This window comes from Vibrio penaeicida, assembly GCF_002933855.1.
Classification (GTDB): Bacteria; Pseudomonadota; Gammaproteobacteria; order Enterobacterales; family Vibrionaceae; genus Vibrio; species Vibrio penaeicida_A.
This window is the reverse complement of sequence record NZ_BFAQ01000023.1, coordinates 77,380-135,050: the sequence shown is the minus strand read 5'-3', so window position 1 is coordinate 135,050 and position 57,671 is coordinate 77,380. Positions and strand designations below refer to the sequence as shown.

Annotated in this window: 53 protein-coding genes and 1 pseudogene (1 of these 54 running past the window's edge); 27 read left to right on the top strand and 27 right to left on the bottom strand. The window is 44.0% G+C overall.

Annotated elements, in window-relative coordinates; translation table 11 throughout:
- From VPNCDNU1_RS13990 to VPNCDNU1_RS13950, 9 genes are all read right to left on the bottom strand, one after another.
- Positions 1-234: the beginning of an ABC transporter permease gene (locus VPNCDNU1_RS13990; RefSeq protein ID WP_104400885.1), read on the bottom strand. 804 nt of this gene lie to the left of the window's left edge; only the first 234 of its 1,038 coding nucleotides appear in the window; the start codon lies at positions 232-234; the stop codon falls past the left edge of the window.
- Positions 235-255: 21 nt separating this feature from the next.
- Positions 256-1,851, bottom strand: coding sequence for an ABC transporter substrate-binding protein (locus VPNCDNU1_RS13985; RefSeq protein WP_201797126.1), 1,596 nt, complete (start codon positions 1,849-1,851; stop codon positions 256-258).
- A gap of 13 nt (positions 1,852-1,864) precedes the next feature.
- The gene (locus VPNCDNU1_RS13980; RefSeq protein ID WP_104400883.1) at positions 1,865-2,308 is read right to left on the bottom strand and encodes a GAF domain-containing protein; all 444 of its coding nucleotides are present in this window, start codon (positions 2,306-2,308) and stop codon (positions 1,865-1,867) included.
- A gap of 1 nt (position 2,309) precedes the next feature.
- A complete protein-coding gene (locus tag VPNCDNU1_RS13975) occupies positions 2,310-2,873 on the bottom strand; it encodes a cupin domain-containing protein (RefSeq protein ID WP_104400882.1) in 564 nt (187 codons plus the stop codon).
- 385 nt (positions 2,874-3,258) lie between these two features.
- Positions 3,259-4,110, bottom strand: a complete 852-nt coding sequence (locus tag VPNCDNU1_RS13970; protein ID WP_104400881.1) for a sugar phosphate isomerase/epimerase family protein — start codon at positions 4,108-4,110, stop codon at positions 3,259-3,261.
- A gap of 13 nt (positions 4,111-4,123) precedes the next feature.
- Positions 4,124-5,236, bottom strand: coding sequence for an ABC transporter permease (locus VPNCDNU1_RS13965; protein ID WP_237324135.1), 1,113 nt, complete (start codon positions 5,234-5,236; stop codon positions 4,124-4,126).
- On the bottom strand, positions 5,229-6,287 hold the full coding sequence (locus tag VPNCDNU1_RS13960; protein ID WP_104400880.1) for an ABC transporter permease: 1,059 nt from the start codon (positions 6,285-6,287) through the stop codon (positions 5,229-5,231). The genes VPNCDNU1_RS13965 and VPNCDNU1_RS13960 overlap by 8 nt, the downstream gene beginning before the upstream one ends.
- Positions 6,280-7,794 (bottom strand): sugar ABC transporter ATP-binding protein, encoded by a 1,515-nt coding sequence (locus VPNCDNU1_RS13955; RefSeq protein ID WP_104400879.1) that lies wholly within the window; start codon positions 7,792-7,794, stop codon positions 6,280-6,282. Before VPNCDNU1_RS13955 ends, VPNCDNU1_RS13960 begins: the two co-directional genes overlap by 8 nt.
- Positions 7,795-7,867: 73 nt before the next feature.
- A complete protein-coding gene (locus VPNCDNU1_RS13950) occupies positions 7,868-8,857 on the bottom strand; it encodes a substrate-binding domain-containing protein (protein ID WP_104400878.1) in 990 nt (329 codons plus the stop codon).
- Positions 8,858-9,226: 369 nt separating this feature from the next.
- On the opposite strand from VPNCDNU1_RS13950, the gene VPNCDNU1_RS13945 reads away from it, so the two are divergent.
- Positions 9,227-10,231 (top strand): LacI family DNA-binding transcriptional regulator, encoded by a 1,005-nt coding sequence (locus VPNCDNU1_RS13945; protein ID WP_104400877.1) that lies wholly within the window; start codon positions 9,227-9,229, stop codon positions 10,229-10,231.
- 35 nt (positions 10,232-10,266) lie between these two features.
- Here the strand turns inward: VPNCDNU1_RS13945 and VPNCDNU1_RS28830 are convergent, their stop codons facing one another.
- Positions 10,267-10,407: a hypothetical protein gene (locus VPNCDNU1_RS28830; protein WP_167404795.1), complete on the bottom strand. Its 141-nt coding sequence runs from the start codon at positions 10,405-10,407 to the stop codon at positions 10,267-10,269.
- 64 nt (positions 10,408-10,471) lie between these two features.
- Here VPNCDNU1_RS28830 and VPNCDNU1_RS13940 point away from each other — a divergent pair, with 64 nt between their 5' ends.
- Positions 10,472-11,845 carry a nicotinate phosphoribosyltransferase gene (locus tag VPNCDNU1_RS13940; protein WP_104400876.1) on the top strand — a complete coding sequence of 458 codons (1,374 nt, stop codon included), beginning with the start codon at positions 10,472-10,474 and terminating at the stop codon, positions 11,843-11,845.
- A gap of 91 nt (positions 11,846-11,936) precedes the next feature.
- Here VPNCDNU1_RS13940 and VPNCDNU1_RS13935 read toward each other — a convergent pair.
- The 4 genes and pseudogenes from VPNCDNU1_RS13935 to VPNCDNU1_RS13915 form a co-directional block, all read right to left on the bottom strand.
- Positions 11,937-12,740 (bottom strand): annotated as a pseudogene (locus VPNCDNU1_RS13935) (SDR family NAD(P)-dependent oxidoreductase).
- Between the two features lie 241 nt (positions 12,741-12,981).
- Positions 12,982-13,401, bottom strand: a complete 420-nt coding sequence (locus VPNCDNU1_RS13925; RefSeq protein WP_104400874.1) for a hypothetical protein — start codon at positions 13,399-13,401, stop codon at positions 12,982-12,984.
- Positions 13,401-14,129: a hypothetical protein gene (locus tag VPNCDNU1_RS13920; RefSeq protein WP_104400873.1), complete on the bottom strand. Its 729-nt coding sequence runs from the start codon at positions 14,127-14,129 to the stop codon at positions 13,401-13,403. Before VPNCDNU1_RS13920 ends, VPNCDNU1_RS13925 begins: the two co-directional genes overlap by 1 nt.
- Before the next feature lie 242 nt (positions 14,130-14,371).
- The gene (locus VPNCDNU1_RS13915; RefSeq protein ID WP_104400872.1) at positions 14,372-15,073 is read right to left on the bottom strand and encodes a class I SAM-dependent methyltransferase; all 702 of its coding nucleotides are present in this window, start codon (positions 15,071-15,073) and stop codon (positions 14,372-14,374) included.
- Between the two features lie 416 nt (positions 15,074-15,489).
- Between VPNCDNU1_RS13915 and VPNCDNU1_RS13910 the strand changes: the two genes are divergently transcribed.
- From VPNCDNU1_RS13910 to VPNCDNU1_RS13900, 3 genes are read left to right on the top strand one after another with little or no spacing between them, the layout of a single operon-like run.
- Positions 15,490-16,404, top strand: coding sequence for a DoxX family protein (locus VPNCDNU1_RS13910; RefSeq protein WP_104400871.1), 915 nt, complete (start codon positions 15,490-15,492; stop codon positions 16,402-16,404).
- 36 nt (positions 16,405-16,440) lie between these two features.
- Positions 16,441-16,989: an RNA polymerase sigma factor gene (locus tag VPNCDNU1_RS13905; protein WP_237324134.1), complete on the top strand. Its 549-nt coding sequence runs from the start codon at positions 16,441-16,443 to the stop codon at positions 16,987-16,989.
- Between the two features lie 2 nt (positions 16,990-16,991).
- Complete coding sequence (locus VPNCDNU1_RS13900) at positions 16,992-17,555, top strand: hypothetical protein (RefSeq protein WP_104400870.1); 564 nt, start codon at positions 16,992-16,994, stop codon at positions 17,553-17,555.
- 41 nt (positions 17,556-17,596) lie between these two features.
- Here the strand turns inward: VPNCDNU1_RS13900 and VPNCDNU1_RS13895 are convergent, their stop codons facing one another.
- The 6 genes from VPNCDNU1_RS13895 to VPNCDNU1_RS13865 form a co-directional block, all read right to left on the bottom strand.
- Positions 17,597-18,064 carry an ASCH domain-containing protein gene (locus VPNCDNU1_RS13895; RefSeq protein ID WP_104400869.1) on the bottom strand — a complete coding sequence of 156 codons (468 nt, stop codon included), beginning with the start codon at positions 18,062-18,064 and terminating at the stop codon, positions 17,597-17,599.
- A gap of 72 nt (positions 18,065-18,136) precedes the next feature.
- The gene (locus VPNCDNU1_RS13890; RefSeq protein ID WP_104400868.1) at positions 18,137-18,715 is read right to left on the bottom strand and encodes an NAD(P)H-dependent oxidoreductase; all 579 of its coding nucleotides are present in this window, start codon (positions 18,713-18,715) and stop codon (positions 18,137-18,139) included.
- A gap of 59 nt (positions 18,716-18,774) precedes the next feature.
- Complete coding sequence (locus tag VPNCDNU1_RS13885) at positions 18,775-19,128, bottom strand: MerR family transcriptional regulator (RefSeq protein WP_104400867.1); 354 nt, start codon at positions 19,126-19,128, stop codon at positions 18,775-18,777.
- 4 nt (positions 19,129-19,132) lie between these two features.
- Positions 19,133-19,606, bottom strand: coding sequence for a GNAT family N-acetyltransferase (locus VPNCDNU1_RS13880; protein ID WP_104400866.1), 474 nt, complete (start codon positions 19,604-19,606; stop codon positions 19,133-19,135).
- The gene (locus VPNCDNU1_RS13875; protein ID WP_104400865.1) at positions 19,599-20,378 is read right to left on the bottom strand and encodes a GNAT family N-acetyltransferase; all 780 of its coding nucleotides are present in this window, start codon (positions 20,376-20,378) and stop codon (positions 19,599-19,601) included. The genes VPNCDNU1_RS13880 and VPNCDNU1_RS13875 overlap by 8 nt, the downstream gene beginning before the upstream one ends.
- A 562-nt stretch (positions 20,379-20,940) precedes the next feature.
- Positions 20,941-21,138, bottom strand: coding sequence for a PA3496 family putative envelope integrity protein (locus VPNCDNU1_RS13865; protein WP_101111897.1), 198 nt, complete (start codon positions 21,136-21,138; stop codon positions 20,941-20,943).
- 433 nt (positions 21,139-21,571) lie between these two features.
- On the opposite strand from VPNCDNU1_RS13865, the gene VPNCDNU1_RS13860 reads away from it, so the two are divergent.
- The 3 genes from VPNCDNU1_RS13860 to VPNCDNU1_RS13850 are packed head-to-tail and all read left to right on the top strand — an operon-like array spanning position 21,572 to position 23,807.
- Positions 21,572-22,423: an ABC transporter ATP-binding protein gene (locus VPNCDNU1_RS13860; RefSeq protein ID WP_104400923.1), complete on the top strand. Its 852-nt coding sequence runs from the start codon at positions 21,572-21,574 to the stop codon at positions 22,421-22,423.
- Positions 22,420-23,355 (top strand): ABC transporter ATP-binding protein, encoded by a 936-nt coding sequence (locus VPNCDNU1_RS13855; RefSeq protein ID WP_104400863.1) that lies wholly within the window; start codon positions 22,420-22,422, stop codon positions 23,353-23,355. The genes VPNCDNU1_RS13860 and VPNCDNU1_RS13855 overlap by 4 nt, the downstream gene beginning before the upstream one ends.
- Positions 23,352-23,807, top strand: coding sequence for a transcriptional regulator (locus tag VPNCDNU1_RS13850; protein WP_104400862.1), 456 nt, complete (start codon positions 23,352-23,354; stop codon positions 23,805-23,807). Before VPNCDNU1_RS13855 ends, VPNCDNU1_RS13850 begins: the two co-directional genes overlap by 4 nt.
- A gap of 414 nt (positions 23,808-24,221) precedes the next feature.
- Here the strand turns inward: VPNCDNU1_RS13850 and VPNCDNU1_RS13845 are convergent, their stop codons facing one another.
- Complete coding sequence (locus VPNCDNU1_RS13845; RefSeq protein ID WP_104400861.1) at positions 24,222-26,198, bottom strand: replication initiator protein RctB domain-containing protein; 1,977 nt, start codon at positions 26,196-26,198, stop codon at positions 24,222-24,224.
- Positions 26,199-27,759: 1,561 nt separating this feature from the next.
- Here VPNCDNU1_RS13845 and VPNCDNU1_RS13840 point away from each other — a divergent pair.
- The 16 genes from VPNCDNU1_RS13840 (at position 27,760) to VPNCDNU1_RS13765 (ending at position 46,928) form a co-directional block, all read left to right on the top strand.
- On the top strand, positions 27,760-28,980 hold the full coding sequence (locus VPNCDNU1_RS13840; RefSeq protein ID WP_104400860.1) for a ParA family protein: 1,221 nt from the start codon (positions 27,760-27,762) through the stop codon (positions 28,978-28,980).
- A gap of 3 nt (positions 28,981-28,983) precedes the next feature.
- Positions 28,984-29,958, top strand: a complete 975-nt coding sequence (locus VPNCDNU1_RS13835) for a ParB/RepB/Spo0J family partition protein (RefSeq protein ID WP_104400859.1) — start codon at positions 28,984-28,986, stop codon at positions 29,956-29,958.
- A 169-nt stretch (positions 29,959-30,127) separates the two neighbouring features.
- Positions 30,128-32,176: a tRNA(Met) cytidine acetyltransferase TmcA gene (locus VPNCDNU1_RS13830; protein WP_104400858.1), complete on the top strand. Its 2,049-nt coding sequence runs from the start codon at positions 30,128-30,130 to the stop codon at positions 32,174-32,176.
- 448 nt (positions 32,177-32,624) lie between these two features.
- Entirely contained in the window at positions 32,625-32,888 is a 264-nt protein-coding gene (locus tag VPNCDNU1_RS13825) for an STAS domain-containing protein (RefSeq protein WP_104400857.1), read from the top strand.
- Between the two features lie 19 nt (positions 32,889-32,907).
- Positions 32,908-33,267, top strand: a complete 360-nt coding sequence (locus VPNCDNU1_RS13820; protein ID WP_104400856.1) for a response regulator — start codon at positions 32,908-32,910, stop codon at positions 33,265-33,267.
- Between the two features lie 49 nt (positions 33,268-33,316).
- Complete coding sequence (locus VPNCDNU1_RS13815) at positions 33,317-35,446, top strand: chemotaxis protein CheA (RefSeq protein ID WP_104400855.1); 2,130 nt, start codon at positions 33,317-33,319, stop codon at positions 35,444-35,446.
- 9 nt (positions 35,447-35,455) lie between these two features.
- Complete coding sequence (locus VPNCDNU1_RS13810) at positions 35,456-35,959, top strand: chemotaxis protein CheW (protein WP_104400854.1); 504 nt, start codon at positions 35,456-35,458, stop codon at positions 35,957-35,959.
- Between the two features lie 3 nt (positions 35,960-35,962).
- Positions 35,963-36,427, top strand: a complete 465-nt coding sequence (locus VPNCDNU1_RS13805) for a chemotaxis protein CheW (protein ID WP_101112003.1) — start codon at positions 35,963-35,965, stop codon at positions 36,425-36,427.
- Between the two features lie 11 nt (positions 36,428-36,438).
- Entirely contained in the window at positions 36,439-39,246 is a 2,808-nt protein-coding gene (aer2, locus tag VPNCDNU1_RS13800; protein WP_167404794.1) for an aerotaxis transducer Aer2, read from the top strand.
- Positions 39,231-40,091 (top strand): CheR family methyltransferase, encoded by an 861-nt coding sequence (locus VPNCDNU1_RS13795; protein WP_104400853.1) that lies wholly within the window; start codon positions 39,231-39,233, stop codon positions 40,089-40,091. The genes aer2 and VPNCDNU1_RS13795 overlap by 16 nt, the downstream gene beginning before the upstream one ends.
- A gap of 7 nt (positions 40,092-40,098) precedes the next feature.
- Positions 40,099-40,740, top strand: coding sequence for a chemotaxis protein CheD (locus VPNCDNU1_RS13790; protein WP_104400852.1), 642 nt, complete (start codon positions 40,099-40,101; stop codon positions 40,738-40,740).
- Entirely contained in the window at positions 40,740-41,783 is a 1,044-nt protein-coding gene (locus VPNCDNU1_RS13785; RefSeq protein WP_104400851.1) for a protein-glutamate methylesterase/protein-glutamine glutaminase, read from the top strand. The genes VPNCDNU1_RS13790 and VPNCDNU1_RS13785 overlap by 1 nt, the downstream gene beginning before the upstream one ends.
- A 29-nt stretch (positions 41,784-41,812) precedes the next feature.
- Positions 41,813-42,982, top strand: coding sequence for a methyl-accepting chemotaxis protein (locus VPNCDNU1_RS13780; RefSeq protein ID WP_104400850.1), 1,170 nt, complete (start codon positions 41,813-41,815; stop codon positions 42,980-42,982).
- Positions 42,983-42,993: 11 nt separating this feature from the next.
- A complete protein-coding gene (locus tag VPNCDNU1_RS13775) occupies positions 42,994-43,293 on the top strand; it encodes an STAS domain-containing protein (RefSeq protein WP_104400849.1) in 300 nt (99 codons plus the stop codon).
- A gap of 21 nt (positions 43,294-43,314) precedes the next feature.
- Complete coding sequence (locus tag VPNCDNU1_RS13770; RefSeq protein WP_104400848.1) at positions 43,315-44,997, top strand: ATP-binding SpoIIE family protein phosphatase; 1,683 nt, start codon at positions 43,315-43,317, stop codon at positions 44,995-44,997.
- Between the two features lie 266 nt (positions 44,998-45,263).
- On the top strand, positions 45,264-46,928 hold the full coding sequence (locus VPNCDNU1_RS13765) for a DUF342 domain-containing protein (protein WP_104400847.1): 1,665 nt from the start codon (positions 45,264-45,266) through the stop codon (positions 46,926-46,928).
- Positions 46,929-46,948: 20 nt separating this feature from the next.
- Here VPNCDNU1_RS13765 and VPNCDNU1_RS13760 read toward each other — a convergent pair whose 3' ends face one another.
- The gene (locus tag VPNCDNU1_RS13760; protein WP_104400846.1) at positions 46,949-47,308 is read right to left on the bottom strand and encodes a GFA family protein; all 360 of its coding nucleotides are present in this window, start codon (positions 47,306-47,308) and stop codon (positions 46,949-46,951) included.
- 31 nt (positions 47,309-47,339) lie between these two features.
- Between VPNCDNU1_RS13760 and VPNCDNU1_RS13755 the strand changes: the two genes are divergently transcribed.
- Entirely contained in the window at positions 47,340-47,672 is a 333-nt protein-coding gene (locus tag VPNCDNU1_RS13755) for a DUF1294 domain-containing protein (protein WP_201797123.1), read from the top strand.
- Between the two features lie 273 nt (positions 47,673-47,945).
- Positions 47,946-48,929 (top strand): porin, encoded by a 984-nt coding sequence (locus VPNCDNU1_RS13750; protein ID WP_167404793.1) that lies wholly within the window; start codon positions 47,946-47,948, stop codon positions 48,927-48,929.
- Between the two features lie 304 nt (positions 48,930-49,233).
- On the opposite strand, the gene VPNCDNU1_RS13745 is transcribed toward VPNCDNU1_RS13750, so the two are convergent.
- The 4 genes from VPNCDNU1_RS13745 to VPNCDNU1_RS13730 form a co-directional block, all read right to left on the bottom strand.
- Positions 49,234-51,345, bottom strand: a complete 2,112-nt coding sequence (locus tag VPNCDNU1_RS13745) for a type I secretion system permease/ATPase (RefSeq protein ID WP_104400844.1) — start codon at positions 51,343-51,345, stop codon at positions 49,234-49,236.
- 19 nt (positions 51,346-51,364) lie between these two features.
- Positions 51,365-53,275, bottom strand: coding sequence for a bifunctional diguanylate cyclase/phosphodiesterase (locus tag VPNCDNU1_RS13740; RefSeq protein ID WP_104400843.1), 1,911 nt, complete (start codon positions 53,273-53,275; stop codon positions 51,365-51,367).
- 5 nt (positions 53,276-53,280) lie between these two features.
- A complete protein-coding gene (locus VPNCDNU1_RS13735; protein WP_371410794.1) occupies positions 53,281-53,925 on the bottom strand; it encodes a transglutaminase-like cysteine peptidase in 645 nt (214 codons plus the stop codon).
- A 140-nt stretch (positions 53,926-54,065) separates the two neighbouring features.
- Positions 54,066-55,457: an HlyD family type I secretion periplasmic adaptor subunit gene (locus VPNCDNU1_RS13730; RefSeq protein ID WP_104400841.1), complete on the bottom strand. Its 1,392-nt coding sequence runs from the start codon at positions 55,455-55,457 to the stop codon at positions 54,066-54,068.
- A 292-nt stretch (positions 55,458-55,749) separates the two neighbouring features.
- Here VPNCDNU1_RS13730 and pdxH point away from each other — a divergent pair, with 292 nt between their 5' ends.
- Entirely contained in the window at positions 55,750-56,385 is a 636-nt protein-coding gene (gene pdxH, locus VPNCDNU1_RS13725; protein ID WP_104400840.1) for a pyridoxamine 5'-phosphate oxidase, read from the top strand.
- A 100-nt stretch (positions 56,386-56,485) separates the two neighbouring features.
- Here the strand turns inward: pdxH and VPNCDNU1_RS13720 are convergent, their stop codons facing one another.
- Positions 56,486-57,250 (bottom strand): heparin lyase I family protein, encoded by a 765-nt coding sequence (locus VPNCDNU1_RS13720; protein ID WP_104400839.1) that lies wholly within the window; start codon positions 57,248-57,250, stop codon positions 56,486-56,488.
- Positions 57,251-57,671: the final 421 nt, after the last annotated feature.

Below are 57,671 nucleotides of genomic sequence, written 5' to 3'. Positions count from 1 at the left end.
GTAGCGCCAAAACTGGATAGGTAAGGGCTTATCGAGACCAAGCTCAACCTCAACTTGAGCGTACACTTCTGGGCTTGCGCGATCGCCCACCACAGCAACGACGGGATCAATGGGCATAACACGGCCGATAAAAAACGTCACTACCAACAGTGCCACTAAAGTCACCACAACCATGGACGTTTGCTTTGCCAGTATCAGACCGAATGAAAAGAATTTATTGCTTGATCCCACCATGACTGTGCCCCTATTACTGATCTATTTAGTCACTTTTGAGTAGTACACTTGATGGGCGGATGAGCCTTGCTCATAGCCATTAATATTGCTTCGCAGTGCTGTTTGCGCTTGGTTTTGGAACATGACGACAATTGGCGACGTTTTCATCACATCATGTTGTAAATCACGGTATTGCTGTAAGCGCTTATCACGATCGGTTTCTTGAAGTGCCGCTTCTACCTTCTTGTTTAGCTCCAGATCTTGCCAGCCGTTACGCCAAGTTGTAGTAGAGACATAGTGGTCGTCATCGTTATTGGCATTGTAGGCAAAAGCCCCCGCATTGGAATGAGGGTCGGCATAGTCTGGTCCCCAGTACAACAGCATCCCTTCATGTTCCCGTGCACGGTATTTCGTGATGACTTGATTTCCTGTTCCCGGAACCAGATCGATCTTAATACCTGCTTCTGCAAATGTAGCTTGAATTGACTGCGCCATGCTCGAAAACGGCTCGCTATTGATGTAGTCCATTTTCAGGCTCAGATTCTCAATTTTGGCGTCTGTTAAAATCTGCTTGGCTTTTGCCACATCTAACGAATACGGAGTATCACTCACTGCACCCGGCATGCCTTGTGGCCAAAACGCTTGGTGCACTTTGAATTGCCCCTTCAAGAATGAATTCGCCATTCCTTTGTAGTCAATCAGGTATTTCGCAGCACGCCAAAACTCAGGGTTATTCAGTTTGTTGTTTTTCACGTTAAACGAGAAAAAGTAAACCGCCGATTGAGGGTAATCTTCTATTTTTAACTCCGAGTGGGTGGCAATGGCTTGAATTTGATCCGGTCCTAGACCTCGCGCAATATCAATGTCGCCTTTTTCTAACATGATACGTTGTGTTGTTGGCTCAACAATGTGGCGGTAAATCACTTGTTTGATCGCTAAGTCACCCTCCCACCATTTTTTATTAGCGCTAAGTACAACCGTGTCGTTCGCTTTCCAAATACGCAATGAAAATGGACCAGAGCCTGCACTGTTTTTGTTGAGCCAAGCGTTGCCCATATCGCCGTCTTTTTCGTGTTTCTTCACTGTTTTACTATCGACAATAGACGCCACTGTCGCTGTTAAAGTGTTTAACGCAAAGTCAGGGGAAATGCCTTCTTTGTAGTGGACTTTCACTGTGTCATCATCGACTTTAACGACTTGCGATTCGATATTGTCGGCGTTCCAACCCAGTTGTTTCACGACAGCAGAGGGGGTTTTGTTCAACTTCATGACTCGCACAAACGAGTACACAATATCATCCGCTGTTACGTCATTGCCGGATGCAAATCTGGCGCTTTTATCCAGCTCAAAGGTAATGGTGCGAGCAGCACTATCGGCATGCCACGAGCTTGCTAATCCGCCGACGAGTGTATCCGTTGCACCGGCATGGTACTCCACGAGTTGGTCGTACAGATTATTGCTAATTTCTCCTCCTGTGAACTCGTAAATTTGAGCAGGGTCGAGGGTGGCGAGGTCATCAATATTTTTTGCTACAACCAGAGTGGAAGGCGGCGTTGCCGCAATCGTTGATGCGCAAAACAGCGCACTGATGGTAACGGCTAGCTTGCACCAGATTTGGTGTTGTTTTAAGTACTTCACGAAATGTCTCCTGTTACTTTTCAAGTGCACGTCGAAATGCCAACAGATCGGGTGCCACTTTCTGCGCAACTTCCATTGCATTGGGTAAATCAATACTTACGTATGCCCCCTCTTCATCGAGGAGGTTGATGGTGCCAATCACTTCATCCTGAAACATCACAGGAAGATTAATGGCTGATCCTAACTGGAGCTTTTCAAACAAAGCGCTGTCTTTTAGATATTTGTCTAACAAAGCTCGCTCGTTACACACAAAAGGCGTCGCCTTAACAACAACCTGTTGGTGCCAATCATCAAACTCTAAAGGCTTCACACCACTCACTGGATAGTTATTGATGTCGCTGGTGTAGCATCGACACGCATGGTTGCTGGTTAGGCACATAATGGTCAGTAACTTAAATCCCACCGCACGCTTCAGTTCTTGCTGTGTGCTTTCAAAACTCTCAAACCCCTCGCTCATGTCATTCTTCCTTGTGGTGGGCAAAAATATCGAGGTCGCCAAACCACATCACTCGACATGGTGTGGTATGCGTATTACGCCATTGATGAGGGATGGCAGAGCTGTAATGAGCACTATCTCCACTTGTTAGTACTTGGGTTTGATTATTGAGGGTTAACGTCAAATACCCATCCAGTACCACACACAGTTCTTCGCCCTCATGAACCATTGCTTCGGTTTGAAAGCCCGGCTCCAACACAACTTCTGCACCATTTATTCGCTTTCCTGGAAAATCACTCGAAAGTTGTTGATAGTGCGCCTTGCCATCGGGTAAGGAAAAACCTGCGCGGTCTGCAGCCAAGATCACTGAGCCCGCATTGCTTGGCACTGAAACGAAGCTTTCCATATCCGACTGCAACACGTTAGCGATGATCGCGAGTGACGAGAGAGATGGTGAAACATCGTTGCGCTCAACACGAGACAGAAAACCTATAGAGAACTTCGATTCATCGGCGACTTGCTGCAGCGTTTTTCCTAACTCTTTACGCTTTCTTCGAATCCTTGCTCCAAGAGAATATGCATCCATACTCGTTCCCCTCTCAGCATGTTTCAATCATGTTAAATGTGTAAAAATTTTACTATACGTAAAAATATGTTTAGTTCAAGGTAGACCCAATCGATTAAATAACAACCAGATCACACTATTAAAAAAATCATCAAAACAACATAATTATGAATAAAGAAGCAGTGAAATGGCGTAAATCACCGTTATGACAAGAGTTTTATGTTTTTTTATGGAAGACGGTGATGTACTAACTGAAATGTCTCGCAGCCCTATTCACGTAGGAAAAATCGCTAGGCACAAAGTGATAGTGAGCGAGGAATACAGGCTAAAAAGATGACGGGATTTAAATTTACATTGTAAATCTGCCAGATAACCAAACTTATATCTGGCAGATCATTCGTTGCAATTACAATAATCGATACTGTTTGGCTTTGTTTGTTAAAAAACTCAACCCATGTGTCATGACTTCTTCAGGGCTCTCTGCCACTGGTCGCCAAACCGACAGAGCAGAAGCAATTTGCGGTGGTAAATTGATGAAGCTTTCCATGGTCATCCCGCCTTTAAAATTCACCGCCGATAAAGCGGCAAACACTTCATCCCAATCGCATGTACCGGATCCCGGCACGCCGCGATCGCTTTCGGAAAGGTGGATGTATTTTAAGTGCTCTCGGCAATCCAGAATACCATTTGCAGCCCCTTTCTCTTCAATGTTCATGTGATAAGTATCCAAATGAATAAAGATGTTGTCTGAACCAATTCTCTCTAGCAACTCCACAGCTTGCCATCCGGTATTGAATAAATGATTTTCATAACGGTTAATCACTTCAATACCTAACTCGATACCTTGCTTCTTTGCATAGTCCGCCGTTTTTCTCATGGTTACGGCGACGTTATCCAACTCTTTTTGGGTGGGCGGCTTTCCCGTTCTTTCACCGATACCACCATACGTCACCCCAGTGAGCGATTGCCCACCTAATGTCACCGTTTTATCAATAGCAAGCTTAAGAAAATCGAACGCCTTGTCTGGCACTTGAGAGGGTAAACAGTGCAAAGGTACGCCCAAAGAACACACGGCATTGAGCTCTGCTTTTTCCAATAGAGCGCGGGTATGGGGGGCATCTACACCTGGGGGGTCCAACATGGTGATTTCTAAAAAATCGATACCTTGATATTGGCTGGCTTCGGAAATCGCTCGTTCTGCTCCTTCACGGGTCCACTCCAATGCCCACATACTTGTATGTACACCAAATCCTTTCATTTTGTTTCTCCTATTAAACTTTCTTTCTGTAGAACCGTATCCAGCCCCATCGGATAACCATGACGGCAATCAAAAAGAGCCCCCACGCCGCGGTAGCAAAATGTTGATTAATCCCAATTAAATTCAAACCCGAGGAGAGCGCTTGCAATATCACTAACGCCAGAAGAACAGACACCACCCTGCCGAATCCACCAAACGGGTCGACGCCGCCGAGAAAACACGCCAACACGGTGATCAACAAGTAAGACTCGCCATGCCCAACACGCACCGAGTTAAAGCGCAGCATCATAACAATGCCGGCCACGGCGCAAAGCACGCCAGACAAGGTATAAACGAGAGTAAGCGCTCGTTTGGTGTGAATGCCGGAATAACGCACCGCTTCGATATTTGAGCCCATTAGATAGGTGATGAGACCAAGCCGACTTTTGGCGAGAAAGACGTAACAAATCAAAAACACCGAAAGCATGATCAAGAGAGGAATGGGTATCCCCAAGACGCTGCCATGCCCTAAAGGTTGAATAAAATCTGGGAATCCCGAGATGTCTTTCCCGCGGGTAAGAAACTCGCCTAATCCACGCAAAAAAATCATCATGGCGAGTGAAACTAAAATGGGGTGTGCATTGGTGTACGCGATCACTGCGCCCATCATGTAACCAGACAGTGCCCCAACCAATAGCGCAACTAAACACCCTCCAATGAACGCGGCAACTGACGCATCCGTACCACCAAACTGCGTCAGAATCCACGCAAGCGTGAGCCCACAAAAATTGGCACTGAAGGTAATGGCAAGGTTCAAACCGCCCGTCAAAATGGGCAGTAGCATGGCTAGTGTTAAAATACCGAGCTCTGGTAACTGAAATGCCATGGATTCAAAATTAGCCACCGACAAAAAACGCGGCGACGCCAAACTGAAACCGATAAATACCACCGCCAACAACAGACTTAAGCCAATGTTCTCGATACCCACTGTTTTAACAATGTGACGCCAAACGGAATTGCCTTGTTTCGCGTAAGATTGCTTGGACGCAGATCGCTTAGGCGCAGATTGCTTGGACGCAGATTGCTTGGACGCAGATTGCTTGGGCGAAGATTGACTATCCGAATGACGAACAGATTGGTCACTCATGTGCCTCTCCTTTTGCTGTCGCTCTACTAAACCATCTCGAAGGCAAAGACACGGTAGACCAATCCATATTTGAAACGGATATGGCGACCAATATCACCACGCCAACGACCATCTTGAAGGCATAGGGCGATACCCCTAACAGGTTCAGACCGTTTTGCGTTACCGCCACCAGCATCACGCCCAAAATACAACCAAGAACGGTTCCCCGGCCGCCACCAAGTCTTGCACCACCGAGTACGACTGCCGCCAGCACATCCAGCTCACGGCCATACATCGCATTAGGAACAACCTCTTGCGCATAGTTGACCTGCATAAGCCCTGCGATGCCCGCCATCATTCCCATCCAACCAAATGCAATGTACTGCATGGCACCAATATTGATCCCAATTCGCCGAGCCCCTTCGGGGTTATTACCAAACGCGTAGAGCTGCCTTCCGATATTGGTATGGCGAATGAGCACCCATGTCGCGACCACACACCCTGCCATCACGACGACGGGTAGCGTCAACTCTGCCCAAGAGCCGTTTGCCATCTCGTGTTCAAAAATGATCACCCTATCCGTCCACCAATCCGGCAGGTTGTAAATAGAAACCCCACGAGTAAAGAACATCAATAAGCCAAAAAAGGCATTAAATGTAGCAATGGTGACCACGATAGAAATGATCCTAAAATGATGGATAAGCGCGGCGTTGATCGCGCCGAGTACAATGCCAACAACTGCCGACAAACCAACGCCTAACGCCCAACTGCCGCCTCCTAAATCAATAATAGTGGTGGCCACGATGTATTGAACAACCGACGCCCCCACAGCAAAGGAAATATCAATGCCTCCTGCAATCAGAACCACCAGCAACCCGACAGCAAATATCAAGTTGATGGAGCTGGCATTCAGCAAATCAAAAAGGTTAGTTAAGGTAAAAAATTGCTCGGTAGACAGCGATAAGCCAACGCACGCCAGCAACAACACGGCACCAAGCCAAACTTCTGTCGCTTGGTGTCGATACAACGCTTTCCACCACGGCAGTGGCAATGATTGATTTGAATCAGACATACACGACCTCTTCCAACGATTTAAGCGCTAACTGGCGCGGATCGTACTCGCCCACAATGTGACCATCCGCCATATGAAGGACGCGATCCGCATTGAAATACACTTCTTGAATTTCATCGGAGATGAGTAATATTCCTAGTCCTTGTTTGGCTAGGTTCCTCACAATTTCAAAAATGCCCGCACGTGCGCCGACATCCACCCCAACTGTCGGAGAATCTAAAATGAGTAACTTGGGCTGGGTTGCTAACCATTTTGCAATGGCAATACGCTGCTGATTTCCGCCAGACAAAGTGGCGATGGCATCGTCTTGCAAGCCAATTTTTACCGCTAGCTCTTCAATCCAATGCGTGACCAATGCGTTTTTCTTGTCGGAGGAAATGAGTTTTGAACCGGAGAGTAAGCGGTCTAAAACAGGCAATGCGATGTTGTCTGCGATGGATTGCTCTTGAATCAAGCCAAGTGAAAGACGGTCTTCAGAAAGATACGCAATGCCGGAGTCAATCGCATCTCGGTTCGATTGAAAGCGCGCGACTTTCCCATGCATATGAATGGATCCAGACTGGGGAGAAGACATACCAAAAAGGGTTTTCCCAAACTCTGTTCTTCCTGCACCGATTAGACCAATGAGTCCAACCACCTCGCCTTCTTTGACGGTTAAAGAAACATCGTAAAACTCATTGTGACGCGTCAAATTGTGGGTTTGAAGCACAGTGGGGAAATCTTGAGTATCGGTTGCCGCCACTTCGGAGTTCAAGAGCTTCCCCGTCATCAGCTCTGTCAGACGAGACTGTGTCATGTCTTCTGTGTTGTACACCCCAACAAGCCGTCCATCACGCAGCACAGTAACTCGGCTTGAGATTTCCAGAACTTCGACCAAGCGGTGGCTCACAAACACTACGGCGACACCGCTATCGGAGAGCTTACGGACGACATCTAACAAATAGTCTGTCTCTGCTTGAGTAAGCGATGCGGTAGGCTCGTCCATAAACACTACTTTCGCATCAGAGACCAGAGCACGAGCAATCGCCACAATTTGCCTCTCGGCAATGGGTAAGGATTTCACCGTTCGATTCAGATCCATATCCACACCAAGTTTTTTCAGAGCCCGCGTTGCCATATCGGACATGTTGGTGTGATTCACCCAGCGCGGCGTCATGCCTAGGCTGCTTTCCATCGCAATGTTCTCCGCCACGGTCAGCTCAGGAAATAACGCCAGATCTTGCCAAATAACGGCCACACCTAACGAGCGTGCTAAATGCGGTGTCACCTTATTAACCTTTTGGTCCGCCAGTTCCATATCCGCACCTTGCGCAGGCTGATAGACACCGGTAATCACTTTAATGATGGTGCTTTTTCCGCACCCATTTTCGCCCGCAAGGCAATGCACCTCACCGGCTCCTACCTCAAACTCGACATCATCCAGAGCCTGAACACCACCGAATCGAATCGAAACATGCCGAAACTTCAGAATCGACTTTTGGCTCTGATTTGCACTTGAACTATCCACCCAATAACTCCTGTCACTGGTTTACTAAAGCGGGTCAGATTGGCTGACCCGCAATTGTTTTACTGACACTGAGTTACAGCCCCATAGCAGCAAGATCGTCCACCGTGTTTTTATTGAGCTCCACCAGTTGATCGACAATTAGATTGGTTGAGCCCGGCTCAGGGTTAACCACACCAAGACCCGGAATATTCGTGCCCGATTGAATGACCTCTCCTTTTATGAGTTTGTCGGCCATAGTGACAAACACCTTGCCCGCTTCCATTGGGTTCCACATAAAGCCACCGGTTAGCACACCGTTGTGAACAAGCTTGCGCCCTTGACCCGGTGAGAAGGGACCAAGTACCAGTACTTCACCCGTTTTTCTGCGCTCTTGTACTGCGCGGGCTGCGCCAATAGGGCCTTGGCTTCCAAACGCGAGGAAACCTTTCAAACCGGGGTTTGCCGACATCAAGTCCAAAGCCGTTGTGCGGCTATCATCCACACTTTCAGCCACACCATATCGATCGCCTGTTAAGGTCATGTCTGGGTGATTTGCTTTGATGTATTCAATCGCCGCGTCAGCCCAAGCGTTATGGAGTGGAACCGTTAGAGAACCGACAAAAACAGCGTATTGCCCTTTGCCCCCCAGTTTTTCAGCCAGCAACTTCCCGTAGGCATCACCGAAGCCCTTTACAGAAGCTAATTCAAAATTCCAATCCACATTTTTTTGCGCAGGTGATTCGTGGGTGATCACTTTGATTCCTTGCTGACGCGCTTTTGCTAACACGGGCTCTAGCACTTCTGCATCATTAGGAACCACGCCAATCGCATCGACCCCTTGGGCAATCAAATCTTCAATTGCACGAACCTGAAGTGCAGGGTCGGCACTGGTTGGCCCTATCATAAACGCATCAACTCCAAGCGCTTCTCCCTGTTTCTTAATACCTTCTTCCATGGCGTTAAACCAAGGGATTCCCCCAATTTTCACTACCACTCCCATGGTCGGTTTGTCGCCAGAAAAAACAGGCAACGAAGCCAATAATGCGAGAGAACCTATTGAGATCAGTTTCAGCAAACGTTTCATAGCGTTAAAATCCTTCTTCTTCACACGCTCCATTCAGAGCGCGGCTGAACAACGTAGAGCAAATCGAATAATGACAATTGGCTCTGCAAAGTAAGATGCTTTCAACCTTAAAAGCACCATCGATTGTGCAAAAAAGAAAAACGAATATTGAAGGCAAACGAGTGAGCTTGTTGCACATCTTTTGCCTAATGACTCATATTTAGCACAATCGATAGTGCAAATAGTAATGTATACTTTGAGAAAGTGGTTGCCTCACTATTGATACGACAATAAAAAATAAAGTATCGATTTGGTAACTTATTAAAAAATATATGGTTATTTTTTAAACGTTTTTCAAATAGGACTTTGACAAACAAGAAAGGAAGCGCGATGAGCAAGTCGGAAAAGAAAACCACCATTTATGACATTGCCAAAGAACTGGAGATTTCAGCGTCAACCGTTAGCTCTGCACTCAATGGGACATGGAAAGCAAGGCGGATCTCAGAAAAGAAAGCCATGCATATCCAACAATTCGCCAGAGAAAAAGGCTATTACATTAACATGCAAGCTCGCGGGTTAAGAGCGGCTAAGTCTGGCATGATTGGCCTGTTAATTCCTCAGCACGATAGCCGATTTTTCGCCTCATTAGCACAGGAGTTCGATCACAGCGCTAAACGCCGAGGCTTATGCCCTATCGTTATTGCGACAGAACGTGAGTCGTCCGATGAACTGCAAACTGCAGAAACGTTGATTTCCTTTTCAGTCGATGCCTTATTTATTGCGGGCGCTACCGATCCAGATGCCATCAGCGACTTGTGCACGCAAGCTGGTGTACCGCACATCAACCTCGATTTACCTGGAACAAAAGCGCCTTCGATTGTGACCGACAACTTCTCTGGCGCGACCGATTTAGTGGTCGCCATTCGAGATCGAATCAAAATTGATTCAGCACAAAGCCTTGTTTTCATTGGCGGTAATTTGGACGATTACGCCACTAAAGAGCGAATCAGAGGGTTTAAACAAGCAACCTCGGATCTTCCTAATGATCTTTGCAGTATCTACGCTGAAGGCTACCAACCCAAGGAAGTACATGAAACCGCGAAGCGCATATTTGCCCCTTCTCACCCCGCCCCTGCAGGCGTGTTCGTTAATTCAATCACCGCTTTTGAAGGGATAATTCAATTCATGCAAGAAAACCAACGCCACCCACTCCGCCGCTCCGTGATTGGCTGTTTCGATTACCATCCCTTTCTTGCCTACGTTCCCTATAACGCATTTATGGTAAGGCAGAACGTAAAAGAGATGATCCATTTAGCCTTCGAAATGTGGGAGCGTGGCGATACAGGTAATCATGTGGTGAAGGTCAAACCCGAGTTGGTTATCAATGGAATATAACCCTTACAACTCTTATAGCTCTTACAGCTCTGAGGCTATGGAATGCAACTCAGTGGAAAGAACGCATCTGTTGCCAGAGAGCATTGTGAGAATGTAATAATATGGGCACTGATCAGAAGTCGCTTCACCATGACTTGCGATTCATCACTGACATACACATAATCGAACTCATTCATTTATTTCATTTTTGTTTCTCAGCCCTTTGGGTCTGTTGACCTAGGCAAGACAGGTTATCGTTTCATGAACATCATTTTGAATACCGACTCGTACAAAGCCTCCCATTACCTCCAATATCCACCAAAAACAGAGTTCGTCTCAAGCTACATTGAGTCCCGAGGCGGCGTATACCCGCAAGGTGTTTATTTCGGTTTACAAATGTTTCTGGAGCAATATCTGTCACACCCCATTTCTCAAGAAGATATTGATGAAGCGAAAGCGGTATTGACGGCGCACGGTGAACCCTTCAATGAAGAAGGCTGGCAATACATTTTAGAGGTACACAAGGGCTACTTACCGATTGAAATCCAAGCGCTACCCGAGGGGAGCGTCGTCCCTGCCCGAACGCCTTTGGTGCAAATTCAAAATACGGACCCAAAATGCGCGTGGTTAACCAGCTATCTTGAAACATCGTTATTGAGAGCGGTTTGGTACCCAACCACTGTTGCCAGTAAATCTTTCGCTATTAAATCGTGTATTAAACGTTATCTAGAAGAAACCGCCGACAACCTTGAAGGCTTACCCTTCAAACTTCACGATTTTGGTGCTCGTGGCGCTGCAAGTAACGAAGCCGCGTCTATTGGTGGGTTAGCCCATCTATTGAACTTTATGGGTACAGACACTGTTTCTGCATTGGTGTATGCCAAACGCTACTACAACGAAGACATTGCCGGGTACTCCATCCCCGCAGCCGAACACAGCACCATAACGGCGTGGGGGCAGAAAAATGAAAAACTGGCCTACCAAAACATGCTGGATCAATTCGCGAAACCCGGAAGCTTAGTTGCGGTAGTAAGTGACAGCTATGATTTATTCCATGCGATCGATAATCTTTGGGGAGACGAGCTAAAAGCCAAGGTAGAAAATAGCGGTGGAACCTTGGTTGTCCGACCTGATTCAGGTAATCCAGTCGAGATTGTGGCGCAAACCATCGAGCGCTTAATGGTGAAATTTGGTGAATACAGAAACACAAAAGGCTTCCGTATGTTGCCAAATTGCGTTCGAGTTATTCAGGGTGATGGGATCTCTCAAACCACCATCGAACATATTCTGTCTGAACTAAAATCCAAAGAGATAAGTGCCGATAACCTAGCATTTGGTATGGGGGCGGAGTTACTGCAGAAGGTAAATCGAGATACCATGAAGTTTGCTATGAAAGCGTCTGCCATTTGCATTGATGGGAAGTGGCACGATGTATTCAAAGATCCCGCCACCGATCCGAACAAAGCCTCTCGAAAAGGTCGCCTAGCTGTTCTCGAAGCATCGGATTGGGAAACGGTCCGTGAAGACGAGTTAAACGGGCGTGAAAACGCGCTTCAAGTGGTATTCAAAGACGGGCAGGTACTTAAACGTCATACGCTGCAAGACATTCGCGAACGTATTCAAACCTGCACCTGATTGTCAGGGCATGTACTCGTTGTTGCCACACCTAAATGTTCTCTTCTCTACAATCTCTACTAGACCGAACCTGATAAGCAAAATCGGGGGATCAATGAAAGGTAAATCCACCGTCCACATTCACTGCCTGACCCATCACTTGCTCTGCCTGAGCAAAATACACAGCAAGTTTCCCCATATCCTCCGGTGTTTGACCAACCCCTTGAGGGATCCAAATATCCTGATGCCGCGCCCAAGACTCTTCCATGGTTTCACCTTCCAGCTTCCAGCGCTCAGCTAGCCCGTCCGGTCCGTACCACATTGACGTGGGCACAATGCCCGGACAAATCGCATTAACTGTAATTCCTGTGCGTTGTACTTCTTTTGCCAGCGAATTGGTAAACCCGACCACCGCAAATTTCGATGCGCAGTAGTGAGCCAAATCTGGGAAGCCTTCTTTTCCTGCAATGGAAGCAACATTAATGATCCGTCCGCTTCCCGCTTTTTTCATAGCGGTAATTTCAGCTTTGCAACACAAGAACACCCCTTTGGCATTCACGTTGTTCACAAAGTCCCAGTCTTCTTCGGTTAATTCTTCAACAGACTTTATGCTGATAACTCCAGCATTGTTTACCGCTATATCCAGTGTTCCAAAGCGTTCAACAGCTTTCGATACCATGCTTTGCACATCCTACCATTTTGAAATATCACTTTGCAGAGCCAGTGTCTCAACGTCATAACCAGCCAGCTCTTTTGCTGTGGTTTGCGCGTTATCAACATTGATATCGGCGATCACTAAATTGCACCCGAGCTTGGCAAATTCCGTTGCTATGCCTTTGCCAATCCCTCTACCCGCACCTGTCACGAGCACTGTTTTTCCTTTCAGAGACATAAAGTTTCCTTTCTGTTTATTTATACCTCAAGAGTAAAAAAGTGCTCCTGATAGAAAGATCGAACAACTATTTAATAATTAGAGTTTTAGAAGAACTAGAAAACTATGTAGCGTTGCATGGAGGAGTTAAATGCAACAGGTGTGGCATTGATGGAATCAAAGATGAGAAATGGTATGAAGAGGTGAAACCGGCTGTCACCGCTAAAAGTGAAGCCGGTATGAATACAAAATAGGAAGCGAATTTTCAGGAAAATACATTCCTATTCTATCTACGCTGAGAGAGCGTATCTTTGGTTTTCTCAAGTTTACTAACAATATTCGCTACAGGTGCGCCTTCATCTTGAAGCGCTTTCAAGTCGATTAGAGAGGAATCAATAAAGTCGACTGCTGAGTCAAAAGTTACATATCTAAAGTCCTGTTCTTTTGCTGAATTAACGGGATATAGACTTTCGACCTTTTCTAATTCGTACCCCTCATATACAACAACTTTAACAGGATAATTCCTCGGCTTAGAGTCTCCATGAGATTGCCATTGAAACCATTCAACACCCAACAATTTTCCACTTAGTGAAGGTGGACCGAAGTCGTTATAATCCATGACAGTAATAGAAGAATTCGCATTTATGCTAAAAGAAAATGCGAACATGATTATGAGAAAAAAAGTTCTACCTATTTTTATTGCCATTATCTCCCCCAACAATTGAGAGTTTTTAACTTATATTTATTTTCAGTATCGGCTGGAACAACAATCAGGCTAGATAACCAATCAAATTGTTTTAAAGGCACCTTACTATAAAGCCCTTTACCCACTTTATCCCAATGAACTTCATAAACATAACCTTCTGAAAATAACCAACAATGGGTTCCCCCTCTAGATAAACCAAACGCAAAAGGTATTTTCTTTAGCTCTTTATAATCCAAGGTTTTTAACTTTCTAGCAGGAAGGTTGGGATACAATTTCTGAAATTCTGGATGAGATTCCGTAGTGGGAGAGTAATCAGCCACAAGATATTTGACTGGTACCTGATCAGGGCTATAAACACAGCGTCGCTTTGCCATAACTGTCGCGTAAGTATGCTCCTCATCACCATCTTCAGGGTGAATTGAGTCTGGAGTAGCAAAAATACTTGACCAACCATAGTTGCTTACTAACTTCTTAGCTAAGATCGTTCCTCTGAAGTTACTTTGCATATTTTCTCGCCCCATAAGCCATATCTCTTTAGAAAGCTGCACATTACCAATTTTCTTATATGAGTGGGACAAAACCTTAAGCACATAGGTAATACAGTCTGTTGCTTCTAAACTTTCGTATTTTTGGGGATTGTTTTTCTTCAACTGAGACCCAACTTCATGAGTATGATTGTTGTATAGGTCTAGCATTTTATTTTTTGCATATGTAGAGAAGCTAGTCATCTTTTCCCTCATATTCCTTTGGCATGAAATTTAAATGAGTATCATAAATCAGAGCCAATTTTCTTATACATTCCAAAACGTTATTCTTGGAAGTATTTCAATACAAAATGTAATCTACAAACAAATAGATTGCGATTAACTTTTAATAAGAAATAGGTGAAAAAATCAATATGTGATTTATGTAAAAACATTTTTAACAATGTCCAACCCGTCGTATAAGACGAGTAAAGCTAACCTTCAAGCTACCTACGTTGACACTTCATAAACATAAATTGTGGGCGAGTTTTCAGCCTTTGGTATCTCTCTTCTGATAGCGCTTTTACTTTTTCAGTCACCTCCCCTTCTGAAAATTGTGTGACGACTAAGCCACTTTGAGTAATGGCGTTAAACGTGTCGGTGAGTGAGCGACGATAGAAAGAGACTTCCACTGGTTGGCTGAGTGTATTCCATTCCTCTTCAATCAGTTCACATCGAAAGTAGTCACCAGAAGGCGATGATTTGAAATCCACCATGGGGTGATGGGTAGAAAAAACAAGAACACCACCGGGCTTTAAAACACGTGCAACTTCTTTGAAAAACGCGCCCAAATCTTTTAGGTAATGAACCACCAGCGGGCACACAACGACGTCTGCACTATCGTTTTCTTCGTTAGGCAAACCGACAGAGAGATCTTGTGAGTAAGCGCATACTTTGCTTTTAAACTTTGACAGAACAATATCAATCATATCTTGAGACACATCCACGCAGGTGACGCTAGCAGCACCTTCTGCAAGAAAATGGCTTGCGTATTCACCCGATCCACAACCTAAATCCAATATCGCTTTCCCACTCACATCTCCAACTAATGCCAATGTAGAAGGACGTTCGAAATTCGCATTGTAAATATTGTCTTCAACTGCTTTTGCGTACTCTTTTGCGTGTTTGGTGTACATGTCCGATTTCATAGAAGCCCCTGTGATCAAGAGAAGAATGGGAGAGAGGTAGCTATACCCAAGTGACCTCAAGATGCAGGATTCAGAGCAGCATATTCTGGTCCAATTCAAGCCTTTCTACTTCAAAATCAGGAACGCAGCGTAATGACTAGTCCTTTCCAAGTTCTTTGACGATGAAGTGGTACAGAATATATGCTCCCAAGGGCGAGTTTAATTGGCTTTCATGCTTCGTTGCCGACTCTTGATTTAGACTTGCTAGATCTTCAAGCCGGTGCCTTGCCTTAAAGCCAATTAATTCTCGCTGAACCAAGCATCTTGAGGTCACTTGGGTATATCTTCTCTTTTTTTCCATTCTATGCAATCAAAATCCAATCTGATTCGTTTATAGAGTGAAGTACATACTTTTACTCACTAAGAAGAGAATCAAAATGGAACAAAAACACTCGCATTTTGCGCAGGCAGCGCTGTTTCTTCGCATAGGTCTGGGGTTGGTCTTTGTCATTGGGGGACTATCTAAGCTCAGTTTATTGCTTTCAACTACCAAGCAAGCCGGCATGGTGGCGAATTACATGGGCACTACCGGCTACATCAACGAACTCTTCCAAGATTATTTGTTCAGTAACGGCATTTTGACACCGTGGTTTTTCCTCACCTCCCTTTCTGCTTTTGAACTCTTTTCAGGGGTAGCACTTATTGTTGGTTTTATGGTTCGACCTTTGGCTCTGTTTTATGGGCTATTGCTTTGGACGTTTGTTTTCTCTCTTCCTGTCGATACGGTGCCGGGTGCATCCGTAGGTGTAAAAACGTACACCTCCCCCGCTTTGTTCGTTCAGATCCGCGACATTACCCTGTCGGGAATGATGTTTGTTTTATTTAACCTAGGTGCAGGGGCTAAAAGTATCGATCTACGTAGGGGGTACGGTTCTGAGTCTATTCAGAGCGTGGACTGGAATACTATCGGTCTTTTACTGCGATTTTCCCTTGGCTTAACCTTCATTGTGGGTGGCTTTTTTGGTGCATACGCAAAAATCCCAACCTTCGCAACGCCTCAACTGATTTTGGCTCTCCTCGGCGTGGTGCTTGTTCTCGGTCAGGGGAGAGCACTCAAAGTTGCCGCCATCGCCGTCGTGGCGGTCATGCTTTGGTTTATGGCAACAAAAGTCAGTGTCGATAAGGGTGTCATTGCCAATTTAAATGGCTTCAAGCGGGAATTTGCGCTGGCGGCAGCGGGTCTTGTACTTGTGAAGCTTGGCGGTGGAGAACGATTTGCAGCACCCGATCTTATTCGCCGAATAAAACGCGCATTGGGGTATGGCAAGCTTTTAAAGTCACCATCTGTTTAAAATCATCATCTGTATAAGGGAATAGGCTCATCAACCGTGAGAGTATTTGGTGAGCCACTCAATGAAATGATTCGATTATTTAAACGTCCAGCAAAACCCAACTTCGATGAAGCGTTGTTGAATCAGCTTTTTTGCTATGCTTTTTCGCTTTGCCACGACGAAACACAAGCTTTCGATCTTGTTCAGCACAGCTGCGAAAAATCCTTATCAAATAATAGCGATCACGCTCATTCCAAACCGTATATGATGAAGGTGATTCGACACGCTTTTATTGATCAATACCGGCGAAAGCGATTTGAGCTCGTGAAAGACATTGTCGAGATAGAATCGTCATTGGAAGAAGAGAGTCATTGCCTTAAAACGCTAGAAGAACTGCATATTGATAAACAAAACGTCGCCATGATTCTGGACCAAGTCAGCCCCCAAGAGCGAGAGCTTTTGTATTTATGGACAATAGAAGGCATGAGTATTCAAGAGATCGCCGACATGACAGAGACGCCTAAAAGCACATTGCTCGCAAGATTGAGTCGGTTAAGAAAAAGGCTGGTTAAGCAATTTGAACATCTGGTGGAATGGGAGGCGTAAGAATGGATAAGCAGAAAAATGCACGTACTTTAAAAGAAGGTCTCTCTGAATTTTACAGTGAAAAAAGCCTGTCTAGCGAGCAACTCCTCACGCTTCAATCACGAGTAAACAAACGCAATAGTACAGTATTTCCGTACGCCGTGGTGGCAACTCTACTCGTATTCGTTTTATCTGCCGCACTGCTGTTTCCTTTGAAAAACCGATACTTCGACATCTCGGCTGAGATTGCATATAACCATAACAGCCAAATGCAAATGGAAATAGCCAGTCACTCGCTGGAAGATATCGCCCAATATCTCAATCGGCTGGATTTTTCCCTTATTGCCTCACAGCAACTTCCAGCAAAGGATTGGCAATTACTGGGGGCGCGATATTGCAGTATTGAAGGAAAAATTGCCGCACAGATAAGCGTCAAAAACAGAGAAACCAAGCAGATTCATACGCTATATCAAGCACAAAAGCCCGACGGCATAACTTCAAATATTGAACAATACCAAGCTGAAGTAGACGGGGTGAGCGTAAAACTTTGGGAAGAAAACGGGTTATTGATTGGTTTGGCCAATTAAATACCCCGAACTTGGCTAACAGGTTGCTTTAGAAATGAAAGTTACAAAGGAAACACTTTTTCGAACCTTTCCAACACTAATTCCGACGAATCATTGAACTCGGCACCCACTTCCTTGGCATATTGAGTAAAAAAGTTCACATGCGCGGTATGCCACCACTCATAGGTGCCGTCTCCTTCGCCTTCGGCTTTTGCAAACTCTTCGGTTACCTCCTCAAACGGACAAAGAGAAACGTCTGTTAGCTTCACAATGCAAACGGGTTCTTCTTTCCAGTTCAAGACTAAGGTCAATCGCCCAACAACGGGCAAAGATTCACCTTCAATATCGTAGCCTTGTTTCAAGCTACATGAAGCGGTTTTAGTACCTTCATTGATTAAGCGAGCGCATTCATTGGCGTTGTATTCGTCGGCACAAAAATACTCAGCAGTAATTTGGGGAATAGCGTCTCTTTCGCTTTTAGGCAAAGTATCAAGATATTGATTTAAGAAAGTGTGTTGAGTAGGTGTCATTGGGTACCTTTAATAATGCAGAAACGAGCAGCAGACTCAGTCTCACTGCCACTCGTTTTTCTTGTTGGTTAATCATTTCACTGATTCAGAAGCCCCTAACTCAGCGACTTCTGTTAGCCATTGCTGTCTTTGAGCTTCATCAGAACCAATAATCGATCCAAACAAGTTGACTTTTGCCGGTGACATTCCGCTGAATTGGAATGTGAATAGATCGAGTTGATCCAAAACGGGTTTCGCTTGATATTCCAAATACTCCTCCGGTGCATCCATTGTGAGCATGAGTCGAACCGTCTTTCCTGTTAGAAGTTGGACCGGTTCAGCACTGCCCTTTTCATACTTGAACGCAAAACCAGGTAGGATGGCTCTATCTAACAACCCCTTAAACTTGGCCGGAATGCCTCCCCACCATATAGGGGAAATAACCACGATATGATCCGCCCAAGTGATCGCTTGCTGGAAGGCGTCCAAACTTGGTTCTAGTGGCTGATCACTATCGTAACCGGTGTCCAAGCTGAGATTAAACTCCATCTCTGACAGGTTCATTCGACGAACTTCTGCTTTCTCTCTCGCTTCAACTTCATAAGAATCGGCCAGCAGTTTAGCAAAACTGGATGACTTCGGGTTGGCATTAAGTAACAGTATTTTTTTCATTGTCTGATTTCCATTTGACTAAGCAGACAAGCATTACATCTTTGCCCTTAGGGTCAGAGTCAACGACTTTTTGGACAAGAATCCATAGATTCGATGCAATTATCTATTTTTTCTATATTTTTCAGCACCCTATCAAGTTCAACTTGTAGGTTTTTTTTTACTTCTAACAAAAATTGATGCACTTTTTGCCAATCCACTTCACCATCTCTATAAGTAATCACGCCTTTCAGTTGCGCTAATGTCACGCCAAGTGACTTTGCTTCGACAATCAATTGAAGCACATCAAGGTCTTCTTCAGAGTAGACTCGATAACGACCTCGACGGGCGGGAGGCTGAATAAGTCCCTTTTCTTCATAAAGTCGAATCGCTTTGGTGGTTAAGCCTGTGGATTGAGATACTTGTCCGATAAGCATTGAGTTATTCCTTTCGTTTTACATCGATTGTCATTTGCACTTCAATGGCAGGGCTACCATCGGTAAGGATTAAGATATCAGATTCAATACGTTGCGCGACTTTGAAGCCTATTTTCTCAAATACGGATACATTGCCCGTTTGCTCGACGCACCAGAGCGAAGCTCTTTTGGCAGAAGCATAAGACCCAACGACACCCTTGATCATCTTTCCGGCAAGACCTTGCTTTCGGTACTGATGATCAACCGCGACAGATTGAATACTGACGGTGTGTCCATCGAATTGGGCTTCTAAGCTTCCCGCAAGCGTTCCCTGAACATATCCACCAAAAGCCTGACGATTCCCGATTCGATTTTTCTGAGATTGGTACGTTATCTGACGTGGTTTGTATACGTTTCTAAGCGCTTGAAAGCACGAATACTGTAATTCCTGATGCGCTTGATCTTTTACGGAAATATTCACGATATCGACGTTATTCATGGGGATGAGCAACGTCGTAGTTATAAGGGGTGGTCACTGCAAGTTGCTCAAAACCGTGCTTTTCGGCAATGGGTTGGCTCATATCTGAAGCATCAATAGTGAGGTAACGTACCCCACGAAGTTTAGCGTCGTTGATCCGTTGGTGTAAAAGTGCGGTATAACAGCCTTTTCCACGGTGTGCTTTCAATGTACTGCCACCCCATATCCCCGCGAATGGACTTTCACCGTTATAGGTTATCCAACCGGAGCTTACAGGTTCATTGTTGTCGTACACCACATAAATAGTGATTTGATCGGGTTGCGTACGCTTGAAGTTACTGAGGTAATCGAAATGCCCACTGAGATCGGTTTTCCAAACGGCTTCCTGGACAGTAATTGCATCTCGAATGCCTTCATCATCACTGACTTCGACAACTCGACCGGATATAGGAAGGTGAGCCTCTATGGTGTCGAGATCCAATACCATAAAAGACTCAGGGTCGTCTGCCACAAATCCTTTCTTCTCTAATCTTTTTCCCATGTCGCTCGGGGAATCAAAATCGTAGACTTTCCATTCAAAGTTGCGTTGAAGCGCGTTAAAATAATCCACTTCATTATCAATGGCTGCATTCACATTGGCATCATTTAAATCAAAATACGAAATGAGACTGCCATCAGGGCTATCTGACACCAAACGAACCACTCCCATTGTTTGGTGCCTCTGATACCCCGTAAGATTAATGTTGATTCGCTCAAACTGATTGTATTGAGTTAAAACTGCTTTTTTGTCCATTGTATTTCCCTATAAACCTGAACTCGGGATACGTCACTAACGCATCATACTATTGTTTTAAATACAGGACATTAACGCTAATTTACAATGTAAACTCTATCCGCTGTTTTTGATCACAACTTGCGTGAAATCTATCCATCCATTAGGTAAAAGCTTGGTCATGGTCAGTTTGTCGGAAACACTCATATCTTGCCGAATATGCAAAATTGGCTGGTACACGAGTATGAATAATAAATAAGCTCTCAGAACCCTTAGAGATATGTGTCTTGTAGTGTTAGGTATAGATGTGAAAAATTCAGCAGTGATGGCAATCCCAAGTGTATCATCAAAGACCATCGCAAAGCGCAGAATACTAACGCTTAAACGATTAGTGAGCCTGAAACTCTCGCACTAACGTGATTAGGGTTTACAGTGTAAATAATGGAAATGGAACAGCGCTCAAGCCATAGAACAATACCCAAGTAACGCAGGGGCGGCTACTTGGGTACAAACACAGGAAAACACTTTCTGATGAAAGAGTGACTGCTTCGTTTTGAATGAAGATTAACGAATACCTTAGATGCTAATGAAGCAATCCAAGCTCTTCAGCCTCTTCCAACGTTAAGCCGCTTTCCTTAATTTCGCGAAGCATTTCAATCCGACGGCGCGCTTCTGCCGATTTGCGTTTGTGATCTGATTTCGCTTCAGTGACTTCATCCTTAAAGTCCCACTTTTCAGCTATTGTTGAAATCTCAGAGTGGTCAATAGAATTTATAGACATAATTGCCTCCAAAACACCTTCTATATCAGGGACACCTAATCTTTAACAAAGGCAATTGAGCTTGTTAAGACAATTGAATACAGAATGTGACAGATACAAAATTTCCCGAAATATGTCTCTGCATTTACAATTAATATTTTGATAAATTGCCTTTCCAGTATTAGATTTAAAGAACTATTCGCTGCAATTTATGTTCTGCCCTTCCCACGTATTCTTTTCTTATTCTCCTAAAGTAAATGACCTCTTACTGACCTTTATGATAATGAACTCATTGACATCTTTATAAAATCAATAAATTGAAGTAGCTCGCATTTTGTAAAAGTTACCCCCTATGGATACATGACCTTTATCACCCTTTTTTATCCGACTTATTTTTTAATGCGAAATTATGGGCGATGATAATCAATATCATTTCTATCCTGGAAAAGCTGTTATGAGTGAGTCAAAACACCCTCAGGCGTTTCACCCTGAACCCATTCTTCAGATACGCGATTTGTGTGTCGATTACATTACCGACAACGGCGACTTTAATGCGGTTAAGTCTGTCAGCTTTGATATCGGTAAAGGCGAGATTTTTGGTCTAGCTGGTGAGTCCGGTTGTGGTAAGAGTACCATTGCTTTTGCTATTAACCGCCTTCACAAAGCGCCTGCTTATATATCTGGTGGACAAATTTGGTTTAAGGGCAGAGATATCATTCGTTTATCGGATGAGGAATTAAGAGTGCTTCGCTGGAGCGAAATTGCGATGGTTTTCCAAAGTGCAATGAACTCACTTAACCCAGTTTTGACTGTTCAAGAGCAATTTGCAGACGTTTTGCGTCATCACAAAGGCTTTAGCGACGCAGAAGCGAAAGAACGCGCTGAAAAGTTACTTGATTTGGTAAACATTCCACGTGAGCGTCTAACGGAATACCCTCACCAGTTCAGTGGCGGCATGCGTCAACGCCTGGTTATTGCTATTGCGCTCTCTCTCAATCCAGAGATGATTGTTATGGACGAGCCAACCACAGCATTGGATGTTGTTGTACAGCGCGAAATCCTACAGCAGATTTATCAGCTTCGTGAAGAGTTTGGATTCTCCGTGCTCTTCATCACTCACGATTTGGCCTTAATGAGCCAACTGTGCGACCGCATAGCCGTTATGCGTCACGGTGAGCTGGTGGAAGTGAATACTTCGAAGGAAATCCGCAACAATCCACAACACCCATACACTCAAAAACTTTGGGCGTCGTTCCCGAACATTCACGAAGCACGCCATAAGAATGAGCAAGGAGAGCCAGTATGAGCAGCGAACCAATCATCCAATTGAACAACGTGACTAAAGAGTTCAATATTGGCGGCGGCTTTGCAAAAGTCGAATCCTTTAAAGCGCTGCAAGGTGTGAGTTTTAACCTGTATAAAGGCAAAACCTTAGCGCTTGTCGGCGAGTCTGGCTGTGGTAAGAGTACTTGTGCTCGTCTGATGACCAAAGTGTACCCTGCTACCGAAGGTGAAATCCTTTATCGCGGTAAAAATATCAATGATATTAAGAGTCGAAAAGACGTGCTCGATTACCGCAGTAAAGTACAAATGGTTTTCCAAGACCCGTTTGGTTCGTTAAACCCAACGCATACCATTGAGCACCACCTCACTCGCCCTATTAAGATTCACAAGCAAATTGCCGACAAATCTAAGATTCCAGCTAGACTGCAAGAGCTACTAGATCTGGTCGAGTTGCCTACTGAAACGCTTAAAAAGTTCCCACACGAACTGAGCGGCGGTCAAAGACAGCGTGTTAACTTGGCGCGAGCACTCGCTGTTGGCGCAGAAATGATTTTGGCTGATGAGCCTACTTCAATGCTCGACGTATCCATTCGTCTTGGTGTGTTGAATTTGATGAAGCGAATGAAAGAAGAGCTTGGCATTGGTTTCTTGTACATCACGCACGATTTGGCGACTGCGCACTATATCGCGGAAGAGACCGCGGTAATGTACAAAGGTCAGATTGTTGAGTGGGGCGACACCAACTCAATCCTTACTAACCCTCAGCACCCATACACGAAGCTGCTTATCTCAGCGGTGCCCGATCCTGATCTTCCGTTTGGCAACTTGGTTGAATCAGAGCCGAATTACTCTCAAGATGCAGACAAGATCCGTGCAACCAGCGGTATTTTACAACCGTTATATGATCAAGTTGGTGATAATCACTTTGTAAGACAGTGGACCAGCGCTGCATGATATCCCTAGAGGCTTGGCAAGCCGAAGTCTCTGATTGGTATCAATCTGGGAAACATGATCAAGTGGAGCCGCTGGTTCCGCTGATCCTCCAGCCACCAGAAGCTATTTGGGGTCCTTTGATCACAGACGAGCAGAGCAAGGCAATTGCGTGCTGGCTGGATGGATGCTTGAGAATATTTCAGCATTACAAGAGAGAAGAGTCACCGACAAAAAGCTACGAATACCTAAACTTTGCTTATGCCAAGCTTCAAGCTGTCTCTTGCAACCCAGAAGCAGAGATAGATTTAAAGCACTGGTGTTTAAAAAGACTCGACCACTTAATCGTCGTCATGTTGGAACAGTGCAATCAATTGGGGTGGACAGAGGAATCTAAAAAGCAGATCCAATGTCATGTGGAGTTTATGTCTCAACAGCAGCAAAACATGAACTTAGCCGTTGGAAATGGATCATAAATTCGAAAGCATGATCAAGGATAAATAGAGTTTATCAGCTGATCGCCGGAACGATGATCAAGCATGGAAACATGATCAAATCATTTCCTTGATCATTCTTCCCAAATTTCAATACTGAACAGAGATAAGTTCAACAATTTCAAATCATTAAACTCACAGCCTTTCCTAGAAACCCACGTTTCATCATTGCTCTACACTCTGTTACTCTCAAATTTCAGGCAAAAAAATAGCAGGTTTTTCAACCTGCTAAAGTAATTCATTGTTTGAATGAACAATTGAGCCATTTATTAATCCATTGGAAAGAACAACAAGTGTCGTCATTTCGGAAAGAAGAATAAACCGCTCAGTACGTTGTCTTGTCAGAGTATTGTCAAACTTATCATAACCTTAAAGAAGTTATATGACGCGAAAGGGCTAGCCACCCGTAGCGACTTCATCCAAGGTGCGCATGACCAACTCATCAATATGCCCTTCGAAAACTTGTTTGCATACTTTCTTGCGTACAGCCAATCCTCTGATGAGCTTTTCAATCGACAGATGGTTAACTTCACGCTGACCATTAAACAACTCAATTGTTTTACTCAAAACCTCATACGGAATGACGTCTTCACCCACTCTAAGCCAATCAAGCTTCTCTATAAGCTCCTGACACTCTTCACGAATAGATCCGGGAGAATGTCCGGTCATAGCAGAAAGAGCCGTTATACTGCGTTCTAGAGCCTCTGGGGACGTATATTTAGACAGAGTGATCGTCAATTCATCCGCATTGATCTCTACGAGATGTTTTCTTAGCTTCACTCTTCGCCCGAGCCTTCCCTTAGGCGATGAGGGTTTACGCTGGATCGGTTCAAACTCGCCATCAATGATCTCGGCAAGTTCTTCTAATTTTTGCTTGGACACCATTTCGTGGCGTAGCGGGTTAGGCAATGTCGGTGCCATATTTCGCTTACCGGCATTCGTGGTACGCGCTCTGGAGTAACGAAGCACTTCTTCAACATCGCATTTAATATCAAGTTGGTAATCCACCACCTTGGACTTCTCTTCGATGTTGGTCACGGTGATGTGATAACCCCAAAGGTTCACCACAAACATATCTTCGGTACCCTTCCCTTCTGACAAGCGCTTAAGTTCACGCATGAGATCCATAGAGAATCGACGCCATTCGATATTTCTGGCCAGTTTCAGGTTCAATTCGCTCAACAGCATAGTATCGGTAAACCGGCGCGACATGCGGCTACGGAAGAAGGAATACAGCTGGAAAACAAGCGTATGTTGGCGAAGAATTTCCGGCGGGAACAGGAAGAAATAATCTCGAGTGAGGAGCTCTTCATAGAACGACGGCTCCCAAACCAAGATGTATAGGTTCGGTTTAATGCGTATTTCGCCCGCAGCGTCCTCTGAAGGTGCTTCTTCCGATGCAGTGATAGTTCTGGCCAAAAAACGAAAACGATCGCTCTTAAAGCCTTCTGGCATGTTCTCGCTCATCCAGCGACCGGTTAGTTCATGAAGCTGAAAATCGGTGTATTCGATCCTATCAATACTTTCGCGGATCGAATCCCGCGCAGGTCCGCTGTCTTTCTTGCCTCGTAGTGCCAAAATATCCGTGATGTACAAAGGCGTTTTATTCGGCACCTGACGGGCATTCATCTGATAATCTTCCTGATGATGCTCGTGGTATTGGACGGTAAGGGTAAACAACGCGAACAACGTCATCAGATCGTCTACGGTCATGATGTTTTTTGATGATCGCGTCTCGATCACCGCTCGACTCCCCGAGATCGAGACCATAGATTTTTGGTAACTCTTACGAGTGCGCGGTGGCGCAAGTGCTTGATCGATGATTCCTGCCCAGTTTGTTGGGGATACAACAAACTGCTCTGATTCGTCTTTCATCGCAGGGGGAATATTCAAACCGTGTTCATTGAGCAAACGACGATTTACTTGGGTCTGAGCCAATGCTTTCGAACGTTTCTGTTTTTCATTCTGCTTGCTTGACTCAGTCATTAAACTGGTAGCGCCTAGAACGGAAATCAATTGGCTTGGATTTACAAAGCCATGGAGCATGGTTTTTCCAGCCAACCCTTCCTCAAAACGAACAGGGGTTTGGGTAAACAAACCGATACTCACAGCAGCTCTTAAGCGTTGCTGGATGGCGGCTCGCGTGAGTTTTCCATCCGTGGCTTCCACTAACTCCGTCGTGGAGACATACCCATCTTTACTGGAAAACCCGCGAAGCGAAATTAAGTTCAATAGTTCGACAATGCTTTTCGTGACGCCTTTGAAGTGTTGATACTGTTCAATCCAATCAACGACTTGCTCGCTAACTAAAAACAGATGTCCATCTTTATGGTTCCTAGGATGCTTGATTAAGATCTTCTCTTCAGACGTCATTTTTTATCCATGGCCGCTTGACCGTAATTCTGCTATCTTTCCGAAAGAGTAAAGAAAAATTATTCATAAATAAAGAAAAAATTACTGCTCTTAAAAAAACTGATCTTTATGATTTAATTGATCTAAATTGATTAAGTGATCATATGATCTGGGTGCTAAGAGCCTTGTAAGTCAATGAAAAAGAAAGAGTTTATTTTTTGGCTTTCAGAAGCATGATCATGTGAATCTCGAAACGATGATCATTAAGTTATTGAAAGCATGATCAAAAAAATCAGAAACGATGATCATCAACAGATCGAACCCATGATCAAGTAACGCACGAAACCATGATCAAAGAGCTTTAACAAGTTATCCACACTTGCCACCTTGATTGACCATCAAAATAGTGGATGATACGGATCAATGATCAAGTCCGAATTTCAATAACTGCCGTATTTGTTTTGTAATTCGATTGAATTGGCACTGTAATCCAGAAGACACTCCAACTTTTCCACAGCCCACTCTCTCCGAAGCATGATCAAGGTTTTATCACTAAACGTTTATGTCCATTGGATTACACTATTTTTACGACTCTACAGATATTCAAAATAAGCAATGCCTTATTGAATCTACACTCTCTGTAAGTTGGACGATAATTTTCATGCTTCCGACGGAAGAATACAACTTGATCATTGATCCGAAATGGATCTGTGTGAAGTGGTTAACAATGAAGTGGTATTTACATCGATATTTCCCATGATCATTCTTCCTAAGAGACTATTTTTACCTGCAAGCATGATCAAGAGGTACTCCCTTGATCATGCATCCGCAATCACCAGCTCTCCTTGATACGTGCGTAGGAAAAATTATGGCATCTCTCGCTATAAATTCGATTTACACCCCCCGTAATTTGTGGGCGCTCAATAATCGTTCCGTTGATTTTCTTGGGGTCAAAAGGTCATGATGCTCCTTTATATCCGAGGAAATTCGATCTTGGGCGTTTATTTTTTGTCCCATTTATTGAGGTAGCTTGGGGTTAGGTGTCGGCGTGTTTCCTATTTTTTCACCATTCCCTAAAAGAAAGTATTTTCAAAAACCTCAAAGATACAATCATTTTTGTGTGTACTTGAAGAACCGAGCGATATGACTGTATTGAAAATCATACTTTCTCAGATTTAGTTCGTTTTCTTATATAGCCTATTAACTCGAAAGTGTTAGCGTGTGAAAATAGAATCTTTACAACAGAAGTAAATCTAGGATATCGACTTTCTACTCTGGTCATTTTCTTCGTTTAAAAAATACCCATCGGTATTCCTATGGATTTAATTCTTGTTTTACAGCACTTCTGTTATAGATTTCGTTTACAGTGTAAATAAGTGATGCTGTAACACTTTAAATCTTTTCCAGTATGTGAATTTAGTTATGTGGTTTTTAAATCATGAAATTATCATTTTTGCAGGGAATTCGTCTAAATAGCTTTATTTAATGTGATTTCGCTCAAAAGTACGTGTTCACCTTTTTATTGTTTAAGTTAGGTAATGCTGTACAATGCAAAATAGTTAATTCGTTTGGATGCTTAAAGATGAAGCGAGAAAAAACAATAGAAAATCTCATCGAGTTGGCTGAACAGACTCAACAAGTTCAAGCCGACCGAATTGAAATTGTATTAGAAGAACGCAGTGATGATCATTTTCCTCCAATGTCAAAAGCGTTGATGGAGACTCGTTCGGGTTTAACAAGGCGCAAACTAGATGATGCTATTGGGAAGCTGGAAGAGAATGGGCATCAGTTTACAAAGAACAATGCTAATCACTATTCGATCTCCCTTCAAGAAGCGCATATGTTGATGGATGCAGCGGGCATTCCTAAATTCCATGAACGCAAGAAAAATGGCGGCAACAAACCTTGGATCGTGAATGTACAAAATCAGAAGGGTGGTACAGGTAAGTCTATGTCTGCCGTTCACCTTGCCGCTTGTTTAGCCCTGAATTTGGATAAGCGTTACCGCATTTGCCTGATTGACCTTGATCCTCAAGGTTCGTTACGACTATTTCTTAACCCACAAATTAGCGTGACAGAGCACGACAACATTTATTCCGCTGTCGATATTATGCTTGATAACGTTCCTGAAGGTGTAGAGGTCGATACGGAGTTTCTACAAAAGAATGTTTTGCTCTCTACTCAGTATCCTAACTTGAAGACGATTTCAGCGTTTCCAGAAGATGCAATGTTTAATGCGGAAGCATGGCAGAGCCTGTCTCAAGACGCGTCTCTGGATATCGTTCGCTTATTAAAAGAGAAGCTGATAGACAAAATTGCTGATGAGTTTGACATCGTCATGATTGATACCGGTCCACATGTCGATCCATTAGTTTGGAATGCGATGTACGCTTCTAACGCACTTTTGATCCCTTGCGCAGCTAAGAGATTGGATTGGGCATCTACAGTTAACTTTTTCCAGCATCTTCCAACGGTTTACGAAATGTTCCCTGACGACTGGAAGGGGCTTGAGTTTGTTCGTTTAATGCCTACTATGTTTGAAGATGACAACAAAAAACAAGTCTCTGTACTAACAGAAATGAATTACCTTTTAGGTGAACAAGTGATGATGGCGACGATCCCTCGTAGCCGTGCTTTTGAAACCTGTGCTGATACCTACAGTACTGTATTCGACTTAACTGTCGGTGACTTTGAAGGGGGTAAGAAAACCCTCTCTACGGCGCAAGATGCCGTTCAAAAAAGTGCTCTGGAGTTAGAGCGCGTAATGCATAGTCACTGGTCATCACTCAATCAGGAGTCTTAATTTATGGCACTGAAAACATCCGAATTGAACGCAAAGTTGTTTGGTAAAGCCAATAAGCGCCGAGCAACATCCCCACAAGAAGCTCAAACTGCCGCCAAAGAAAAAGCGCAGTTTATCGAACTTGCTGTCGCAGGTCAGGATTTGGTCTCTTTTGAACTTGTGAAAGTTCCAGCAGACAAAGTGGAATCGGATACGCTTGTATTTGAGCAAAATGCGCGTGAGCAGTCTTTCCTCAATCAGCATGCACTCTCCGATATATTGACGACCTTGGAAGAAAGAGGGCAACAATATCCAGCTGTGGGTCGTCGCACTCGTGACGGAAAAATTGAAGTTCTTGATGGTAGCCGACGTCGCATGTCGTGTATTTTGGCTAAGAGAGACTTCTTAATCTACGTTGCTGAAAACATCGAAACAGAGCACGCCAAGTTTTTGTCTGATGTAGCGAATGCACATAAGCCGTTATCGCTGTATGAGCGTGGTCGAGAAATGCAGGCAAAATTAGACAGTAATGAAGCGGTCGATCAAAAAGCATTGGCAACGATATTCCAATGCAGCGAAGCTTTAGTGAGTGGTGCGTTGAAAGCCGCTGCATTGCCGCTTGAATTACTTCGTGCTTACCCAAATGTTGGGGATTTAGGTCGACCAACCATTGTTAAACTGCACAAACAATTTTTCCAATTAACCGCTGAACAGCAGAAATCGTTATTGAAAAAGTGTCACGGCAAGAACGGGTACGTATGGCAAAGTTCGCAAACCCAAGGTGTTAGCCGTATTACTAAAGAAGTGACAGAGCAGCTTGAAGCCTGGATCGAAGAACTGTCTCCAAGTAAGAAAGCAGCAAGTTCAGAAAAAGTAGATTTGGTGAAAGGGCGTGTAAGCTACACTAGAAAAGGCAATGCGCTTTCTTTGAATATGAAAAAGGTCGATAGCCAAACAATGGACGAAATATTAGCCTTTTTGCAGGAAAAACTCTCATAGAAAACCGTTGTTTATTATTGTTTCGAAAAGCCGCTTTGTTAAGTGGCTTTTTTCTTTTGTAATTAGGAACGCGCAATAGGGAGCTCTTTCCACCTTTGCTTTCTTGAGCTCGTTGCTGGATCACTGATAACATGCGACTCATTCTTCAATTATTTGATGCAGGTTTTACGTGACCCACACGGACTACATTACCCAACTTTTTGACATTGCCGATCATAACAATCATCGCTATTTGGTGGATGTATCAGGGGATGAGGAGTGGGTCGAGAGCACACTAAACCCAGCGATTCAATACACATCTTCCACATGGCACGAGAATGTCTACAAGCTGGGAGGGAAACCACTCCTTGGAGCCATCACAAAACCGTTCAAGTTTGGCACAAAACTACTTGGCTCTGAAATGAGAGCACTCATCTATGATTGTTCAGACGGGTTTGATGCCAATAGTTTTACCGCTGCTTGCGGTACTGTTGTTGGTGGTGGAATTGTCTTCTTGATCAACCTTCATAAATTAGAGAGTAACCTAGGTACGCGCTGGTTGAGAGCACACTTAGCTAGTGCGATTAAAATTGGCCCATCAGTCGAGATACCAGCGCTTCCTGAAAAATTGCCTAAAGCGAGTTCTTTCCAATATACAGACCAACTAAAGGCAGTTGATGCCGTTCAAAAGGTACTAACAGGAAAGCGAAAACGGCCGCTTGTTATGACGGCGGACAGAGGGAGAGGGAAGTCTTCTGCGATCGGTATTGCAGCGGCAAAAATAATGCTGACCCGCAAAGTCGAGATTCTTGTTACAGCTCCGTCAACGAGCGCTGTCGCACCTATGTTTGAACATGCTCAACGACAACTTGACCTCGAAAGTCGCACTACAAAACATATTGTAGAAGAGGCAAATGGGAGTTGTTTGCGTTTTATTGCTCCGGATGAATTGCTATCGACTTTGCCAGACTGTGATTTACTGATTGTTGATGAAGCATCAGCGGTTCCTATTCCGCTTCTTATTCGTATGACTGAGCAATATCACCGAATGGTTTTCTCGACCACAGTGCATGGATATGAAGGATGCGGGCGAGGGTTTACGCTTAAGTTTACTCGCTGGTTGCAGCAACATCGTGCTGGGTGGCGAGCCATATCCTTGGATCAGCCGATTCGGTGGGCGAAAGGTGATCCTCTCGAATCTTGGCTGTTTGATGCCTTTTTATTAGATGCCGATCTTGATAAAAACAGTACTCCATCGGAGATGGATGTTAAGTACCTAACGCTTTCTCGTCAGAATAAAAACGCTCTTCTTGAAGATATAACTCTTCTTAAACGTTGTTTTGGCTTACTCGTTAACGCCCATTATCAAACTACCCCTAATGATTTATTCCAGATACTCAATGATAACAATGTTGAACTTTGGCTCGCGGCGGCTGGGGATAATCTGATTGGCGTTGTCACCATCATTAGAGAAGGCAACCTTTCTTCAGAAGTGATCTCAGGTATCGTAAATGGGAAGAGGCGACCAAAAGGGCACTTAGTTCCAGCAAGTATTGCTAACCATTTAGGAATCGATGAATCGGCACAACAGAAGAGTGCTAGAGTGATGAGAATTGCGGTTCATCCGGAATTTCAAAGACAAGGGGTAGGTGCAAAAATGCTGTCTGAGCTACATGCTCGTTTAGATGACATTCAGTATTTGTCTACCAGTTTTGGCGCAACTGATGAATTACTCCGTTTCTGGCAAGAAAATCATTATCAAGTGGTTCGGATTGGAAATTCGAGAGATCAAGCCAGTGGTTGTCATTCTGTCATTATGGTGCGCCCGATTACACAGCTATCTTGGTTTCAAAGTGCAATTCAATATTGGCAAAGCAATTTTGTTTCACAGTTGCCTAAGGAGCTAAAGGCACTTGAACCAGAATTGGTTTCCCAGCTCTTTTTGCAATGGCAGCCAGAAACACAGGTATTATCTGAACATCAATTTCGAATGCTGTCTCGCTACGCTCACGGTGGAAATGGCGAAGAATCTATCAGTCACATCTTAAGTGAATGGCTGGTTTCCATATTACCTCAATCGCACAAAGTATCGCTTTACCCACTGGTCGCTCTATTTTTGCAAAATCAACCTTGTTCTAAGGTTTCGAGCCAGTACGGTTTTAGTGGGAGAAAAGCTCTAGGCGCTTACTTGCGTGAGCAGGTGTTGATAGCGCTCAATGATTTACAGTGTAAATCGTGATGATGATATTTCTATTTTCATGGTCTGGCGGATATTAATGTATGTAGACTGATAAATATGCGATTTTAGAACCAAGTTTAAACGACAATTCAAAACGCTAACATTTTGAAATTTACAGTGTAAATTTAATATCTGTTCCAGTTCCACTTTCAAAACCTCACCTCTTAAAGTGTAAAAAATAAATTATTTTTCAAAATGAAATTGAGCCTTAAAAGTGCTTTTTAGGCATAACGTCTTTATGGGTGAAACCCAGCCTATATATTTGTTTATCAGTAATATTTTAAAATCGAAATGCAAATAAGTGATGATGAATCTTATGTGCAAATTTGTTCGTACATAAGTGCTAATTGAGCCGATTACGCACTTTTATTGTTGATAAACAAAGAATCCCTCCTACACTCAAAATAAACGTCAACTCCGATAATGGCTAGGTCGAAGGGATGGACACATGGAACGTCAGCTAGAAGAATCCTTAGAGATTGGTAACGTCCTAAACATCAAAAATGAGTATCAACAGTGGCTCGATAGCAACGAAGAGCTAATTATTGATGCTTCCTCCGTTGTTAGAGTTGATGCTGCAGGATTGCAAGCATTGGCATCTCTTTTCTTTAGTGCCAAGCAGGCAAATACCGACATACAACTTGTCAATGTTCCTGATGACTTACAAGAAAGTATCAAGTTACTCGACTTACAAAGTGTGTTTGAAAATTAAGGAATTGAGAGGGATTTTTATGACTAAGATTCTCGCTGTCGATGACTCTGTATCGATCCGTCAAATGGTTAGTCACACTTTAAAGGACGCTGGTTACGATGTAGAAACAGCGAACGATGGTAGTGATGCACTCAAAAAAGCAAAAATGACCAAGTTTGATGTAGTGATATCAGACGTCAATATGCCAATTATGGGAGGGTTTGAGCTGGTAAAAGCCATTCGTGGAAATCCTCAATACAAATTCATTCCTATCTTGATGCTGACGACAGAAACCAGCATGGAGAAAAAACAACAAGGTAAATCGGCAGGAGCAACGGGGTGGTTGGTCAAGCCATTCAATCCGGAAACTCTCCTAAAAACCTTAAAGCGCGTTATATAAAAACAACGTTCCCTTCGAGAGCGTGATGCAAGACTTAGGTAGGTGACCCATGGCTTTAGACATGAACCAACTTCGTAAGATGTTTTACGAGGAATGTCGTGAAAACTTAGAAGTGCTTGAAACTGTATTGTTGGATCTCGACCCAGAGAGCGTCGACCTTGAGACCATCAATACTATATTTCGTGCCGCCCACTCTATTAAGGGGGGCGCAGCTACTTTTAATTTACTCGACATCAGTGAGTTCACCCACAACGTCGAAGCTTACCTAGATGAAGTCCGAAACGGGCAAATGAGCCTTACTCGACATAGTGTCGACATACTGCTGAAAAGTGGCGATTGCATCACTGAAATGCTGGAAGGGTACGAGACCGATACCCCAGTTGAGTCGGCATTAAAAGAAGAAGTGAATCAAGCCTTATCGACATTACTGGAATCTCCAACGGAAAATAAACCCAATGATGCTTCTCAAACGCCTTCTTCCAACGAAGAGGGCGGGGCAGCGTCATCTGGTCATGCTGAAAGTTCTTCTAATCATCCTGAAAGCGTATCTGAATGTGCCCCTTGGCATGTCTCTTTTACTCCGCATTCCGATTTGTTCTTTAGTGGCAATGACCCGCTTAGAATTCTGGGCGAAATTATTGAATTGGACCCAGATTGCGACATTGTGTGTAACACATCTGAGTTACCTGAGTTAAGTGAGCTCGAAGCCGAGCTCTGCTATTTGAGTTGGCGAATAACGCTTGCAGGTAGCATCGCAGAAGACGACATTCACGAAATTTTCGAGTGGGTAGAAGATCAATGCGATTTGGATGTGCAACGTGAAAGTCCGAAAAAAGAAGACGTTGCTCCACCAGCGGCTGAAGTAGCTCAAACAGAAATTGTACCGGAAGAGCCACAAATAGCCGATAACACTCCAGTAGCAAAACCTAAAGATACTCAAAAGCCTGCGAGCAAGCCCGCCAAATCCGAGTCGAGCGTGAGCTCCATTCGCGTTGACATCGACAAGGTGGATAGCTTAATCAACCTCGTTGGTGAGTTAGTGATCACCCAATCAATGCTCACCGAAATTGGCAATGATTTCACCGTCGATAAATTGGAAAAGTTGAAATCAGGGCTAGACCAGCTTCTGCAAAACAGCAAAGACCTTCAAGAGAACGTTCTTAATATACGAATGCTGCCAATGAGTTTTGCCTTTAGTCGCTTCCCAAGATTGGTACGAGACTTATCCGGTCGTTTAGGTAAGCAAGTTGATTTGCAGATCAAAGGCGAGAATACCGAGTTAGACAAAACCGTGTTGGAACGCATTGTGGATCCGTTGGTTCACTTAGTGAGAAATGGAATCGACCACGGCTTAGAACTTCCAGAGCAAAGGCAAGAGCAAGGAAAACCAGACATGGGCGTTATAGAGTTGAACGCCTTCCACCAAGGTGGCTCCATCATCATTGAAGTGAAAGATGATGGCGCTGGTATTAATTGCGACAAGCTTTGGCAGAAAGCACTTGATAAGGGCGTGCTACCTCCAGAATCCCGACGTGAAGAAATGACCGACAAACAAGTGGTGAATCTGATATTTGCCCCTGGCTTCTCTACCGCAGACGAAGTGTCGGATATTTCTGGACGCGGCGTGGGTATGGACGTGGTGAAAAGAAACATCGAAGAGCTCGGTGGTCATATTGAAGTTGAATCCCGCCTTGGCACTGGTAGTACATTCACCATTAGCTTGCCACTCACTTTAGCCATATTAGATGGGCAACTGGTTAAGGTTGCCGGTGAAGTCTACGTTATTCCGTTACTGACCATTATTGAGTCCATTCAAATTGATACACAGTGTGTGAAACACGCGGCAGGTGGTGTCGAGTTATATCGTCTCCGAGAGGAAAACATCCCTGTGCTGCGTTTGCATGAAGAGTTTGAAATGGGAGAGAGCGGAGAGCTTGAAGGGCGGATTCTTTGTTTGGTCGAAGCGGCAGGTAATCGAGTCGGGTTGTTGATAGATGAGTTGCTGGATCAACAACAAGTTGTGATTAAAAGCCTTGAGTCTAACTACAGCAAAGTAGCGGGTATTTCAGGCGCAACCATTCTTGGCGACGGTTCAGTTTCTTTAATCTTGGATATCCAAGGGTTAATCACCTCATTTTTGAACCGTCAGTCAGACAGCAAAGGCGGCATTGCAGCCTAGGGAGCCACAGTGAACGAAGCACTTCAGGTTGTCGAAGGTGACACCATTTCCGATAGCGAGATCAGTGAAAATGCTGACTTCTTGAGTTTTTGCTTGGCTGGTGAACTGTATGGAATCGACATTCGAGATGTGGAAGAAATCCGAGTTTGGGAGCGACCAACACCCATTCCTCGCTCTCCTGATTTTGTGAAAGGGGTCATCAATCTAAGAGGCATGATTGTGCCAGTGGTTGATCTTCGCGTTCGTTTTGGCATTGGTGATTGCGCTTATCTTCCGACGACAGTGGTACTTGTTCTTCGTTGTGCAAGTGCGGATACGGAGCGACTGATGGGGCTGGTAGTCGATGCGGTGTCCGATGTTGTGAGCCAAGGTGATAAAGAGTTGACTCCTGCTCTGGGGGATTCCGCTGTTACCCCATTTACGGTTGGGCTACTCAACGTGGACGAGCAAGTGATGTCTCTGTTAGACACCGATGAATTGCTCAACATGGAAACCATACTCAAGGCAGGGTGAATGATGGCAATACAAGAATTCCTGAGTTTCATCTTAGATGAAGAAGAATATGCAGTACCCATTTTGGATGTAAGAGAAGTCAGAGGTTGGAGCAACGTACGTTCGGTTCCGAATTCACCTAGCTATTTAAATGGTGTCTTAGAAATTCGAGGGGAATATGTCCCCATTGTCGACTTGAGAAAACGCTTTAACCTCGAACCTGCCGTCATAAACGCAACAACGGTAGTGATTGTTTTAAACGATACGCATGGACAGCCATTAGGCATCATTGTGGATGCGGTATCAGAAGTGTACGCATTGGACACCGATGATATTAAACCTGCTCCCAATATGTCGTTAACGGTAGATAAAAACTTCATAGTCGGCATTGTTCCGGCAAAAGAAGGACATGTGATCTTAATTAACTTGGAAGCTCTATTTAATGTCGCAGAGCTCAACAACTTATCAGAAGAAAAAGCGCTCATGTGAGAGGTAAAGTTATGTCATTTTGGAACCGAAAAAAAGAAAGAGCAGAAAGACAGTTTGTTGCTCCATCCCAAGACAACCTAATGGGAGAGGCTAATAGTGCCTCAGGAGCAGTCAGTAATGAGCAATTACTTTCTGCATTAAACACGGCACAAACCGCGTTGATGATGATTGATCGGGATTTCAACATAACTTACGTTAACAGGCGCTCTTTGGACTTGTTAAAACAACACGAACCGCTTTTTCAATCGGTGTGGCCAGGATTCAGTGCAGATGAAGAATTTCTGATAGGGAATTGCATTGATGGTTTCCATACCAACCCTGCACACCAGCGTCAGCTGCTCTCCAACCCCAAAAATATGCCTCATACCGCGACAATCCAAGTCAAAGATGTGCTGTTGGAGCTTAATGTAGGAGCCATCATCGATGCTCAAGGTAACTACAGTGGTAACACTCTCGAATGGGAAGATGTTACAGAGCTTAGGCAACAAGAATCCAATATTCTGCGGTTACAGTCGGCTGTGGACCAGGCGCAAACAGCCATGGTAATGATTGACCGTGATTTTGAGATTACGTACATCAACCACGAAACAGTTTCTTTATTTAAAAAACACGAAGCGAAATTTCGCAGTGTGTGGCCCGATTTTAGCGCAACAGAAGATTGGCTAATGGGGCGGTGTATTGATGGCTTCCATAAAGATCCATCTCATCAAAGAAAGCTGCTCGATAACCCTTCGAACATGCCATACAGCACCGACATTGAAATTGCAGACCTTAAAATAGAACTCAATGTGGCAGCGATCATGGATGCGCATGGTAATTATATAGGTAACACGCTTGAATGGAGTGACGTTACTGAACAACGTAAACAAGCAACAGAGATTGCGCGTTTGAGCGCCGCTGTGCACCAAGCACAGACTGCGATGGTTATGATCGACCGTGACTTTTTAATTACCTACACCAACCTAGAAACCATTAACTTATTCAAAAAGCACGAAAACACACTGAGAACTGTTTGGCGTGATTTCACCGCTAGTGAAGATTGGTTGATAGGTCGCTGCATTGATGAATTCCACCAAAACCCCAACCACCAGCGCAAGATGCTGGATAACCCGAACAATTTGCCAATTAAAACGGACATTGTCATTGCGGACCTAAAAATTGAGCTAAACGTTGCTGCAATTACCGATGCAGAAGGGAACTACGTTGGCAATACATTGGAGTGGAAAGACGTTACGGAAGAAAGAGCAAAAGAGGCTGAAATAGGTCGCTTAGCCTCCGCTGTTGCAGGCATGACAACGAACCTAATGATGGCGGATGACAACGGTATTATCCAATACCTAAATCCGTCTCTGACTAAACTACTGACCAGTCGTGAAAGCGAACTTAAAAAAGCGTTGCCAAGCTTTGATGCAAGTAAGCTTGTTGGGCAGAACATTGATATTTTCCATAAAAATCCAGCGCATCAAAGAGGCATTATTTCCAACCCAGATAACTTACCGTTTTCGTCGAACATTGCCGTCGGAGGGCTTGAATTTAACTTAACGTGTATCGCCATGCGTGACGCGGAAGGTAACTACATGGGACCGGCTCTCCAATGGGAAGACATCACCGAGCAGCAAGATGGTCAACGTCAGGTTGAAAGCTTGATCCAAAACGCAATAAAGGGTGAGCTGACAAACCGGATTGATACCAGTGCTTACAGCGGTTTTATGTCTGAACTGGGCAATGGCGTGAACAACTTATTGGATGCCATTGTCGCACCGCTTGGGCAATGTATCGATGTAATGAGTGAGGTCGCTGACGGGAACCTTAACAATAATATGTCTGACGACAATGAAGGGGAGTTCGGCCGATTATCTGACGCCGTGAATACTTCAATCGTCAACCTCCGCAATATGGTTGACCAAATCACCACATCGTCAGCAAGAGTCGCAACTGCATCCACAGAAATAGCAGAAGGCAATAACGATTTAAGTCAGCGTGTTGAAGCGCAGGCCTCTAATCTAGAAGAAACGGCTGCCAGTATGGAAGAGATGACATCTACTGTCAGGCAGAACGCCGAAAATGCCAGAGGCGCAAATGATCTTTCTGATGATGCTGCCAAAAAAGCGGGTAAAGGTGGTGAAGTTGTTGGGCAAGCCATTGCAGCGATGGCAGAAATCAACAGTGCCAGCAAAAAAATCTCCGACATTATTGGCGTGATTGATGAAATTGCCTTCCAAACCAACTTGCTTGCATTGAATGCGGCAGTGGAGGCGGCGAGAGCTGGAGAGCAAGGCCGAGGCTTTGCGGTTGTTGCTGGCGAAGTTCGTAATTTGGCTCAACGCAGTGCTGCCGCAGCGAAAGAAATCAAAGGTCTAATCAACGACAGTGTCGATAAGGTTGATGAAGGTTCGAGGCTGGTCGACGAATCCGGTGAAACGCTCAATGAGATTGTCGATGCTGTTGCAAAAGTGTCAGAGCTTATTACTCAAATTGCGCAGTCTAGCCAAGAACAAGCCACGGGCATAGATGAGATTAGCCGAGCGGTTGCCACTATGGATGAAATGACGCAACAGAACGCTTCCTTGGTGGAAGAAACGTCTGCAGCTAGCCAATCCTTGAAAGATGAAGGCAAAGAATTACTTAACCTAATGAACTTCTTCTCCACCGACAATGATGTGAAAACCATATCCTCAAGGGGAGCGACTGGATCGGTTAGACCACCGGTCAGCAATGTTGCAGAGATTCGAAATGTCCCCGCATCTAAACCAGCAAACCGAGCGGTTAACTCGGGGATGCAGTTGAGTGAGGAAGGAGACGAATGGGAAGAGTTCTAAGCCGAGCAGAGGCTGAGAGTCCACTGGCTGGTAGAGAGTTTGAACTAACAGAACAGGACTTCAAATACATACAATATTTTGTCCACAAAAGTGTCGGAATATTTTTGTCGGATAAAAAGAAGGCCATGGTTTACGGTCGTATCAGCCGTATCTTACGAGAACATGGTCTTAAGCGCTTTTCTGAATATCGGGAATTGTTAGAAACAAGTGATGCCGAAAAAGTAAATTTTATTAATAACCTGACCACCAATAAAACCCACTTTTTCCGCGAGTTTCATCATTTTGAATATCTAGAAGGCGTCATGATTCCAAAGTGGTTCAATGAAGGAAGAAACCAGCTTAGGTTTTGGTCGGCAGGGTGTTCAACTGGAGAAGAACCCTACAGTTATCTTGCAATGTTAAAAAAAGCGCAAGTATTCGACCGGATAAGAGATGTGCGAATGCTTGCAACCGACTTAGACACCAATGTATTAGCCCGAGCAAAGCAAGGTGTTTACAGCGAAGAAGCAATAGAAAGTATACCCAGCGAATACTTGAAAGGGGCGTTCGTAAAGGGAAAAGGCCAAATGGCCGGAAAAATAAAAATAAAACGTCAGTTACAGCAACATCTTACTTTTAACCAGCTCAACTTATTAGCTGATTGGCCCATGGATCAGCAATTTGATGTTATCTCTTGTCGCAACGTCATGATTTATTTTGATAAGCCAACGCAAGAGACACTCATTCGAAGATTTTACGAACTTCTTGCCGACGATGGTGTGTTGTTTATCGGTCACTCAGAGAGTGTTGGAAATTGTACTGACATATTCCGTCACCTCGGACACACCATTTACGTTAAACAGTGAGGCAAGAATGAAAGGACTGCAGGCGAATTTACCTATCCAAACGTCACAATTCAGCCGCTTTTATCACCAACAAAAGAAAGTGCAGATGGTGAAAGTGATGCCCGGAGGAGTATATACCAGCCGCGAGCCTGAAGTGATTTGCACAGGGTTAGGTTCTTGCATTGCCGCGTGTATGTGGGATCCCCAAGCCTATATTGGGGGAATGAACCATTTCTTATTGCCTTTCGACAGTAACGCTGAAATAGAGAACTGGCACCCAACCGAAATTGTTTCGACGGCTTCTAGGTATGGCAACAACGCTATGGAAATGTTGATAAACCAATTGCTTGCCGGTGGGGCCGTGCGAGAAAGGATTCGACTGAAATTGTTTGGTGGTGCGCAATTGATGGGAAAGAACGTACTCATTGGTGATAAGAACATTGAATTTGCTCTGAATTACGCTCACGAAGAAAAGTTCGAGATTGAGGCGCAAGATTTAGGGGGGATGATCCCTAGAAAAGTGATGTTTGATCCGCTGAGTGGTCAGGCTTGGGTGAAACGCATCCGACTTTCTGAAGTTGATAAGGTGAAACGAAATGAAGCGAAATACGCCAAAGAGCTGGATATAGAGAGTCATCGTTCTCACGATAATGATGCGGAGCTATTTTGATGAATAAAAAACTAAAAGTAATGATCGTTGATGACTCCCCAGTATTCAGAGCGATGCTAACGGAGATCATTGAATCCGATCCTCAGTTGACTGTCGTGGCTACAGCAGAAAATCCTTATGAAGCTCGAGATCTTATCAAGCAGCACAACCCTGACGTGTTAACCCTAGATATCGAAATGCCGAAGATGAACGGCGTGCAATTTCTTAAAAATCTGATGCGCTTAAGGCCCATGCCCGTAGTGATGATTTCTACTCTGACTCAGCATGGCGCAGACATCACTCTCGAAGCGCTGGAAATAGGGGCTGTCGATTACTTCCCGAAACCTGCTGTAGAAAACACGGCAGAGATGATCCATTACAAACAAATGGTTAATGCCAAAGTCAAAATGGCTGCTGGGGCGAATGTAAAGCAGCAGCACAATGGTCACCAGGCTGAAAAACAACAAAAAGTTAAACGCAAAAGTAAACAGTTCGACTTGATTGCCATTGGTGCCTCGACAGGAGGGACTGAAGCCTTACGCTCGGTGCTTTCGTCCTTGCCATCAAACTTGCCTCCTATTGTGATCACCCAGCATATCAGTGCGTTATTTACTCCCTCGTTTGCCAAGCGGCTTGATGCCGCGAGTGAAATGACGGTGCGCGATCTTGCTGTGGACTCAGCCCCGCTTGTTAACGGTTGTGCGTATGTTGCGCCAGGTGATCAGCACATGGTGATCGTGAAGAGAGGCGGATGCTTGTATTGCGAACTGGATGACCGACCACCCGTTAATCGTCACAAACCGTCAGTTGACGTCATGTTTGATGCTATAGCGGAAACACTAAAAGACAGAGCCATCGGCGTGATTCTTACGGGAATGGGACAAGATGGAGCAGCAGGAATGCTGAATATGAACAATGCAGGTGCATTTACGATAGCACAGGATGAGCAGTCCTCTGTGGTATGGGGAATGCCGCGTGTCGCGGTAGAAGTAGGCGCGGTAGAAAAAGTAGTGTCACTGAATAAAATCCCAAAACTGATATGTGACACGTTGTTTTCTACCTAAATACTTCTGAATTTAAGGGGTCTATAACAATGCAAAAAATAACAAATTTCGTGACGAAGTGGTGGCTAATATTAGGCTTGCAGGTGTTGGGGCTCAGTTTCGTTGCAATGGAAGTATCTTCAATGTGGGTGGTCGCATTGTCTGTATTGATCGCAGCCACACCTTGGGTGCTGATTAAGTCGCCACAAAAAGAACCCAAGTCATTGGATGCGGAGTCAGAAATCAGCGTTGAACCAATTTCGGACCGACGAGTTCAGCTTGATGAAATTAAGCATTTGATGGAAGAAGAGCTCCCACACATAAAAGAAAGCTTAGATAAGCAGCGTGGAGTGATAGATGAATCTGTCGTAACACTCAATGATAGTTTCTTCGGTTTACAAGAAGTCTCGCAGCGTCAGAGCCTCGTGTCAGAGACCTTAGTGAATAACCTTCTAGCCAATCAAGACAGCAAATACAGCCTGACTCAGGTACTCCCTAAAACAGAAAAAATATTTGCTCAATATATCGAAATTCTTGTCAGTGTTTCTGAAAAAAGCATCACCGCTGTACACAGCATTCACGACATGTCATCAAAACTGGATAACGTATTTCGCCTATTGGATCAGGTTCAAGGGTTATCAGAGCAAACCAATTTGTTGGCATTGAATGCAGCCATTGAAGCCGCACGAGCAGGTGATGCTGGGCGAGGATTTGCCGTAGTTGCGCAAGAGGTAAGGAATTTGTCTCTTAAAGCAGAAGATTTGAATGGACAGATACAGAAAGAAATCACGATCGCCCAAGGTACGATAAATGAAGCAAATGAAACCGTTGGAGAGATCGCCTCAATTGATATGACTGTTGCGATCGACTCTAAAGATCAAGTAGAAGATATGTTGCAAGGGGTGCAGCAGGTTAACGTTGAAATTAAGGAAGAAATCGACAAATTGCGAGCAATGGGAACTGAGCTCTCAGAGCAGGTGAGTAATGGTATTCGAGCTCTGCAATTTGCCGATATCGTTGCCCAGCAAGGTCAACATGCAGAGCGCAGTGCTCATGCTCTGGAAGATATGACGGTTCTAATGGGCAAGTTTAATAGGCGAGAAATAGAGCTTTCAGATTTGATACAAGGTATTGAGGAGCTAATGGGTCATGCTCAGAACCGCGGAGAAGCAGCAGCACAGCAATCCGGTATTGATGAAGGTGAAGTTGAATTATTCTAGGGAGAAGAACTATGTCAGTATCCGCTGAAATAGATAACAACCAAAGACGCGTCGTCATTTCGGTTGAAGGGGCATTTGGGTTTAATTTGGTTCACGAATTTCGCCAAAGTTACAGCGAACAAAAAGGGTATCGCTTCGTGGTCGACTTTCGAAAAGTAGATTATATCGACAGCGCCGGTTTAGGAATGCTACTCAATATGCATAAATTCTTACAACAGCAAGATGGTGATATCGTCATCACTAACAGCATGCCTCAAGTGAAAAAAATTCTGTTGATATCGAGATTTGATAAGAAATTTTCAATCGAATAACGAATTCAGGAGGGCTAGGTTATGAGAGTGCTGATTGTAGATGATCAAAAAACCAATAGGGAAATGTTTCGCTACATGCTGACCAGTATCGCCGAAGACATCACTTTATTTGAGAATGGTGAAGGTGTGGTTGAGGCATTAAAAGAAGCCGAAAGCCTTCCCGATGTCATCCTTATGGACGTTATGATGCCAGTAAAGGATGGGTTTACGACGGCCAAAGAGATTCGTGAAGAATTCCCAGATGTACACATGCCAATCATCTTTTTGACCGTTCTGGATGATCGTGATTCATTTGGGCGTTGCCTTTTCTATGGGGATGACTTCATCCTTAAACCTGTCGGAAGAAGTACACTCCTTGCAAAAGTGCAGGCGCACTATCGTGTTGCAAAAATGCATAGCGAAGTGAGTAAGCAACGAGATGAATTGAGCAAATTCAGAGAACAGGTGAAGTACGATTACGCCATTTCTGAATCCATTTTCACCAATCTTGCTGAAGATATGTACAAAAACATCGACGGTATCGAGTACATATCTAACCCCTCTACTGTGTTTAATGGTGATTTGATTGTTGTTGCTAATCGCCCTCAAGGTGGCGTTTACGTGATGATTGCTGATGCAACAGGTCATGGTTTACCTGCGGCTATTTCGACAATTCCTGCCACTAGAGCTTTTTTCTCAATGGCGTCCAAAGGCATGTCCCTTGGTGAGATTTTAGAAGAAATCAACACGTCTTTAGTGCGCTTTCTTCCCTTAGGAATGATGGTTGCAGCAAATGTATTCGAAATCAGTGCAAATGGGCTTGACGTCACTTGGTGGGGAGGCGGTTTGCCAGACAGCTATATTCTCGACTCTTCTGGCAAAATCATCAATAACCTCACATCCACTCATATGCCGCTTGGCGTATTGAGCGGTGAAGAATTTGAAACCAATCTCGTGCACCTTCGCCTAGAGCCAGGGCAGCAAATAGTATGTTATACCGATGGTGTGACCGAAGCGGCTAATCCGTCAGGTGAGCAATTTGGTGAAGATAGGCTCAAACATGTACTGAATGAATGTGAACCCGTCGCAATAATCCCTTCTTTATATGAAGCAGTAAACGTCTTTTCTAACAAAAGTAAGGATGATGATCTGTCCATCCTCACTATGACGTTCCCCATTCATAATGAAGCTGGACAAGCTCCTGATGCGGAGTTGCCATTTGTTGGAAAGGTGCCATTGAATACTCGGTTAAACTTCCCGAAAGACGTGCTCAGTGGTGTGACCGTAATGGCAGAAGTTCGTCATTATATCTCTGGCATAGTGAGTGGCGGCCCTAATCTTGATTTAGTGTGTTCGGTATTATCTGAGCTGTTCGCGAATGCTATTGAGCATGGGCTACTTGGATTGGACTCAAAACTAAAAAGAGATGAGGAAGGTTTTTTCACGTATTACCAATTGCGAGAAGAAAGACTGCAAGATCTTAATGAGGATGCCATGTTAACGCTGGATCTTGAATACTTGCCTGAGATCAATCAGTTGAGTATGACAATTGAGCATACTGGTGAAGGTTTTAATTATCAAAATCTAAATATGGTTTCTGATGAAGACAGCTACGGTAGAGGAATTGTTTTGGTTTCAGAGTTATGTGAATCACTCGAATACTCCAACTGTGGTAAAAAAGTGAAAGCGGTGTATCAATTTAATCATGACCAGTATTTCATATGAGCTTATGATGTAATTGTTTTGATTGATGTAATAGGCGAATGTCCGCTCTATTCACCTTCTTTACTGAACATGTAACTGTAATTTGAACAATTAACATTTAGAGATTAATAATGTTGTGAGCTTATTGTTAAATTCCGACATTGTGGTGAGGTTGATGTGCTTGTATTAGTGACCACAGCCGGAAAACGCGCATCTTTTTGTTAACTCTCTGGGCAAATTCGTTACACTCATTCCAGAAATGGAGTCTTATTTTTGAGTAACGGACTATGTGGAAAGAGTTCATCCGACTTTCAGATGATGATCAAAGTGTCATAGCACAGATGCCCTCCGATATGGCTGTTGAGTCTGATTTCGGTGAGCTAGGTCTTGATCACGCCATCGAAAACTTGGGTGCAGCTTCTTTCTTTTTAGATGACGGTGCCGTAAAAACTTTTGTGAGTGCCGCCCGTAAGGCGAAAAAAGAAGCGTTTCAAGGTATCAAAATTGCCTACCGAAAAAATGCGCGGGTTACGGTTGAGCTCGAGGATGACGATATGATCGCTCGTATGGTTGTTCAAGGTGCCCAAGGAGGTAGAGCACTACGAGGTAGCGAAATTGTGGAAGCCCTGTCTGCAGCGCATGTAACTAAAGGCATCAATAAACTTGCTCTAAAAAAGGTGTTGGCGATGAGCCATAAAGTACCACCAGGGCAAGAATTCTCTCAGGCTGTCGCCATTGGAAAGCGTCCTGTCGATGGAAAAGATGCTGAATTCATTTCACTGTTCCCCGATATAAATAGCCGTGTACTCAGGCCGCAAGAGGTCAATACCGTTACTCACCGTGTGGATATGCGTAACCTTGGCGAAACCATTACGGTTGCCGAAAACGAAGAGCTTTTGCGACGTCAACCCGCCACCAAAGGCACCCCTGGATTTACAGTGTGCGGAAAAACCATCCCTCCGAAACCTGGAACTGACAAATTATTACGAGAAGGGAAGGGCACCTACATATGCAAGAAAAACCCTAACTTGCTGAGGGCATCTGTGTCTGGAATGCCAGTAATGAAAAAAGGCTCAAGCGTCGAAGTTGATAACGCGTTGTGCTTAAGCAAGGTAGATGTATCGACAGGTCATATTAAATTCAAAGGTTGTGTCGTGATTACGGGGGATATTGAACCCGGTATGAAGGTGCTTGCCACTGGTTCTATCACTGTGGGTGGATTTATTGAATCAGCAGACGTTCAAGCTCACGGAGATATTACCGCAGCCAAAGGTATTATCGGTCGTCCAGTTGCAGAAGGTGAAGAGAATGCCTGTGTTGTCCGTTCAGGTGGCTCCATTACGAGTAAATATGCTCAGTATGCAACAGTACAAGCTCACGATGACATTACTCTTGCCATTCATAGCCTGCAAAACGAAGTTCGTTGTGGGGGCGATTTAAGCGTCTGTGATGCGAATGGCAAACAGGGAACGCTGAGTGGAGGCAATACCCAAGTCGGTGGGAAAATTACCTGTGTGAATTTAGGTGTTGAAGGCGATTCGGTCACGAATGTGGAAGCTTGTGCTCGCTATAAAAAGTACAAAGCAGGTATTGAAAAATTGAAAGAGAATTATAAAAAAGTTCAAGAAGAAACCATGAAAGTAGTTCGGGCAGAATTGGAGCTTTCCAAAACACCAAAATCAGAGCGAACCCAAGACATGGTCGATAATGTCGCGTCTTTAAAAGAGAAGAACAACGACCTACTGACTCGAACTAAGAAAAAGCTCGATGCGGTTGAACTTGAATTTGAACAAATGCTTTCGGCGAACACCATAACCGTAAAAAACAAAGTGTATTCCCGCGTAACAGTAAGGTTTGGGGAGGACACAGTAGTCACGCGCCGTGAACATGGCCCTTCAATACTGTCTTACAATCACTACGAAATTAGCTTTGAAGCCATGATGAAGAGCTAAATTTCGTAAGCCAGAAACTTTCAGTCTAGAAACTTCCACGTATCTGCCCCATCAAAACGCCGCACACGAATAGATTCAACCATTTCTCTGTCAAACAATCGGAAATTCACGCCCACTCGGTCCATTCCTGCTTTATCTGTTGCCGTGTAATGGGTATGTACTTTACAAATTGGGCAGTGATGGAAATGGATCATTCGATCGCCCCATTCGTAGCCATCGGTTACACCGGAACTCACAACAACGTCCACTTCAGACGACGTGTAGTAGCCGTATAAAGGTGCGGTTCTAAAGCAGTGCGAGCAATTGCATTGGGTTAAAGTATCTGGAAGTGTCTTTACTTGCAGTGTGATATTGCCACAATGGCAGGTTCCATTTGTCATATTACGTTCCCTTTAAAACCGAGGAGGTGCCGTGAAGTTGTCTGTCTTCTACTGGTTATTCTTGTTTATCTCTCTATTTTATAGCCACTTCCCAATTTATTGGTTACTTGTGTCACAGCTTTTGAGTTTATTGACATTGTTCTTCTACTGGTGGGATAAACGCCAAGCAATCAAAGGGAGTAGACGAGTGAAAGAAGCCACATTGCACAGTTTGGCTATGTTGGGAGGCTGGCCTGGTGCGCTTATTGGTAGAGAAGTGTTTCGCCATAAAACGCAAAAGCGTCCATTTTATCTCATCCTTTATTCTATTTCGGCATTGCACTGTGCGTTTACCGTTCTCTTTGTTTACGTTGCGTTAGCGTAAATATTGGGGGACGTAATTACGATAAGCTAAAGAATCAGTGCGCCAAACTCCTAAAGCTTATCTCTTATCATCGCAACCTTTTTCACTTCGTCAATTGTAAACATTTGCCTTTCTGTGTAATGAAAGATGAGAAACGTAAGGTGTTGTAAGTGATTGGTTTGTAAGGTGTAAGCGTGAGTAAGAGGCTATTGATAACTAACGTCTTATGTCTAATATCCATTGCGCAAATGAATTCTTTTGCAATTAAATATAATTAGCAGTGGATGAATGATAATGAAAAAGACAATTCTAGCTGTTGCTGTAACTCTTGCAGCAACATCAGTAAACGCAGCAGAAATTTACAACAAGGATGGCGTTAAGCTAGATCTTGGTGGTGCCGCTGAAGTTCAGTACAAAAAAGAACGTGGCGAGAACGCAGAAAACAAATTCCGCCTAGATGACGGTGATTTGTTCGCAACAACAACGGTTAAACTAGACGACGAGCTAACGGCTATTGGTAAAGCGGCGTTTAAATTCGAAAAAACAGACGTTGAAAACGACGAGCTGTATGTTGGTCTTCAACACAGCAAGTTCGGTACGTTCACTGCAGGTCGTCAATCAACGACTTTCGACGGTGCTGGTATCTCTAACGACATCGAGTTCGGCATTAAGTTCTTTGATGATGAAGTTGAAACGTTAGCAGTAGGTTCTGGCGATTCAGTTGCTAAGTATGCGGGTACTTTTGGTAATGCTTGGGTTGGTGGTTCTTACGCTGAAGTTAAAGAAACTAAAGGTGAGCACAAGTTTGCTTACGATGTTGCTGGTGGTTACAAGTTTGGCAACATAGAAGCAGCAGTTTACCTTCAGCAAGTTAAGCTGGATACGGCTACTTTCGGTAAAGTAACAGCGAAAAACGTAAAATCTAACTCTGCGCTAGCGCAGGTTAAAGGTACGTTTGATGCAATTACTGTTGGTGCTTCTTACGCAACAACTAAGCTAAGCGGCGGCGATAAAGTAACGGTTGATGGAAAGATCAACATTGCTAAGCTTTCTGCAGCGTACGCTCTTGATGAGAAAACGTCGATTGCTGGTGGTTACGATTACGGTGATGCAAAAGATGCTGCAAAAGTACACAACTTCTACGCAAACGTAACTCACAAGTTCCATAGCAATGTGAAAGTTTACGCAGAACTAGGTCACGCTGATGTTAAAGAAGCAAACGGTGACAAGGTTAAGACTGAGCTGGGTTATGCAGCAGGTCTAGAAGTTAAATTCTAAAAGTTACCACTGCCTTTTCTACTTTTAGAGTTTTGACCCCGCCCTTGTGGCGGGGTTTTTCTTTTTTAGGGTAAGAGTGTTGAGCCTTATCTTTTCATTGCTGGGTAGCTTTGCTTAGGGATTAGCAGAAATGACGTATTTGGATTTCATTTGATAGAGCGTAAAATATTCAGATTCAAAACTAGTTAGAGGCTGGATGTTATTTAAATATTAAGAAGCTTTCAGCATTAAAAAAGCCCTCTCGGTTAGAAAGGGCCAAATTCACAAATTGATGTTGGCATTATTATTGGTTGTGGACGCAGTACTATGATGCTTTCACACGACCTTGTTTCAAGCTGTTGAGAACTTGTTCTTTTGGTCCGTCGGCGATCACTGCGCCTTTTTCCATGACAATTACACGATCTACGACATCGAGCATTGAGGTTTTGTGCGTAATCAAAATCAGTGTCTCGCTCTTTTTCAGGTTAACGAGCTGATGTTTGATGTGCATTTCGGAACGGTTATCCATAGAACTGGTTGGTTCGTCCATCAGTAGAACCGGAGGCCTACCAAGGAATGCTCGCGATATGGCAACGGATTGGCGCTGACCGCCAGACAGTAGAAGCCCCCCTTCACCCACCTGCCTTTCGAGCCCTGCGGGGTCTTGTTGAGTAAATACTGTCACACCACCTCGGTTTGCCGCATCCAGTACTTCCCTGTCATCCACTAAAGGTTGACCAAGTGTAATGTTGTCTCGAATTGAACCAAAGAACAGAGTGATATCTTGCGGTACACAACCAATGTTTCGGCGTACATCAGCGTGGTGCAGCTGAGCAATGTCCGTATCGTCTATTCGGACATTGCCTTCTGTGGGTTGATAAAGCCCCATAATGAGGCGCTCTATCGTCGTTTTACCTGAACCAATACGGCCAATGATCGCCACTTTTTCACCCGGATTAATGCAAATGCTCACGTCTCGAACAGAAGCGAGATCGGAGTCTGGGTAGTGAAATGTCACCCGGTCGAGCTCAATCTTTCCTTGAATGATTGGGCGATGGATATAACGTTTACCTTCCTCTTGCTCTTCGGGCATCGACATCACTTGTTCGATGATGGTCATAGAAGATTTAGCTTGATTGTATCGGGTAGAAAGCAGTGACAGTTGCACAAGAGGACCGACTGCGCGACCGCTCAACATAGTGGCGGCGATTAACCCACCCATGCTCAGTTCACCCTCTGCAATCAGGTACACACCCACAATGATCATACCGACGTTTGCGGTTTGCTGAATAAAGCCCGCCGCGTTTTGAATCGAATCGGTAATGCGACGGCTTTTGATGTTCCAGTTTGCCATATGCGCTACCGCTTCTTCCCAGCGGTATTGGAATTGGCTTTGTGCACCAAATACTTTTACGGTTTCTAGCCCCGCAAGGCTTTCGATCAGGTTGGCGTATTTTTGTGAAGCCAAACGGGATCCTTCTTCGATGCTTTTTCTCAAAGGACCTTGGATAAGCATTGAATGAATGATCAGAATAAGGATTCCGACAATAGGCACGATCACCAGATTCCCAGCCACTAACCAAATGACCACCAAAAACAGCAAAGCAAAAGGGAGGTCAATCAATGAAGAGACAGTCGCAGAGGTAAAGAACTCTCGGATCGATTCAAATTCTTGCAGGTGTCTTGCAAAAGCGCCCACAGAGGCAGGGCGTGACTCCATTCGAATGCCCATGACTTTGCTGAACAATTTCGATGAAATCAAAATATCGGATTTCTTACCCGCAACATCAATGAAGTAACTTCGCAGCAACTTAAGAAGAAAGTCGAAAAGGAAGACAACAAAAATACCAGATGCCAATACCCACAGGGATTCAAACGCAAGGTTCGGCACCACTTTGTCGTACACCAATCGAGTAAACATGGGGGCGGCAATGGCAAACAGATTGATCAGAATGGAAGCAATCAGTACGTCACGGTAGATGTGTTTGGATTCGAGTAGTGTACTCCAAAACCAATGACCATCACGCGGTTTCAATACTTCTGGAGAGCGTTCATCGTAGCGAAATTGCTTTTTAACTAAAAAGTAGCGCCCTGTGTACAGTTGCTTCAATTCTTCAAGAGGCAACGAAATTGGCATAAGGTGGGAGTCTGATGTTACCACTTCCGCTTCTTGCGTTTCACGGTTTATGCTCACAAGTACACAAGCGTCTCCCCCTTTGAGAAGCAACACTGCTGGTAGAATCAGTTCCGGTATTCCTTCAAATTCAGTGCGATTTTCACGGGCGACTAAGCCCGCTCTTTCTGCTGAGCGTGGAAACAGGAATGGTGTCAGCTTACCGTCTGCTAACGGTAAGCCACTTACGAGTGCTTCTGGTGAATTCGACATGCCGTAGTAGCGGCTAATGTACACCAGTGAGTTCAACAACGGATCTTGCATCCTTGATAGACCTTAAAACTTATTTATCAACAATGAAGCCTTGGAATGCTTCAATAAAGTGCTCAGAAAGAAAATCCAGCTGTGCTTGTGTTTCTACACGCGAAGCGATGGTTTTAATGCCAAGGTTATGCGCAGTTCGAGAGATTGAAGTAAGTGTATACTTCTGCTTCTCATCATCAATTTGGTGAGTGTACAGATAATCCAGCTTAACGTAAGCCGGCCTAAATTCGTTGATGTATTCCAAAGAGTGGAAATGACGACCGTAATTATCCACACCAAAATCCGCTCCAGCGCTACGAATAGCGTGACAGATTAAAGCGGTGTGGTGCTGGTGGTTGATAAAGCAAGATTCCGGAATTTCAAAATGCAGTTTGCTCGCGAGCGCGCCGCTCTTAGTCAGCGTTTGGGTTAACCAACGAATAAAGCTTGGCTCGGTGACACTGCTGATGGTTAAGTTAATTGCTAATGTATCCGTGATTTCTCGGCTACGAAGCTTATCTAGCATGGCCACGATAACGTATTGGTCAAAGATGTGACCGGCATTTAACTGCTCTAAAGCAAAAAGATATTGGTTTGCGGTGAAGCGCTCACCATTTTTCTCAATCGCAGAGAAAACCTCTCGATGATACGTTGCTCCTGTTGTCGTATTTGCCGTCTGTAATTTAAATTCAACCCATTGATTACTGATGGCTTCTTCAACCAAAGTACGCCACTGCTGCTTTCCGAGAAGGACATGGTTTTGTTCATCAGTAACGAGACCATATGTTTTCTCTGGATGAGCGTGTGCTTTCGAGAGTGCGTTATCGACGAGTGACAGAATCTCTGTCGTATTCTTGCGGTTTTCGTTGTACACCACACCTAAGAAAGCGGCGGATGGCGCAGTGCCTGTCGGATCTGGTCGAATATCTTGGGTGTAGTTCATGATGCTTTCCGACACCATGCGCAATTCACTTTCTTCTAAGTTAGGAAGAATGAAACCAAACTCTGCGGTATTGATACGTGCAATGGTGACGTCTGGAGATGAGGTTGTCGCTCTAAGTAAGTCAGCCAACTCTTTTACGAGGTTGTCGCCAATTTCGTAGCCTTCATCGTCGTACGCTTCTTTTATGAAGGTTGCTTGCAAAATGGCCACGCCACCTATTGCGGATTCGCTTAACCACGTGTTTAGCTGGCCAATAAAGAATGAACGGTTACCCAGTTGTGATACGGGATCCATATACGCTCTTTCACGTAACTGCTGGGCTTCTCTCGCTTGCGCTTTAAAGCTTTTTTCAACTTGGGCAGACATGGCATTAATGCCATCGACGACGGCAATCAAGTCTCGAGTCCGGGGGCGTTCAAGTGGTTCACCAAAGTGATTATTAGCCACTTCTTTCATTTTCTGAATGATGAGTGTTAGCGGGGTCAATGCACGTCTTACCACCGCAGAAATCACCACCGCACCAATGATGAAGATTCCTGTGAATAGTGTGACTAAGCTTGTGAGAGCTTGCCAAAGTTGGAAGTAGGCATCCCCTGGATGGCTGATAATTTCCACTTCTGCCAGTTGGAGCCACCCACTGGTCACGACTCGGCGATCATGAATCGTTCTAAACAAATCCAAATTCGTGAACCAGTCTGGAATGTCGTGATTTTTTATGGGGTAGGTTCGAACTATTTCCTTGTCGTTACTAAGGAAGATGAGCCTGACTGCTGAATATGAGCTGCCATCAAACAAGGCGTTTATAACAGACTCCACGGCAACTTCATCCTGATTTTCAAGATAAGGTGCTAACGCGAGCCCAACGGTGTTGATGGTGTTATTCACCTCAGAGCGTTGTGCTTGCTCTAAGAAATTCCGTGTGGTGTTAAACTCAATCGCAAAGACGGAGGTTATTAGCAGTAGAAATACTGCCAACATCCAAGCGACTAGCTGTCTATATAGTGTCATGGTGCTTACTCATCATAATTAATAATGGGTTTATTTAATTTCAATCTTTGTTCGCGTGAGCGTAAATCGTTCCATAAGCTCAGGCGAGAGGATTTTCCTGCTAGCTTACCACTGGCTTTTTCTTTCATTAGCCATAGGTTTTTACCGTTAAAACTGTAGATAGGCAGTAAGTCTCTGCGTTTCGATGCTGGCTTAATGTCTGCGATTAAATTATCCAAAATCAAAGGCTGCGAACTTGGCGTTCGGTAGTACGCCAAAACCATGTGAAATTGATTTAATTCAATCGCTTTAACGTACACTAAGCGCAGCTTCTTATCTGGGACGCCAAGCTCAAGCAATGAGAAATACTTCGCAATTGTGAAATCTTCACAGTCTCCACCTGCGCTTCCTAGAAACTCTAAGGGGGTTGCCCAGTAGTCTTTTCGGCCCCACAGGTTAATATCGTCGACAAAATTCATCTGATTAAAGAAATTATTGACGGCTTCAAGTTGATCTTTTTCTTTCAAACTGTGGTAGTCAGCAATACCATTTCGCCAAGCGGTAACACGTTTCGCTGCGCGATCGCCATACGTGCCTCGAACAGCCTCTACCCAGCGTTGCTCTTTTGTATTTAGAGCCACTGAGGTGAATGGAAGTGACAACAGGCACATTAATAATGCACCTGTTTTTATTCGGTTAATCACCATCAACAATCAGGTCGGTTCACAGAGTGTTTGAGGCAATGTTACGTGCCAAGTCGTTGGTAAATGACAAATTTTCCTCCGAATTGCATTCAATGTATTTCCCCAATTTATTCACGCAATGCCGTTTGTTGGGCACGTGAAATAGGTTTCAATAGGTAATCCAGAACAGACCGTTTTCCTGTAATGATGTCGACTGACGTTGTCATCCCCGGAATGATTGGGAGCTGCTCTGAATGACCAAAACTGTCTTGCAAAGTCCGTACACGAACAAGGTAAAAGCTATTGCCTTCTTCATCTTGGATGGTATCCGCACTGATGTGTTCCAAAATGCCTTCAAGACCTCCGTATCGAGTAAAGTCATAAGCACTGAATTTAACGATAGCAGGCAGACCGGGTCTTAAAAAGGCAATATCTTGAGGGGCAATTTTTGCTTCGACCAGCAGAGTGTCCTCAGTTGGGACGATTTCCACTAAATCCATGCCGGGTTGAATTACACCACCTACGGTATTTGTGTGCATTTTTTTAATTGTGCCAGTAACGGGGGATACGACAATGGTTCGGTTTACGCGGTCTTCAAGCCCAACTGTTGATTCTGTTAACGACGACAATTTATCCTGTGCTTGGTTGAGCTTTTCTTGCTGCTCAGAACGGAATTTTAGTGCGGCATCTATTCGGCTTAAAATCGCTTCGCGGATGGCGGAGGTTAATACGGGTACTTTCAGTTCAGTAGATGTGAGCTCTCGTCCCGTATCGTTGAGTTGTCGTTCCAATTTTAGCAACTCGATTCGAGGGACGATGCCTTCTGTCGCCAATGGCTTCGTAATATCCAGTTCTTTTTTAGCAAAATCGTAGCTGCGCTGAAGGTTGGTCACTCGAGCTTTGATTTCGACGAGGTCTTGAAGTTTCTGTTCTACTTGCTGATCAAGAACGGATACCTGATTCTTAAGATTATTGAGATCTTGGCGATATTCTGCAAATTGGCGAGCGACTAATTGAGGATCATTTTCAGCCAATTGCTCTGGGAAGATCAATTTGTCGTTTTCGATTACAACGCTGTCTTGCCAGTTATCTGGGTCTAAATCTTCACGGATCTTAATACTCGCGATGGATGCGGATAATTGCAGTACATTGGCAGTCAGGTTGGTGACTTGCTGTTCTCTTTCGCGAAAATCAGAACGAAATCTGGTATCATCAATCAGAAGAAGCTGTTGCCCTTTTTCAACCATCTCACCTTCGTGAACAAGGATTTTCTTAACCAATCCCCCTTCAAGGTTTTGAACCACCTGTAATTGTGAAGACGGGATAACCTTGCCTTGACCTACGGTTACCTTATCAATTTGTGCCCAAGCAGCCCACCCAATGGCAATAGCAAAAAACAGCACTACTACCCAAAGAAGAATTCTAGCACTACTTGGTGTGTTCAGAAGTAAAGCGGCTGTTTTATCATCCACGTAGTCTAGTTCTTTCGAGTCCAGCTTTTTCAGGCTCTTGGTGTCCATGTATTTCCCTTGCAACAAATCAGACGGTCGACAAAAATTTGTGTGTTTTATCTTGAAGCAATTTTCATGCTAACGCTTGTGAATCTTCGGATTTGATGAATAAATTGTTAAGTTGTTCATTTAATTATACCTCAGCTAAATACATTCACATATCAAGGTGGCAGATAGTTACCTCAAAATGCTTATTTTTAAATTCGATGGGTTCGTATAGCGGATAGAAAAACAGAAAGAAAAATGACTTGAGTTCCCATATCCTTAGGCGCAAAATCATCGGAAACCAGAAGGAGTCGAAATGGAACTTTCAGATATTCGCCGTGAATACACAAAAGACGGCTTAAGGCGTCGAGATTTGAAATCTGATCCGATTGATCAATTTAATTTGTGGCTTCAGCAAGCTGTAGACGCCAAATTGACCGATCCGACGGCGATGACAGTGGCGACCGTTGATGAAAACGGCATGCCTTTCCAAAGAATTGTGTTGTTGAAAAGTGTCGATAAAGAGGGATTTGTATTTTATACCAACTTAGGTAGCCGTAAGGCGCAACACCTCGATAACCACAGTAAGATCAGTCTTCATTTCCCTTGGCACCCATTGGAACGACAAGTACATGTGACTGGTGTGGCTCAAAAACTTACGGCAATGGAGAACATGAAATATTTTAGCTCCAGGCCTAAAGAGAGCCAAATTGCCGCTATTGCAAGTAAACAAAGTAGCCGCCTATCTGCCCGTAGCATGCTGATCAGCAAGTATATGGAAGTAAAAAAGCAGTTTGAGAATGGGGAAATTCCGGTTCCGACGTTTTGGGGTGGTTTTCGAGTGAAGCCTGAAAGTATGGAGTTTTGGCAAGGCGGCGAACATCGTCTTCATGATCGCTTCTTATTTTCACGCGATGATGATGAGTGGGCGATAGACCGACTCGCGCCATAATGAGATTCAACATACTCATGCTGCTTCAAAATTCCGTTTGAGTGTAAAAAAAACACGCCGCACTGTAAATCAGTGCGGCGTTTTGTTTTTATTTACTTTTTTAGTTGGCTAGCTCGTGGTAGCGAATGTTTTTAACACTTAATTCAATTTCTTCGTTATCCACTTCCCATGAAGTTGGTTTATAGATACCGAACTTGATGTAAGGCTTTTGAATATCGTTGAATGTGTTTGGACCGCATACATCAGATAGCACTTCATCGTTAATTTTTACTGTTAAGCATGCATCTTTGTTATGAGAAAGCTCACCACTGATTTCTACATTGTACCAACTGTCTGCTTCGTAGTAGTAATCGCTGAATAGCTTTCTGTATTCGATAGAGTTACCAGCCCCGCCACATGACCCATTCTTTGTTACTGAAATTTGGTTTTCATCCCAGCGGTTGAACATTCTTAGCGTACCGTTTACAGACTCAAGAGCCATGATTGGACAGCGCCACGCTTCACCTTGATCTGGTACTGAATGTAGCTGGAAGTAGCTGTGCCATTGACTGTAGTGTGCAAAGTTGTCGTTAGTCTTGAAATCAAAAGAAAATTTAAACGGGGTATCACGCTTAACGACATCCTGTATTGCAAACTCACAACGTTTGCGATTTGGAGCCTTGTTCATTTTTAGTTTAGTGACATCATGATCTTTGGTTAAGTTCACCGAGAGCAGGTCGAAATGACACTCTATATGAACTTTTTCATTTGGTGTCTTTAGTCCACCTAGATCAAGCTGCTCGTATACTGTTTTCCACATGTTTGCCGCTTGCGCACTTACCGAAAATACACTTCCAACTAATAAAAAAGTTAAAATTTTCATCATTATTCACCCACTCGTAAAAAGAAATAAATTTAATTTTCAAGTAATTGCGACATAGGGAGCCCGCTTATTTCTCAAAGAGAAATAAATGTTTAATAGATAAAACAGATTTCTAACATTAAAATTCTGTGTTTTTGTAAATTAAGATCAATAAAATTAATTGGTTAATGTTTGTTGATTTTAAAAACTAACTATTTTTTGGCTTTTATATGTAGCGATAACAATCCAATTTTTAAGTACATCAAAAAAGTTATTACATTAAGTTCGGAACTACTGTCTCGTTCCTCTCTTGTCTACAACGAGAATATTAAAGTTTATTTTTGAATAGAAAAATTTCTAAAAGGCTCACAATGATATTTGTACAAAATCAAAAACAAAGATTTGATCTTCATTCCATAAAATAATTTACTAGAGTAAAATAAAG

Excerpts from the sequence above, each read along its gene's own strand:
- VPNCDNU1_RS13980 (WP_104400883.1), bottom strand. The coding sequence starts at position 2,308 with ATGAGCGAGGGGTTTGAGAGTTTTGAAAGCACACAGCAAGAACTGAAG.
- VPNCDNU1_RS13975 (WP_104400882.1), bottom strand. The coding sequence starts at position 2,873 with ATGGATGCATATTCTCTTGGAGCAAGGATTCGAAGAAAGCGTAAAGAG.
- VPNCDNU1_RS13970 (WP_104400881.1), bottom strand. The coding sequence starts at position 4,110 with ATGAAAGGATTTGGTGTACATACAAGTATGTGGGCATTGGAGTGGACC.
- VPNCDNU1_RS13965 (WP_237324135.1), bottom strand. The coding sequence starts at position 5,236 with ATGAGTGACCAATCTGTTCGTCATTCGGATAGTCAATCTTCGCCCAAG.
- VPNCDNU1_RS13960 (WP_104400880.1), bottom strand. The coding sequence starts at position 6,287 with ATGTCTGATTCAAATCAATCATTGCCACTGCCGTGGTGGAAAGCGTTG.
- VPNCDNU1_RS13950 (WP_104400878.1), bottom strand. The coding sequence starts at position 8,857 with ATGAAACGTTTGCTGAAACTGATCTCAATAGGTTCTCTCGCATTATTG.
- VPNCDNU1_RS13945 (WP_104400877.1), top strand. The coding sequence starts at position 9,227 with ATGAGCAAGTCGGAAAAGAAAACCACCATTTATGACATTGCCAAAGAA.
- VPNCDNU1_RS28830 (WP_167404795.1), bottom strand. The coding sequence starts at position 10,407 with ATGAATGAGTTCGATTATGTGTATGTCAGTGATGAATCGCAAGTCATG.
- VPNCDNU1_RS13940 (WP_104400876.1), top strand. The coding sequence starts at position 10,472 with ATGAACATCATTTTGAATACCGACTCGTACAAAGCCTCCCATTACCTC.
- VPNCDNU1_RS13925 (WP_104400874.1), bottom strand. The coding sequence starts at position 13,401 with ATGGCAATAAAAATAGGTAGAACTTTTTTTCTCATAATCATGTTCGCA.
- VPNCDNU1_RS13920 (WP_104400873.1), bottom strand. The coding sequence starts at position 14,129 with ATGACTAGCTTCTCTACATATGCAAAAAATAAAATGCTAGACCTATAC.
- VPNCDNU1_RS13915 (WP_104400872.1), bottom strand. The coding sequence starts at position 15,073 with ATGAAATCGGACATGTACACCAAACACGCAAAAGAGTACGCAAAAGCA.
- VPNCDNU1_RS13910 (WP_104400871.1), top strand. The coding sequence starts at position 15,490 with ATGGAACAAAAACACTCGCATTTTGCGCAGGCAGCGCTGTTTCTTCGC.
- VPNCDNU1_RS13900 (WP_104400870.1), top strand. The coding sequence starts at position 16,992 with ATGGATAAGCAGAAAAATGCACGTACTTTAAAAGAAGGTCTCTCTGAA.
- VPNCDNU1_RS13895 (WP_104400869.1), bottom strand. The coding sequence starts at position 18,064 with ATGACACCTACTCAACACACTTTCTTAAATCAATATCTTGATACTTTG.
- VPNCDNU1_RS13890 (WP_104400868.1), bottom strand. The coding sequence starts at position 18,715 with ATGAAAAAAATACTGTTACTTAATGCCAACCCGAAGTCATCCAGTTTT.
- VPNCDNU1_RS13885 (WP_104400867.1), bottom strand. The coding sequence starts at position 19,128 with ATGCTTATCGGACAAGTATCTCAATCCACAGGCTTAACCACCAAAGCG.
- VPNCDNU1_RS13880 (WP_104400866.1), bottom strand. The coding sequence starts at position 19,606 with ATGAATAACGTCGATATCGTGAATATTTCCGTAAAAGATCAAGCGCAT.
- VPNCDNU1_RS13875 (WP_104400865.1), bottom strand. The coding sequence starts at position 20,378 with ATGGACAAAAAAGCAGTTTTAACTCAATACAATCAGTTTGAGCGAATC.
- VPNCDNU1_RS13865 (WP_101111897.1), bottom strand. The coding sequence starts at position 21,138 with ATGTCTATAAATTCTATTGACCACTCTGAGATTTCAACAATAGCTGAA.
- VPNCDNU1_RS13860 (WP_104400923.1), top strand. The coding sequence starts at position 21,572 with ATGAGTGAGTCAAAACACCCTCAGGCGTTTCACCCTGAACCCATTCTT.
- VPNCDNU1_RS13855 (WP_104400863.1), top strand. The coding sequence starts at position 22,420 with ATGAGCAGCGAACCAATCATCCAATTGAACAACGTGACTAAAGAGTTC.
- VPNCDNU1_RS13850 (WP_104400862.1), top strand. The coding sequence starts at position 23,352 with ATGATATCCCTAGAGGCTTGGCAAGCCGAAGTCTCTGATTGGTATCAA.
- VPNCDNU1_RS13845 (WP_104400861.1), bottom strand. The coding sequence starts at position 26,198 with ATGACGTCTGAAGAGAAGATCTTAATCAAGCATCCTAGGAACCATAAA.
- VPNCDNU1_RS13840 (WP_104400860.1), top strand. The coding sequence starts at position 27,760 with ATGAAGCGAGAAAAAACAATAGAAAATCTCATCGAGTTGGCTGAACAG.
- VPNCDNU1_RS13835 (WP_104400859.1), top strand. The coding sequence starts at position 28,984 with ATGGCACTGAAAACATCCGAATTGAACGCAAAGTTGTTTGGTAAAGCC.
- VPNCDNU1_RS13825 (WP_104400857.1), top strand. The coding sequence starts at position 32,625 with ATGGAACGTCAGCTAGAAGAATCCTTAGAGATTGGTAACGTCCTAAAC.
- VPNCDNU1_RS13820 (WP_104400856.1), top strand. The coding sequence starts at position 32,908 with ATGACTAAGATTCTCGCTGTCGATGACTCTGTATCGATCCGTCAAATG.
- VPNCDNU1_RS13815 (WP_104400855.1), top strand. The coding sequence starts at position 33,317 with ATGGCTTTAGACATGAACCAACTTCGTAAGATGTTTTACGAGGAATGT.
- VPNCDNU1_RS13805 (WP_101112003.1), top strand. The coding sequence starts at position 35,963 with ATGGCAATACAAGAATTCCTGAGTTTCATCTTAGATGAAGAAGAATAT.
- aer2 (WP_167404794.1), top strand. The coding sequence starts at position 36,439 with ATGTCATTTTGGAACCGAAAAAAAGAAAGAGCAGAAAGACAGTTTGTT.
- VPNCDNU1_RS13795 (WP_104400853.1), top strand. The coding sequence starts at position 39,231 with ATGGGAAGAGTTCTAAGCCGAGCAGAGGCTGAGAGTCCACTGGCTGGT.
- VPNCDNU1_RS13790 (WP_104400852.1), top strand. The coding sequence starts at position 40,099 with ATGAAAGGACTGCAGGCGAATTTACCTATCCAAACGTCACAATTCAGC.
- VPNCDNU1_RS13785 (WP_104400851.1), top strand. The coding sequence starts at position 40,740 with ATGAATAAAAAACTAAAAGTAATGATCGTTGATGACTCCCCAGTATTC.
- VPNCDNU1_RS13780 (WP_104400850.1), top strand. The coding sequence starts at position 41,813 with ATGCAAAAAATAACAAATTTCGTGACGAAGTGGTGGCTAATATTAGGC.
- VPNCDNU1_RS13775 (WP_104400849.1), top strand. The coding sequence starts at position 42,994 with ATGTCAGTATCCGCTGAAATAGATAACAACCAAAGACGCGTCGTCATT.
- VPNCDNU1_RS13770 (WP_104400848.1), top strand. The coding sequence starts at position 43,315 with ATGAGAGTGCTGATTGTAGATGATCAAAAAACCAATAGGGAAATGTTT.
- VPNCDNU1_RS13765 (WP_104400847.1), top strand. The coding sequence starts at position 45,264 with ATGTGGAAAGAGTTCATCCGACTTTCAGATGATGATCAAAGTGTCATA.
- VPNCDNU1_RS13760 (WP_104400846.1), bottom strand. The coding sequence starts at position 47,308 with ATGACAAATGGAACCTGCCATTGTGGCAATATCACACTGCAAGTAAAG.
- VPNCDNU1_RS13750 (WP_167404793.1), top strand. The coding sequence starts at position 47,946 with ATGAAAAAGACAATTCTAGCTGTTGCTGTAACTCTTGCAGCAACATCA.
- VPNCDNU1_RS13745 (WP_104400844.1), bottom strand. The coding sequence starts at position 51,345 with ATGCAAGATCCGTTGTTGAACTCACTGGTGTACATTAGCCGCTACTAC.
- VPNCDNU1_RS13740 (WP_104400843.1), bottom strand. The coding sequence starts at position 53,275 with ATGACACTATATAGACAGCTAGTCGCTTGGATGTTGGCAGTATTTCTA.
- VPNCDNU1_RS13735 (WP_371410794.1), bottom strand. The coding sequence starts at position 53,925 with ATGTGCCTGTTGTCACTTCCATTCACCTCAGTGGCTCTAAATACAAAA.
- VPNCDNU1_RS13730 (WP_104400841.1), bottom strand. The coding sequence starts at position 55,457 with ATGGACACCAAGAGCCTGAAAAAGCTGGACTCGAAAGAACTAGACTAC.
- pdxH (WP_104400840.1), top strand. The coding sequence starts at position 55,750 with ATGGAACTTTCAGATATTCGCCGTGAATACACAAAAGACGGCTTAAGG.
- VPNCDNU1_RS13720 (WP_104400839.1), bottom strand. The coding sequence starts at position 57,250 with ATGATGAAAATTTTAACTTTTTTATTAGTTGGAAGTGTATTTTCGGTA.